Genomic DNA, 54018 nt, shown 5'->3' with positions numbered 1-54018 from the left:
GTACCACGAGCTGCGCTGGCTGCCCGTGATGGAGTCGCTGGCGCAAGACCCGCCGCCGTCTGGCTACTATGACCTGGCCGCCCTGTGCCGCGCCAGGGCGACGGCCGATACGCAGCTGCACCTGGTGTTCGGCACGCGGCCCGACGTGGCCCGGCCCGACGTCGCCAATGCGGGCGCCAGTGCCAGCGAATCGGTGAACCTCGACGCCATGCACGCGCAGCGCCTGGCCGCCTTCGGCCGCTGCACCCTGCACCCGTATCCCCAGTCGGGCCATGCGGTGGTGCAGCACCTGATTGACACGAAGCGCATCAACGGCTTGCTGGCTAGCTGCATACTCGGTCTCACGCTGGAAGAAGAACCCATGTCGGAGATCGGCGCCGCCTGGCATGACTGGGTGGCGGAAAACCTGCGTTTGGGCTGCGCCGGCGAGCAGCTGGTGGCGGTGCTGCAGCAGCATGGCTTTTCGCTGGCCAGCAGCATGGCCGCCGTGGATGCGGCCCGCGCCAAGGCCCTATGACGCCGCAGTTCGAACTCGACACCCTGAAAATCCGCATCGCCGCGCCTGAACTGGCGGCGCTCGACTTGCGCGTGCGGGTGCAGCGCGCGCTGCGCCAGCTGATACTCGACGGCGTGCTGGCGCCCGGCCTGCGCCTGCCGGCCACGCGCGCGCTGGCGCAGTCACTGGGCGTGTCGCGCGAGACGGTGGAAATGGCGTATGCGCAGCTGCGCCTCGATGGTTATGTGCGGCGGCAGGCGGGATCGGGCAGTTTTGTCTCGCCGACGATAGGCGCGAGCTTGCTGGGCAAGCCTGCGACTGCGTTGCCGCCCTTGTCCGCGCAGCCGGCGGCCCTCAGCGCGCGCGGCGCGCAGATTCTCGCCAGCGGCGGCGTGGCCGACCAGCAGAGCGTGAAGGCCTTCGCCACGGGCTTGCCGGAAACGCGGGCCTTTCCGCTCGACGTGTGGGAGCGCTTGCGGCGCCAGGCCGCCGGCGAACACCAGGCCGGCGTGCTGTTGCACGGCGACCCGCAAGGCGCTGAACCCCTGCGCCAGGCCATCGCCGACTATGTGAACCTGGAGCGGGGCGCGCGGGCCACGGCGGACCAGGTGCTGGTGCTGAGCAGCACGCGCCAGGCCCTGTACCTGTGCGCGCAAGTGCTGGCCGACGCGCATGGCCCCATCCTGATGGAAGACCCCGGCTATTTCGGCGCGCGCAAGGCGTTCGAGATGGCGCAATTGCAGGTCGTGCCAGTACCCGTCGATGCGCATGGCTTGTCCATCGAGCACCTGCGCGCGGACCGCAGCGGGGCCAACACGATTTACGTCACGCCCTCGCATCAATACCCGACGGGCGCCACCCTGGCGCTTGAGCGCCGCCTGGCCCTGACTGCCTGGGCCGCCGCGCGCCAGGGCTGGATCATCGAGGATGATTACGACAGCCAGTTTCACTACGCGGGCTTGCCGACGGCTTGCGTGCAGGGGCTAGACACGCAGCAGCGCACGATTTACCTGGGCACCTTTGCCAAATCGCTGTATCCGGGGCTACGCCTCGGCTACATGGTGCTGCCGCCCGCGCTGGTCAAGCCGATGACGTATGCGCGCAGCATCCTCGACGGGCATACGCCGCAGCTGGACCAGCTGACACTGGCCCGTTTCATCGCCGACGGCCATTTCGCGGCCCATGTGCGCGCCATGCGCAAGGTCTACGCCGTGCGCCGCGATGCGATGGCGCAGGCCGTGCAGCGGCATTTGCCGCATGTGGTCGCGGCGCAGCTGCCGCCGGGCGGCTTGCAGATGCCGTGTCTGCTGCACGGGGGCAGGGACGAGCTGGAAACGATACGCCTGGCGGCGCAGGCGGGCATCGTGCTGCCAGGCCTGAGCCGGCTGTACGCGAGGCCGCCGGAGCGGGGCGGCTGGCTGCTGGGCTTTGCCGCGCTCACGCCGCACGAGATCGACAGCGGCATCGTCCGCCTGGCCCGCGCGCTGGGGTGAGTGCTCAAGTGGTCTGTTATGTATGCGAAAAGTGGCCTGCCTGAGCAGTCCATGTGGCCGTTAAGATGCCTCTTTTTGAACTTCAGGCAAGGGTACACGCATGCAGACTAGTTCCACATCATCGGCGTCGATCGACCACACGACACGGGCGCGCTGGCGCGACCTGGCGTCCCCCGCCATGGCGGCCTTCATCTCCGTCCTCGTCAACTATGGCGGCACCTTCGTGCTGGTATTCCAGGCGGCCCAGCTGGCCCAGCTCAGTGCCGCGCAGACGGCGTCCTGGGTCTGGTCGCTGAGCATCGGCGTGGGCGTGACGGGCATTTGGCTCAGCTACCGTTACCGCGCACCCATCATCACGGCCTGGTCCACGCCCGGCGTGGCCTTCCTGGCCACCGTCATGCCGCATACGCCGTATGCCGAGGTGATCGGCGCCTATATCGTGTCTGCCATCGCCTTCATCTTGCTGGGCATGTCCGGCGCCTTCGAGCGCCTGGTGCGCCTGATACCGGGCGGCATCGCCGCCGGCTTGCTGGCCGGAATCCTGCTGCAATTCGGCGTGAACGCGTTCGGCGGCGCCAGCGCCGATCCGCTGCTGGTGGCGGTATTGCTGCTGTCGTACGCCGTGCTGCGCCGTTTCACGGCGCGCTTTGCCGTGGTGGGCATCATGCTGACCGGCCTGGCCCTGCTGCTGGCGCAGGGGCGCATCGATACGCAAGGCATAGCACTGGCCCTGGCCGCGCCCGTGTTCGAGATGCCGCGCTTTTCCGTGGCGTCGCTGCTGGGCGTGGCGCTGCCCCTGTTCCTGATCACCCTGACTGGGCAATACATGCCCGGCATGCTGGTGCTGCGCAATGACGGTTACCAGGTCAGCGCCAATCCCATTTTGACGGTGACAGGACTCGGTTCGCTGCTCATGGCGCCATTCGGCGCGCACGCCTTCAATGTGGCCGCCATCACGGCCGCCATCTGCACGGGCAAGGATGCGCATGCGGACCCGTCGAAGCGCTATGTCGCGGGCCTGGCGTGCGGCGTGCTGTACATTCTGGTGGGCATCTTCGGCGTCACCCTGGCCAGCCTGTTCATGGTCTTGCCGCGCCCCTTCATCACGGCGCTGGCGGGCCTGGCCTTGCTGGGCGCCATCGGCAACAGCCTGGCGCAGACGATGGCGGACGTGCGCATGCGCGAAACGGCGCTGATCACCTTCCTGGCCACGGCCGCGAACGTGACTCTGCTGGGCGTGGGCGGCGCCCTGTGGGGACTGGCGGCCGGGCTGGCGGCGCATGCGCTGATGCATGGCTGGCGCAAGGCGGCTTGACGGCGGCATCGCCGGGCAGCTTGCCGATGTTGCCGGCCGCCGCATACAATTGCTGCGCCCGTGCCCGTTGGCACTATTGAACGAACTGAACGATGCCCGAGATCACTTCCCTGGCGCAGTATCTGCTGGCGATCACGCCCGCCTTCCTCGTCTGCGCCGCCTTGCTGCTGGCCGTGCCCCGGACGGTGCCGCTGCTGCGCGTGCTCGTGCACGTGCTGTTTTTCGTGCTGGCGCGCGACGCGATGACGGCGCACGGCTATTGGCAAGTGGCGGCGGGCGGCTTGCGTTTCACGGCGCCGCCGCCGGTCTTGCTGGCGCTGGGCGCCATGTCGCTGGCCCTGGTGGCGAGTACTTGCTGGCTGGAAAGCGAGGCGCGCCGCCAGATCCGCTGGCTGGGCACGCGGCCGGCCCTGTCCGTGTTGCTGGGCGTGGCGGGCGCCATACTGATCATTGCGCTGGCGACGGGCTTGAAAGCCTTGTCCGGCTTGCCGTCCCTGGCGCCCGTCGCGCCATCCGCGCTGCCCTTGCTGCTGGGCTTTGCGCTGGCGGCCAACTGTTATGAGGAATTGCTGTTTCGCGGCTTGCTGCAGCAGCAATTGCGCGCCTGGCTGCCGGCCTGGCGCGCGGCGCTGGTGTCGGGCCTGCTGTTTGGCCTGTGCCACGCCTTTCTCGCCACCACCGTCACGCAGGTGGGCGTGCCCATCCTCGTGTTCACCGTGATCGAAGGCGTAGTGGCGGGGCTGGTATATTGCCGTGCCGGCTTGCTGGGCGCATCCCTCGCGCATGGGCTGGCGATTTTTGCGCTGGCCGCCGGCTGGGTGTGAATCCTGTTGTTTAATGTCAAAGAAACGAGAAGACAATGCCTGTAAGCTCTTACCTGAATACCCGCCCCGTACTGGGCGAGCGCGTCTACCTGCATGACACGGCGCAAGTGATTGGCGACGTGCAGATCGGCGACGACTGTTCCATCTGGTGCAACAGCGTGCTGCGCGGCGACGTCAACCGCATCGTCATCGGCGAAGGCAGCAATATCCAGGACTTTTCCATGGGCCACGTGTCGCACAGGAATGCGGCCAAGCCCGACGGTTCACCGTTGACCATCGGCAAGTACGTCACCATCGGCCATTCCGTGATCTTGCACGGCTGCACCATCGGCGACGAGTGCCTGATCGGCATGGGCAGCATCGTCATGGATGACGTGGTGGTGGAAAAACACGTGATGCTGGGCGCGGGCAGCCTGGTGTCGCCGGGCAAGGTGCTGGAAAGCGGCCATTTGTACGTGGGCCGTCCCGCCGTCAAGGTGCGCGCACTGACCGAGGCCGAGATCGCCTACCTGCGCTATTCGGCCGAACACTACGTGCGCGTGAAGAACAATTACCTGGCCGGCGAGCCGGGCTGATGCATCAGGCTGGCGCCGTGGCCAGCGCATTGATGCGCGCCGCCATGGCGCGCGCGTCAGGCACGCCGAGTACCAGGCGCGCCCACTTTTCGCCCTGCAATTCGATGACCAGCGGCTGCGTGCCGCGCGTCATGAAGACAAACTGGCGGTCGCCACCCTTGTGGTAGGTGCCCGCCGAAATGACGCCAGGCAGGTTGGTGCCCGGAGCGCGCAAGCCCAGGGCCGTGCCGCGGAAACCGTCATCGTCGGTGGCGCCCCGCACATGCTGCAGGGGAATACGCAGGTTGCCGTGAAAGGATGCCAGCTTTTCCCACAGGGCCAGGCGGATGGTCAGTGCATCGTCGTTCAATTCGAGGACAGGCATGGTGTCTCCTTTGGTGGTTGATCCAGATGGCTTAACAGGCGTTCGCCCAGCAGGCGGGCCGTCCCGGCGCCCGTGTCCTGCACGGCGGCGCGGCACAGCGCAGTGATGGCGGCGTCGGAGGGCGCCAGTTCCTTCAAGGCGATGATCAGCAAATCGACCGCTTCTTCCCGCGCCGGCCAGCCAGGCTGCAGCGCCTGCGCCAGCACGCGCTCGAACAGATGGCGCTTGGAGCCGAATGCCTTGTACAGGCTGCCGCGCAGCAAACCGGTCGCCTTGACCAGGTCATCGATCGATGCGGCGTTGTAGCCCAGGCTGCCAAAGACGGCGGCAGCCTGGCTGATGACGGTCGTTTCGTCGAAGTTGCGCGGTCTGGCCATGGTACGTATGCAATGCGTGCGGCGGGGCGGGATGTCCCGTATCTGCTTCCACTATATGCATTGGTGAACGATTGGTCAATAACTATCGGCGGGCAGCCGTTGGCGCAGTTCCGGCCGCGGCGCCAGGTCGTGCGGCAGGCGCAGGCCGGAGACGAGGCCCAGGCGCCGCAACAGCAGCAGCATCCACCAGCCCGGGTCCCATTCGCCCGGCAGCAGGCCCAGCCTGGCTGAACCCGGATACGCGTGATGGTTGTTGTGCCAGCATTCACCCATGGTCAGCAGCGAGGTCAGGCGGATATTCCGGCCTTGCACGGCGGCGCCGTCGACATGGAAGTGCATTTGCCCATGGTTATGGGCGAAGTAGCCGATCAGCCAGTGGCCCAGCACGCCGGCGCTGACCCGCGCGCAGACGCCCCAGCAGACGTAGCCCCAGCCGCCCCAGGCGTAGAACAGCAGGGCCCACGGCAGTTGCTGCAGCATCCAGGTTTTTTCCAGGAAACGATAAAAGCGGTCGTGCGCGATGCGTGGCTCGATGGCGATGCGCGGCGGGTGGTCGAGGTCGAGGCGGCAGTGGAGTTGCCACCAGGCATCGCGCCAGAAGCCGGCGCCGTGGCGCAGATAGGGGTGGCAATCGGGCAGGCGCTGCGCATAGTCGCGCAGCTCGTGCTGGCGCAGCAGGCCCAGCGGGCCGCTCAGGCCCACCAGCACGCCCAGGTACACGAGTACATATTCCAGCCATTTCGGGCACTGATAGCTGTCGTGGATCAGTTTGCGGTGGCTGCCCAGCGAGTGGCCGAACAGCAGGACGATGGCCGTGCTGACGATAAACAGCGCCACGCCCGTCCAGCTGAAGAAGAGCAGGGCGCCAGTCACGGCGCCGGCCAGCATGGCCGTCAGCCACAGCGATGGCAACGGCGCGTAGCGCACCACGCCGTCCAGCACTTCGCCAGCGTGGCTGGCGCGGACGCGGTGACTGTCCAGGCTGGCCGTTGGCATCAGCCCTTGGGGGCCGACGACGGTTGCGTGTACTTGTCGAAGTTGGTGATGTAATCGTTGAAGTTGTCGGTCAGCATGCGTTTGTACTGTTCCGTGAAGAAGGCCACGGCGCCTTCCTTCTCTGCCTGCATCTTGGCCACGTCGTTGCTCTTGCTGGCGACGAGGAAGGCGTTGAAGCGGGCGGCCGCGTACAGCAGCGAGGTGGCCACTTCATTGCCGCCGCTGTGCATGCATTGCTCATTGGCCAGGGCGATGACCTGGTCGGCGCGTTCCCAGAATTCCGGGCCCGGTGCTGGTTTTGTCGTTGGTGTGCTCATAGAAATCCCTCATGAAAGTGCGCGCCAGTCTACACAGGGGGCCGCAGGCTGTCCAGCCGCACGGCCGCCAGTCAGGGCGTTTGCAGGATCTGTTCGAGCAGCACGGCCAGCGGCTGGCGGATATCGAGCACGATGCCGGCCTCGTCCGCCTGCAGCGGTTGCAGGGTGGCCAGCTGGCTGTCGAGCAGGCTGGCGGGCATGAAGTGGCCCGGGCGCTGCAAGCGGCTTTCCAGCACGGCGCGCGGGCCGTCCAGGTGGACAAAGCGCAGGGCCGGGTCGCCTGCGCGCAGCATGTCGCGGTAGGCGCGCTTCAGGGCCGAGCAAGAGACGACGAGGCCGCTGCCTTGCGCGCGCGCCGCAGCGATGCGTTCGCGCAGGGCGGCCAGCCAGCCGGCCCGGTCGGCATCGTCGAGCGGGATGCCGGCCGCCATCTTGGCCACGTTTTGCGGGGAATGCACGTCGTCGCCTTCCACGTAGGGCACGTGCAGGGCCTCGGCCAGCAGGCTGCCGACGGCGCTCTTGCCGCAGCCGGACACGCCCATCACGACCCAGCGCACGGCGGGCACGTCCAGGTGCAAGGTCAAGGCGCCGAGACGATGACGGTGACGCGGCGGTTTTCCGCCTTGCCCGTCTTGCTGGCGTTCGAGGCGACCGGTTTGCTCATGCCCAGGCCCTTGACGGTGATGTTGTCGCGCGGAATGCCCGATGCGCTCATGGCGTCGGCCACCACGTTGGCGCGCGCCAGCGACAGCTTGTTGTTGTACGCTTCCGTGCCTTCGTTATCCGTATGGCCTTCCACGCGCATGTGGGTAATGCCCACTTTCAGCAGGGCGGCGCTGATTTTCTGGATGGCGTTGCGGCTCGGTGCCGTCAGCTTGGCGGCGTCGAATTCGAACAGCAGCTTGTCGGTAAAGCTCAGTTCCCAGCCTTCGTCCGTCTGGTTGAAGCCTTGTTCCTTCAAGGTGGCGACTTGCTCGGCGTTGAACAGCGGTTTGACTTCTGGCGTGCTCTGGCAGGCGGCCAGCAGGCCCAGCATGAACAGACCGAGGACGCCGCGGCGTAATTGTGTGTAGAGAAATTGCATGGTGTTGCTCCTTGGTTCAGGGGTGAATATGGGGTTGCGGCAGGCGCGCCACCTGGCGCGTGCCGCGCTGGGCCTGCTTGGCGCGGTACATGGCTTCGTCCGCCGCGCCCACCAGCGAGACGGCGTCGATGGCGTGGTCGGGGAAGACGGCCACGCCGATGGTCAGCGAGCTGACGATACTGTTGCCAGTGGGCAGTTCAATGGCTTGCGCCATGGCGGCGATGATGTTGTCGGCGATGTGCATGGCGTCGCTGCTGTTGCGCAGCGGCTTGAGCAGGATGGCGAATTCGTCGCCGCCCAGGCGCGCCACCAGGTCGCCCTCGCGCAATTGCTGCTTGATGCGCGCGGCGATCGTCACCAGCACCCGGTCGCCCGAGGCATGGCCGAAGGTGTCGTTGATGTATTTGAAACGGTCGCTGTCGAGGAACAGCACGGCCACCTTGCCATTGCCGACCCGCGCTTCGAGGATGGCGCGTTCCAGCTCCGCTTCCATGAAGGCGCGGTTCGACAGGCCCGTCAGGCTGTCGTGGTTGGCGCGGTGCGACAGCGAAGCGTTTTCCTTTTGCAGATGGCTCTGCCATGCTTCCAGTTCGTCGAGCAGGGCGTTGAAGTCGTCATTGATCTGGTTCAACTCGGCAATATTGGCTGGCGGCACGCGCAATTCGAACGAGCGGTCGCGCCGCACGCGGTGGGCCGTTTCCGCCAGGTGGCGCAGGGGCGACGTGATTTCCGTTTCCATACGGCGCGACAGGCGCACGGCGACGGCCAGGCTGAGCACCAGGCAGGCGAGCAGGCAGGCCAGGCCGCTGAGCAGGAAGGGCAGCAGGCTGCGGCTGTGCGGCACCAGGGTGATGTTGCCGATGGCCTGGTCATTGCGCGTGATGGGGAAGGTCAGCGAATCGGGCAGCATCCAGCCCGTCAGCGCGCGTTCGATGTAGTAGCGCGTGCCATGTTGGCCCCGTTCCCAGCGGGCCAGCACCTTGCCGGCCGTGTCGCTCACCTGCGCCTGGTCAATATCTTCATTGACGCCGATCAAGGCCAGCGCTTCCCTGGCGGCCTGGGAATCGCCAAAGACGACGGCCCCTTCCACCGTGTAGCTCATCGAGCGGGCCACCAGGCGCAGGTTCTGGTCCGAATACACGCGCAGGGCCAGCAGCGCCACGGCCGTCAGGGTCAGGCCGGCCGCCAGCACGGCGATCAGCGACACGCTCAGGTGGGCGCGCCGCAGCACGCTGTCGAGCGTGGGGCGGGGCGTGCGGGCAGGCTTGGTGCTCATGCGGGCGCTCATGGCGGCGGTCCCTTGCGACGTGCAATTTGCAAGGCGTTCGGATGCACGCGCAGGCCGCTGCGGGCGATGGCGTCGAGGTTGACGTCAAAGCCGATCTGCGCCTCGTTCAGGCGCAGGCAGAACATGGTGCCCACGGTGCACGACGTGCCGGGTTCGGCGACCGATAAAATCGGCTTGCCGATGAGCTGCGCCAGCAAGTGCTCGCGCTCGCCCTCGGGCAGGCTGCCCAGGTAGACGACGTCGCATTCGCTGGCCGCGCTTGCCGGCGCCGGGATTTTCACGCGGATGCGCTGGCCCAGGCTGGAGGCGGGCGTATCGACGATGGCCGCGCCGTAGCGGGGCGCACCGACCATGCAGACGCGCACTTCCTGGCGCGCCACGGGCCAGCGCACATAGCTGACGATGCCAAACAGGACCTGGGCCACCTCGGCGGGACGCCTGGCGTCGGCCGCCGCGCCCGCTTGCGCCCACGCCGCGCACGGCGCCAGCGCGGTGCCGGCGAGCAGCGAAGCCAGCAGCACGACAGCGAACAGGGCTGGCGGCGCGGAGCGCTGCCGGTGGCGGGGGGAAGAGGGCACGGCGTCGGTGTCTTTATTCGGGTCGGGTGGCTACTTATACTGTTACTCAGCAACACAGACTCTACGGAAGTCCCGGTTGAAAGTAAATCACGGCGCTACGCCATACAACCTTGCATTATAAACACGAATGTGAAAACTTGCATTCTTTACCATGAGAATTACTTGTCAACACTGCCGTGGCACGCCAGAGTGTTGCTATTCTTCCAGTGTCGCTTCCAGCAAGTCGATTTCGCGCAGCAGGCGCAAATGGATGGTGTCGTCCAGTTCGCCAGAAATGCGGCGGCGGAACAGTTCATCGCGCTCCGCATTCAGCGCTTCCAGGCGCAGCGCGCGCTCGGCCTTGGCCAGTTCCTGCAAGCGCATCGCCTCGTCGTTGCTGCTTTCGCCATACGCGAGGCGGCGCCGGTAGGCTTCGATCAGGCGGTTGGCCGCTTCCGTGACGACTTGCTGCTTGTCATTCTTGTCGATGCCTTCGCACACTTTTTCCAGCCGCGCGATGGCCGCTTCGGCGGCTGCGGCGCGGGCATTGCGTTCTTCCGTCGAACGGCGCGCGGGCGGCGCGAACACCAGGCCCTTGGTCAGCAGGGGCAGGGTGACGCTGGCCAGCAGCAGCGACAGCAGAATCACGCCCATGGCCAGGAAGATGACGAGGTCGCGCGCCGGGAAACGATTGCCATCGGGCAAGAACAGGGGCAGGGTCAGGATGCCGGCCAGGGTCAGCGCGCCGCGCACGCCCGCGAACGACGCCACCAGCAGCAGGCGCAGGCTGGGGCGCGCCAGCAGCGCCGCATCCTTCGGTTCGCCCGCGATTTTCTTGTGGTGCTTGAACAGGGTCAGTTTCATGGAAATGAAGACCCAGAGGAAGCGCATGAAGGTCAGCCCCACCGTGATGGCGATGACGAACAGGGGCAGCTTCCAGGCGCTGCCGGCGCCGATTTCGGCGGAGGCGGCCGGCAAGCCGGCGACGGTGGCGGGCAGCTGCGCGCCCAGCATGACGAAGATCACGCCGTTCAAGACCAGTTGCACGGTATCCCACACGGCCTTGCGCTGGGTGCGCGTGGCGGCCAGCGGGCGGCCGATCAGGTCGGCGTAGTGCATGGACACGCCCGCCGTGGCGGCGGCCAGGATGCCGGAACCGTGGATTTGCTCGGCGCCCAGGTAGGCGGCGAACGGGATCAGGATGCTGATGAGGATTTGTAGGCCCGGCTCTTCGCCCACCTTGCTCACCAGCCATTTATTCGCCAGGCCCACGCCCCACGAGATGGCCAGGCCGATGACGATGCCGCCGCCCGCTTCCTGCAGGAAACTCAGCGAAGCGGCGCCGATGGAAAAGCCGCCCGTCATCATGGCGCCTACGGCAAACGTGAAGCAGACCAGGCCCGAAGCGTCGTTCAGCAGCGATTCGCCTTCGAGGATGTGCATCAGGCGCGGCGGGATCGGGTTGCCGGCGGCGATCGCCGAGACGGCCACGGGGTCCGTCGGCGAGAGGATGGCGCCCAGCGCGAAGGCGACGGCCAGCGGCACGCTGGGGATGAGCCAGTCGATGAAAAAGCCCATGCCCAGCACGGTAAACAGCACCAGGCCGATGGCCAGCATCAGGATCGAGCGTGCGTCGGAAAAGAAGGCGCCCTTGGGGATGCGCCAGCCGTCGAGAAACAGCAGCGGCGGGATGAAGAGCAGGAAGAAAATGTCGGGGTCGAGCGGCACTTGCACGCCAAACAAGGCCAATCCCGTGCCGCCGGCGATCTGGATCAGGGGCAGCGGCAGCCTGACCCAGCGCGAGCGGGCGAGAAAGCCGCACAGGACGACGGTCAGGACGAGGATGAGGATGATGGTAACGGTATGCATGAAGGAGCGGCGGCGTGCTGAAACGCTGATTATAAGGCGCAGCCCGCCTGCGGCGTTGCCTGCGTGTCATTGCGTACATACAACAAGTCACAATCGCGGTAAGATTGTCACCGTGGCCCTGTTGCCGCCGCCGTTGGCCGGCGGCCCGTGCGCCTTGCTTACACCCTGGCCTTTACTTTTCACTGGTTCCTGTTTTGCTCAAGAAAATCTTCACCGGCCTGCTGTTGTCGCTGGCATTGCTCATCGTGGCGGCCCTGGCCGCGTATCTGTATTACTGGCGCCCCGCGCTGGCGCCCATCGATCCGCCTGCCGCCACGGCATTTTCCCCGCAAGTGGTGGAGCGGGGCCGCATCCTGGCGGGCATGGGCAATTGCGCCGCCTGCCATACGGCCAGGGACGGCGCCGAGTACGCGGGCGGGCACGGCCTGGCCACGCCGTTCGGCACGATCTACGCGACGAATATCACGCCCGACCGGCAAACGGGCATCGGCCGCTGGTCGCTGGCCGCCTTCCAGCGGGCCATGCGCGAAGGCGTGGGCCGCGATGGCGCCCATTTGTATCCCGTCTTTCCGTACACGCATTTCAACCTCGTCTCGGATACGGACTTGACGGCCTTGTACGCGTATTTCATGACGCGCCCGCCCGTGTATGCGGCGGCGCCCGCCAACAGCGTGCCGTTTCCCCTGAACTTGCGGCCGCTACAGGCGGGATGGAAGTTGCTGTTTTTCAAGCCAGCGCCTTTCCAGCTTGATCCTGCGCAAGGACTGGACTGGAACCGGGGCCGCTACCTGGCCGAAGGCCTGGCCCATTGCGCCGCCTGCCACACGCCGCGCAATGCGCTGGGCGCCGAGCTGGCCGGTTCGCCCTATCTGGGCGCGGCCATCGACCACTGGTATGCGCCGGCCTTGACCAGCGCCAACACGGCCCCCTTGCCATGGACGCAGGACGAGCTGTACGCCTTCCTGCGCACGGGCGCGACGGCCCTGCACGGCGTGGCGGCAGGACCCATGTCGGCCGTCGTGCACGAAGGCATGGGCGCCTCGCCCGATAGCGATATCCGCGCGCTGTCCGTATATTTTGCCGGCGTGGCCGGCGCTGAACAACGCCAGGTCGATACGGATGCCGTGGTGAAGGCCGGCATCGCCCGCTCGCAGAGGGTCAGCCTGGTCGACAACGACCGTGGCGCCAGCCTGTACGTGGCCGCCTGCGCGTCGTGCCACTCGAACAGCGATGGCCGGCCCGTGGCCCTGCGCCCGGAACTGAGCCTGAACAGCGCCGTCAGCGCGCCCGATCCCGCCAACCTGATCCAGGTGATATTGCACGGCATCAGCAAGGATGCGGCCATGCCCGGCGTGCTGATGCCCGGCTTTGCCGCCTCGCTGACGGACAATGACGTGGCCCAGCTGGCCGCCTATCTGCGCCGCAGCCGCAGCCACCAGCCGGCCTGGACGAACCTGGAAGCGGCCGTGGCGCGCACGCGCGCCGGCAAGTAATTCTTGAAAGTTTCTTATGTATAACATTACCGTGAATGGCCAGCCCTTCGGCACCGAGACCGACGCCGAGACGCCCTTGCTGTGGGTGCTGCGCGATGAAGTCAACTTGAAGGGCACGAAGTTTGGCTGCGGCATCGGCATGTGCGGCGCCTGCACCGTGCACGTGGATGGCCGCGCCATGCGTTCGTGCATTACGCCGATTGCCGCCGTGGCCGGCTGCGCCATCACCACCATCGAAGGCCTCTCGCCCGATGGCACGCATCCTTTGCAGCGGGCGTGGCTGGCCACGCAGGCGCCCCAGTGCGGCTATTGCCAATCGGGCCAGATCATGCAGGCGGCCACCTTGTTGAAAGATTATCCGCAACCGACGGATGCGAATATCGATGCCGTCATGAGCGGCAACCTGTGTCGCTGCATGGCGTATGTGCGTATCCGCAAGGCGATCAAGCTGGCGGCCGGCATGCAGGAGGCGCCCGGTGTTTAAGTTGCCGAAAGAAAATTCTGCTGCCCGTCCCAGCTCGCTGGGCCGGCGCGGTTTCCTGATCGCCGCCGCCGGCACGGGGTTTACTTTGGCCTTCCTGCGCGCCGACAGTTCCCTGGCCGACAGCAAGGTGGCACGCGTGCCGCCCGCCAAGCCGGCCGCGCCCGTGTTCGACCCCAGCATCTGGTTCCAGATCGGCCGCGATGGCATGATCACCGTCAATATCGCCAAGGCGGAAATGGGCCAGCATATCGGTACGGCCCTGGCGCGCATCGTCGCCGAGGAACTGGAAGCGGACTGGAGCAAGGTACGCCTGCATTATGTGGACACGGACCCGAAATGGGGTTTGATGGTGACGGGCGGCAGCTGGTCCGTCTGGCAGAATTTCGACCCGCTCAGCCGTGCCGGTGCGGCCGGGCGCCTGGCGCTGGTCGAGGAGGGCGCGCGCCTGCTGCGCGTGCCCGTGTCCGCCTGCCACGCCAGGCTGGGCGTCGTGCATGGCCGGGGAAGGTCGATCAGCTATGGCGACATCGTGCGCCGTGGCAAACTGGCGCGCCAGTACACGCCGGAACAATTGAAAGCGATCGTGCTGAAAACGCCGCAGCAGCGCAGCCTGATCGGCCGGCATGTGCAGGCGCTCGACATTCCCGCGAAACTCAATGGCGCGGCCGTGTACGGCATCGATGCGCACGTCGAGGGCATGCTGTATGCGCGCCCGAAGATTCCGCCCACGCGCTACGGCGCGAAAGTGGTGTCCATCGATGATGCGGCCGCGAAAAAGGTCAAGGGCTACCTGCGTTCGTTCGCCTTGCAAGATCCCAGCGGCACGGTGCCCGGCTGGGTCATGGTGGTGGCCGAAACGTATGCGGCCGCCGTGCGCGCGGCCGAGCTGGTGCAAGTGAAATGGCGGGCCGGCGCGGCGGCCCACGTGGCGGAGCAGGATATCCTCAACTACGCCACCAAGCAGCTGGCCGATGCCAGCCTGGGCGCGCGCGTGGTCGATGATGATGGCGTGGAGCAAGCGTTCAAGGATGCCAGCCTGCAACTGGAGCGCCACTACACGACCAGCACCGTGCTGCATTTCCAGCTGGAACCCGTGAATGCCCTGGCGCAGGAAATCGACGGCGTCTGGCACATTCATGCGGGCAACCAGTGGCAATCGTTGATCCTGCCCGTGCTGGCGCAAGCGCTGAAGGTGCCGGAGAGCAAGGTCATGCTGCACACCTATCTGCTGGGCGGCGGTTTCGGGCGGCGCCTGAATGGCGATTATTGCGTGCCGGCCGCCCTGGCGGCGCAAGCCGTGGGGCGCCCCGTCAAGATGATCTGCACGCGGGCCGACGATGCCCGCTTCGATTCGCCCCGTTCGCCGTCCGTGCAGCATGTGCGCATGGCGTTCGACGACGCGGGCAAGGTGTCGGCGATGGTGCACGAGGCCAGCGCGGGCTGGCCCACGCAAGCCATGATTCCCGCCTTCCTGGCCAAGGATAAGCAGGGCCATCCGTATGATCCGTTCGCCATCGCCGGCGCCGACCACTGGTATGCGGTGGGCGCGCAGCGCGTGCGGGCCGTGTCGAACGACCTGGCCAACAGCAGTTTCCGCCCCGGCTGGCTGCGCTCCGTGGGTCCCGGCTGGACGAATTGGGCTGTGGAAAGTTTCATGGACGAGGCGGCGCAGGCGGCCAAGGTCGATCCGCTGGCGTTCCGCCTGTCCTTGCTGCAGGCGTCGGGCCGCAATGCGGGCAGCGCGCCGAACGCCGTCGGCGGCGCCGCGCGCCTGGCCCACGTGCTGCAGCGCGTGGCGGACAAGGCTGGCTGGGGCAAGGCCATGCCGCCCGACACGGGCCTGGGCATCGCCGCCACGTTCGGCCAGGAACGCGACATGCCCACCTGGACGGCGTGCGTCGCCCGGGTCAAGGTAGACCGCAGCACTTGCATGGTGAAAGTCGAAAAATTGTTCATGGTGATCGATGCGGGCAGCATCGTCGACCCCGATGGCGCGCTGGCGCAGGCGGAAGGGGGCGCCCTGTGGGGCGTGAGCATGGCCTTGCATGAAGGCACGGCTTTCCTGAACGGCGAAGTGAAGGATACCAACCTGAATACCTACACGCCCCTGCGCATGGCCGACGTGCCCGAGCTCGATATCGAATTCGTTGCCAGCACGCACACGGCGACGGGCATGGGCGAACCGCCCACGACGGCCGTGGCACCGGCCATCGGCAACGCCATCTTCGCCGCCGTGGCGTCGCGCGTGCGGCATTTGCCAATCCGCCCGGAAGCCGTGCTGAAGGGGCTGGACCGGCACGGCGCCGTATAGTCCTGCCTTGCCGGTGACGATGCGCGAACGGCTGCGCAGGAATGGCCGCGGGCTGCTACACTGAAGTTAGCCGCCCGGGGCACGCAGGCTGTCCCCGGCCCGGCGAGATCAGCGTAAAATCAGCGTACAGCTTGACTTCAGCTTTAGCTTGATCCCAGCTCGATTGCGGAGGCAACCATGCAAGAACAATTTGTCAGCATTACGGCCGATGAACTTCAAATGGATGGCGTGCTTGAAATGCCCGAACGGCCGGTGGGCATCGTCCTGTTTGCCCACGGTGCAGGCGCCGACAGCGACTACCTGGGCGCTTCCAGTCACGCCACTTCCCAGGATTTTTTGCGGGCGGGCATCGCCACCCTGCGCTTCGACCAGGGCGGCGTCGAGCCTGGCGGCGGCAGCAATGGCCACGCGTATTTCGTGCGCAGCGATATCGTGCTGCTGGCGCGCCAGCTGGAAAAAGCCCTGGGTTGGCTGCAGCTCGACCCGTCCACGCGGCGCTTGCCCTGCGGCCTGTATGGCTATGGCACCAGCGCGGCCGTCGTGATGCAGCTGGCGGCCTGGCGCAGCGCGGAAATCGCCGCGCTGGCCGTGTGCGATGGCCAGGTGGAAATGGCCGGCAAGGCGGCGCTGGAAAACGTGCGCGTGCCGTCCCTGCTGATCGTGGGCGGGCGCGACCCCGACGTGGCTGGCCTGAACCGCATGGCGTTCGCCACCTTGCGCTGCGACAAACAGTTGGAACAGATCGCCGCCCCTGGCGGCCCCGACACGCGCCACCAGGCCGCCTTGCTGGCGACGGACTGGTACACGCGCCATTTCAACGGGCATACCAGCACGGCGCAGTAGCGCAGCGGCTCAGGCGGCGCGCAAGTTCTTCGCATGGAAGCGCACGTGCTCTTCCATGAAGCTGGCGATGAAGTAATAGCCGTGGTCATAGCCGGCATGGCGGCGCAGCTGCAAAGGCTGGCCGGCGTCCCGGCACGCCGCTTCGAACACCTCGGGGCACAGTTGCTCGGGCAGGAACTTGTCGGCCAGGCCCTGGTCGATCAAGATGCCTTCGGGGAACAGCGGCGGCTGGCCCTGCAGGCCGCGCATCAGCGCGCTGGCGTCGTATTGCTGCCAGCTGGCCTCGTCGCTGCCCAGGTAGCCCGTGAACGCTTTCTTGCCCCACGGACATTGGCTCGGTGCGGCGATGGGGGCGAAGGCGGAAACGGAGCGGAACAGGTCCGGGTTGCGCAAGGCCAGCACCAGCGCGCCGTGGCCGCCCATCGAGTGGCCGAAAATGCCCGTGCGCTGCGCGTCGATCGCCAGTTCCTGCTCCAGCAGGGCGCGCAATTCCAGGATGTAGCTGTACATGCGGTAGTGGCTGCTCCACGGCGCCTTGGTGGCGTCCACGTAAAAGCCCGCGCCCACGCCGAAATCCCAGGAGTCGCTCTCGCCCGCGATGTTCGCGCCACGGGGGCTGGTGTCGGGGGCGATCAGGATCAAGCCTTCTTCCGCGGCCACGCGCTGCGCGCCGCCCTTGATCATGAACGTTTCTTCCGTGCAAGTCAGACCCGCCAGGTAAAACAGGGCGGGGCGTTTGGTGGCGGCCACGCTGCCTGGCGCCGTATCGGGAATGAAGGCCGAGAAACGCATGGGCAAGCCGATGGCTTGCGCGTCGTGGCGATAAAAGCGTTGTACTCCGCCAAAACAGGCGTGTTCACTCAACAGTTCCAGCATGAATTCTCCTCGTTAATCTCACAGTATAGCGAGAGTAACGCACCGCAGAGGCGGGATCAGTCCAGCATGGCCGTTAATGCAGGCAAGATGTCCTGTGCCGGCGCTTCCGTCTTGAAGGCCAGCAAATGGTCGGCGCGCGTCTTGCCCAGGTTGATGGCGGCCACGGGCTTGCCCGTTTCGGCCGCCATGCGGCACAGGCGAAAGCTGGAATACACCATGACGGACGAGCCCACCACCAGCAGGGCGCCGGCTTCGTGCATCTTGCTTTCGGCTTCGGCCGCACAGGCGGCGGGTACGCCATCGCCGAAAAACACCACGTCGGGCTGCAGGGTGCCGCCGCAGCGGGGGCAGACAGGCAGGTGGAAGGTGGCCAGCTGCGACGGCTCCAGCAAGGCGTCGCCATCGGGCGCCGGCGTGGCCGTGGCGCCCAGCAGCTGCGGATTGTCGTGTTCGAGCTGATCTTGGATCAGGCGGCGCGTGTGGCGGGCCCGGCAATCGAGACAGACCACGCCATGTATGCTGCCGTGCAACTCCGTGACGGCGGTACTGCCCGCTTGCTGATGCAGGCCATCCACGTTTTGCGTGACCAGGCCGCCTATTCTCCTGCGCCGGGCCAGTTGCGCGATGGCCAGGTGGCCGGGATTCGGCACGGCCCGCGCCAGGGTTGGCCAGCCCACCATGCTGCGCGCCCAGTAGCGGCGGCGCACGGCTTCCTGGCGGCGAAAATCGGGACCTTGCACGGGTGCATTGCCGCGCCGTACGCCTTGCGTGTCGCGGTAATCGGGTATGCCGGACGCCGTGCTGATGCCGGCGCCCGTCAGCAGCAGCACGTCGGGATGGCGCCGCAGGAACTGTGCCAGCTGATCGAGGGCAAGATCGTCGCTGGCGGACCGCAGGCTGGCTGAGGAAAAATTTTGCATGATGCGCCATGCTAACCGAAAAGCATGGCGCCGTTGCAGGAGGGAGGTTTATTCCAGCTTCATGCCGAAGCGCTGCAGCCGCGGCTGCCAATGCTCCTGGATATTGGCCGACACGAGGATGCGCTCGGCCTTGCCGATCAGCAACGCGCGCGGCACGAAGCCGAAGTAGCGCGAGTCGGCGCTGTTGTCGCGATTATCGCCCAGCATGAGGAAATGGTCGGTTGGCACCGTTACGGGGGCAAAGCTGCGCGCCGCGCCCGCGATTTGCGGCAAGACCTGGATGCGGTGCTGCTCGGTCTGGTTGCGTTCATTGATGCGTTGCGCCGTCAATTGGCCCACGTGGGCGATGGTTTCAGGGGCCGTGTCGAGCGCCGTGTACTGGGCGGGCTGGCCATTGATGACCAGCTGCTCATTGCGCATTTCCACCGTGTCGCCGGGCAGGGCGACGATGCGCTTGATCAGGCGCGTACCGTCTTTCGGCGAGGAAAAGGTGACGATGTCGCCCCGCTGCGGTTCGCCCAGGCGCTGCAGCACGATATCGGTGAGCGGCACTTTCAGGTTGAAGGCGAGGCGGTTGACGAAGACCACGTCGCCTTCGAGCAGGTTGGGGCGCATCGACGCCGACGGTATGGGATTCCAGTCCGCCACGGCCGTGCGGAACACGCCGAACAGCAGGAGGAACATCAAAAAACCTTTGTTGGCGCGCATCCATGTGCTCATCTCGGCTCTTTCGCTGGGCAGTGCCCGTGAGGGTGAAGGGACGCGCCATTGCTGCTGGCGCCATATCACGATGCACGGCAAGGCTGAAGCCAGTCTTAAATCAACGCAGGCGCGGCCGATGGCGTGACCATTGTTGCGTGCACGCATCACTCTGTCTCAGGGATGCCGGCACGGCGCATGCGCGTCGTCGTCGCCGTTGCGCCGGCGCTTGCCGTGCATCTCGTCCCACAGCTCGCCGAGCGCTACCAGCAAGCCGCCAGCCACGAAGGGGATCGCCACCAGCCAGGGAATGCTGTCGAGCCATGGACCCAGCAGGATGGCCGAGGCCACGGCGATGGCGATGGCGCTGCACCAGAAGCGGCGCGGATGCCGGAGCGTGAACAGGTAGTGAAGGTCGTTCATAAATCCTCCTTGGTGAGCAGGCGGAACAGCCGGGCGGCCAAAATGCTGCTGACGGCGATGACGATGCAGCCATCCAGGAAAAACAGCACCTTGCCCACCAGGTGCATGCCCTGCACGAGGTAGACGGGCAATTCCTGCGCTTCCGCCCACTGCGTCATGCGTGCCAGCACGATGGCGGCGGCAAAGATGACGACGGCCAATGCCAGCACCAGCAGCACATGTTCGAACAGGCGTAGCCGCACTTTCATGTTGGACTTTGCAAGATAGATAAGATTCCCGAACCTTGACGTTATCAGTCCATTATCACGGTGCCTTGCGCTGCCACAAAGTCGCGGCCGATAGCCTGAAAACGGCGTTGATGCCGGAAAGTGCGGCTATTTGAACGCCTTGATGACGGCGTCCAGCTTGACCTTCAGCGACTTGTCGTGCGCGTGGATGGGCGGCACTGCGCGCTGCACGCCCAGCAACTGGTAGACGGCCGTCTGCGCCGCGCGCACCGAGTATTCCACGGTGAAGACGACATCGTCGGCGATTTCCACGAACTGGCTGACGAAGGCCAGGTTGACGGAGTTGGCCGGCACGGGCAGGGGACGGTCGCTCTTCGCGTGGGGCATGAACATGCTGGTGATGTACGGCATGCGGCAGGGAATGCAGTTCGCCGTGGCCATGATGTCGAGGTCGAAGTTCAGGTGTCCGCACAGCTCGCGCAGGATGTCCTCGCCGCTGCAGTCGGACATGGGCTTGGCGACGAAGTTGCCGATGCGATCAGGGTGCAGCGCATAGCCCCAGAATACTTGCACGCCCGCGGGCTGGCCGGCGAAATGGGGCTGGTGCGCCAGCACGATGGACATGAGCCAGTTGCTGTCCTTGAAGGTGACGAGGCCGCCCGTGCCCGCGCTGTTGCCCGTGAAGCGCTCCATCCTGTCAAAGAAGGCGCCGTCCTTCAAGGTGACCGTGTACGAGGCCCAGTACGATTCGGGGATGCTGCTGTTGAAGGCGGCGGGACGGCCCAGTTGCGGGCGTCCCTCGGCCAGCTTTTCCCACAGGCGCCAGCCATGGCTGTCGTGCTTCGTGCGCCTGGCGGCCGCGCGGTGCATGCTGCCATAGCTGGACGCATCCGTCATCGAGGCATTCTGGAAAAACACCAGGTCGTCCGCGGCGACGGGGACCACGTCGGCCAGGCCGCGGCGCTGGCAGGCAATGGCGGTGGCGCTCAGGCGGCCATCGGATTCTTGCACCTCGATATCGGTCACCGTGCAATCCATGATGAGGTTCACGCCTTGCGCCTGCAGCCAGGCGACCAGCGGGCGCACCAGCGAATCGTACTGGTTGTAGACGGTGCGCTTGACGCCGGCCAGGGTTTCGATGCGCGAAAACTCCAGCATGAAGCGGTGCAGGTAGCGCTTGAACTCGACGGCGCTGTGCCAGGGCTGGAAGGCGAACGTGGTGGCCCACATGGTCCAGAACCGGGTGTCGAAGAATGCGGGCGAGAGCCAGTCCGTAATGGCGCTGCTGCCCAGTGTGTCTTCGTCCGCTTCCGCCAGCTTCAGCAGTTCCAGCCTGTCCTGCATGGAAAAGCCCATGCTGCTGACGTCGACCTTGAAACGGTTGCGGTCGACCAGCCGCGCGCGCGAGTGGGGAAGGTGCAGTTCGTTGAAGGCGACGGTTTCGTCGTAGACGCTCTGGCCCGCATGCTCGAGCGAGGGGATGCTCCTGAACAAGTCCCAGGTGCACTCGTAATTGTCGGTGGTCAGCATGCGCCCGCCGCGCAGGGTATAGCCATCTTCGGCATTGCCGCCGCCATCGAGGCTGCCACCGGTCACGGGCGACGCTTCGAAAATGGTGATGTTGCTGCCTTGCATGCCGCCGTCGCGTATCATGAAGGCGGCCGCGGCCAGCGAGCCGATGCCGCCGCCGACGAGGTAGGCTTTCTTGTCTGTATTGCGCATGTTGTTCCCTGAGTGTGAGTGCATCCGCGTGCGCGAAAGGCTGGCAAGCGACATGGCCGACGTCGCGCCAAATTTGCCTATTTTACAACATCAGGTGAGGATTGCCTGCTTTATGGAGCAGTTGCTCGGTTTTTTTTAGGCGCCCGCGTGTTCCTTGCGCCGTTCAAAGTACAGCAAGTCCGACCAGGCATCCTGGAAGCGCATGGCTTTTTCCGAACGGCCATATTGGTGAAAACCGTTGCGCTGCATGACGGCGACCGAGCCCAGGTTTTGCGGCCGCGCCGTCGCTTCCAGGCGCCACAGTTCCAGTGTGCCGAAAGCCTCTTCCAGCAGCAGGGCCACCACGCGCGTGGCGTAGCCGCGTCCGCCGAACCGTTCGCCGATGCGGTAGCCGAGCGTCGCCTTGTTGAAATAGGGACGCGTGACGGCCGTCAGGTTGACCCTGCCGATGATCTGCCCGTCCAGCTTGGCGAGGTACTGGTAAGCCTGGTCTTGCTGGCGTTCGCGCTGCGCCTGTTCGATGGCGGCGGCGATGGCTTCCTGGTGGTAATAGGACGGCGCGCGCGCCGTAACCCAGTTTTCAAAATACGCGCGGTTTTCCAGTTCGAAGGCCAGCAAAGCGGGAAGGTCGGCGCTGGAGGGCGGGAACAACTGAAGGCGGTCGAGGTCTGGCATGGGATCGTGTGGGAGCATGAGCGAGGAAGGCGTCAACGCAGTCCCCAGACGTCGTCTTCCGTCCACCCCAGTTCCGCAAAATCCTGCGCCCGCTCGCCCGCTTCGCCGGCGCAATAGAATTCGTCGAGCTGGGGCGGCGCGATGCGCGTGCCGGCCAGCATGGCGTGCACTTGCCCCCGGTGGTGGATCTGGTGCTGGAACAAATGCGCGAGCATGCGCTGGCGCGTATCGACTTGCGGCGTGTCGCGCAGGATCGTCACGGGCCGCGCCAGGTCGGTGTCGCACAGGCTGCGGCAGTGGGCGATCAGGCGCGCGTCGGATGCATGCTGGGCCGCCTGCAGCGTGGCGCAGTCGGTAAATGGCTCGTCCTGTTCAAAGAAGGCATAGCAGTCGGCATGCGGCGCCTCGCCGCGCAGCTCGCGCTCCAGCGCGTCGAGATAAAACCAGTCGCATGTGAGGATGTGGTTCAGGGTGAACTGGATGGTGGGAAAAAAACTGACGCGCGTCGCCTGGAATTCGGCCAGATTTAGCTCGCCGCAGGCTTTCAGCAGGCGGTGGTTGCTCCAGGCGTTGTTGTACGCCTGGGTGGTGACGTAGCGGGCCAGCATGTTGCTCATGATTTACCTTGCAAAGAGGGGAACTGCGAGAGCGCCACTGTAGCACTTTGCGGCAGGTGGACCAAGGCGGCCACGCCCGCCGCACCGGCACGGCTGTCATCAAGTAAAATCGCGCAGCGGATGTCGCGATAGTGATGCATATAGGGCTGGAAAAGCAAAATGGGTTGGATAGGAAAATTACTGAACGGCGGCGAAAAAAGCAAGCTTGCGCCAGTCACGGCAGCGGCGGCGCCCGAGATGACACGGCAGCCAGCCACCATCACCGAAATCGATGCCATCTACTACCGCTGGCTGGCGGCCGCGGGTTCGGCGCAGGCGACAGCGCAGGCCGAACAGCAGATTCTGGACGAATTGACGCGCCTGGCCAGTGAACCGATCGCCGGCGCCGCGCTGGTGCCGCGCATCCCGGCCATCATTCCGCAGTTGATGCGTACCTTGCAAAACGAAAACATGAGCGCGGCCGAGCTGTCGCGCCAGCTGGCGCAGGACGTGCCGCTGGTCGCCGAGGTCTACCGCGAAGCGAACCGGCCCCGCTACCATTCGCGCTACAACGCCAGCCCGTCGATCAACAATATGGAAGGCGCCATCATGCTGCTGGGGCAAAACGGCATGCGCATGCTGCTCGCCCGCGTCGCCTTCCGCCCCATCGTCAGCATGCAAAGCGGCGGGTTGACCATACGCACGGCGCCGCTGATCTGGCGCCAGTCCGAGAAATGCGCGCTGGCGGCCAACCTGGTCGCGCCCGCAATGCAGGCCAACGCCTTCGACGCCTATCTGGCGGGGCTGATGGCCAATGTGGGCCTGGTGGTGGCGTTCCGCCTGATCGACCAGATGCACGCGCCCGATGCCTTTCCGCAATCGGACGCCTTCATTGCCCAGGTGTTTGCGCAAGCGCGCCTCTTGTCGGTACGGATCGCCGAATTATGGGAGTTTCCCGAGTCCGTGACCCGCGCGATCGGGCAGGCCGGCGCCGATGACCACGCCGATCCGCAGGCGCAAGCGCTGGCGCTGGGCGATCGCTTGAGCAAGCTGCGCATGCTGGTCGATACTGGCCGTTTTCCTGCCGATGATCCCTTCGTGATGACGGGATTGAGCAAGGCCGAGCTGCAGGTGTTTGACAAGCTGGCCGATGACGAGGACGAGGACGACGAGTGACGGCCGCAGGCCGGTCGAACTGCGCCCCGGCCCGGTAGCAGATTCTTGCGGCCAGGGCCGCGATTGCGTGGTAATCTGGCAACTAAATGAGTGGACGGTGTGCCATTCCATCCTGTCGTATGCCCATGCTGCCGAGGAGGTTCCTTGCTTCCATTTCGCCGTTCCATGCTTGCCGCCGCGTGTTTGGTAACAGCGGCGCAGCCCTGCGCCGCCGCGCCGGACACACTGCCCGTCAAACCGGCCTTCGCACCGTCCGCAAGGCTTGCTGCCATTGCTGCGCAGCGCTCCTTCCAGCTTCAACTGGGGACTGCGCCTGTCGATCTGGTGCGGCGAGGAGATGCCGTTCGAGCAGCCCGACCGCATGGCCGCGCAAGTGGCGCCGGCCCTGGGGCTGGGCGGCGCGGATAACCGCACGGCGACGCCGGGGATGTGCGGCGCCTGGCGCGTTGCAGCGGCTGCGGCGCAGGCAAACGATGCCGTGAAAAGCGACGTGCCGGTGCTGATCCTGGCCGGCGAATTCGATCCCGTGACGCCGCCAGCCTGGGGCCGGCGCCTGCTGCGCAGCATGCCCAACGCGCGCTTCGTGCAGATACCGGGCCAGGCGCATGGCGCCATGTTCAACCGCTGCGGCGGACAGCTGACACTGGCATTCCTGCGCGACCCGCGCGCGCCCTTGAACCTCGATTGCGTGGCGAAGATGCCGGGGCTGGTGTTTGCCGCCGATTAGCGCGCAAAGTAGAGCGCATGCAGGTGCTCGAGGTCGACCTCTGAGGCCGCCTGCGACAGCGCCACCTTGCCGCTTTGCATCAGGTAGACGTGATCGGCCACGCCGACGGCGCGCGCCGTGTTCTGCTCGACGAGGATGATGGTGCGCTTGCCGTCGTTCAGGCGCGCGAGGATCTCGAACAGCTCGTTGACCACCAGCGGCGCCAGGCCCAGCGACGGTTCGTCGATGATCAGCAGCGACGGATCCGACATCAAGCCCCGCGCCATGGCCAGCATCTGCGCCTCGCCGCCGGACAGGGACCCTGCCAGCTGCCTGCGGCGCTCGTGCAGGCGCGGGAACATGGCGTAGGCTTCCGCCAGGCGCGCAGGCATGTGGCTGCGGTGCTCCTTCGGAAAGGCGCCCATGATCAGGTTTTCTTCCACGCTCATGTCGCGGAACGTCATGCGCCCCTCGGGTATCATCGTGACCCTCGCGTCGCTCATCTTCCACGTCGGCGTGCCGTTGATGGGCGTGCCATCGAGCGCGATGCTGCCCGCGCCCACGGGCAGCAAGCCCATGATGGCGCGCAGCAGAGTGGTCTTGCCGGCCCCGTTCGGGCCGATGATGGTGGTCAGCTTGCCCTTCTGGATGGACAGCGACACATCCCACAGCACATTGATGGCGCCATAGCCGGCGCGCAGATTCTCTATGTTAAGCATGCGCGGCTCCCGTGTAGCTTTCGATGACGGCCGGGTTGCGGAAGACCGCATCGGGCGTGCCGTCGGCGATCAGCTGGCCGAAATTGAGCACGGCCACGCGCTGGCACAGATTGCTGATGGTTTCGATATCGTGCTCGATCATGACGATGCCCACGCCAAAGGCGGCGTGCAAGTCCTTGAGCATGCCCATGAAACGGCGCTTGCCATTCGTTTCCAGTCCCGCCAGCACTTCGTCGAGCAGCAGCAGTTTCGGGTTCGTCGCCAGCGCCTTGGCCACTTCCAGCGCCTTCAATTCCGTCAGCGCCAGTTCGCTGGCCGCGTCGCGCTGCGCCTTGTCCGCCAGGCTCGTGAAGTCGAGGATTTCATCGATCTTGCGCATATCCACCTTGCCGGTGCCGAAACGCTGCGCCACGACGAGGTTTTCGCGCACCGTCAATTCATGCATGGGCTGCGGGATCTGGAAGGTGCGGCCCAGCCCCAGGCGCGCGCGCTGGTACATGGGCGTGGCCATGATGTCGCGCCCCTCGAAGCGGATGCCGCCGCTGGTGGGGCGCACCAGGCCGGAAATGGCGTTGAACAGGGTGGTCTTGCCGGCGCCGTTCGCGCCCACCAGGCCGATCACGTCGTGGCTGCCTACCTTCAGGGTGACGGAATCGACGGCCGTCAGGCCGCCGAAGCGCACGGACACATTATCGAGTTCAAGCATGTGCTTTTTCCTTCGCTTTGACGAGTTTGCGCAGCAGCGGCAGCAAGCCGTTCGGACTGAAGACGATCATCGCCACCAGCAGCACGCCCAGCACCAGTTGGTGGCCCGTGGGGATCAGCGACTTGAAAATCAGCTGGTCGACCAGGTAGACCACCACGGCGCCCAGCACGGGCCCGAGTATCGTGCGGTAGCCGCCGAAGATGGCCGCCACGATGGGCAAGGTCACCCACAGGCTGTTGAAGGCGTAGTCCGGTTCCAGGAAATTGATGTAGTGGGCGTTGAAGGCGCCGAACAGGCCCGCCATGAAGGCCGACACGAGCAGCATGGCGCCTTTCAGCAGGGTGCTGTTCACGCCGACGACGCGCGTGGCGTCTTCGCTGTCGTGCATGGCGCGCAGGGCGATGCCGTAGTGACTGGCGCGGATGCGGCTGTAGGCAAACGCGCACGCCACCACCAAGGTCAGCACCACCAGGTAGGCGCCCGTCTTGCTGGCCAGGTCGAAGCCGAAGACGGTGGGCAAGGCCGGGATATTGTTGATGCCGCCGGCGCCGCCCGTGACGGAACTCCATTCCGTGGCCAGGATGCGGAAGATGTGGGCGTAGGCGAGGATGGCCAGCGCAAAATACGGACCGCGCAGGCGCAGCACGGGCAGCATGATGACGGCGGCGATGGCCGCGCCCGCGCCACCGAGCAGCATGGCGGCAAACACGGGCAAGCCCAGTTTCACGGTGGCCAGCGCGGAGACATACGCGCCTACGCCAAAGAAGGCTGCGTGACCGAAGCTGACCATGCCGCCCAGGTTGCCCAGCAGGGCCCAGGACATGGCCACGCCGCCGATGATCAGGGCCGCCACCACCATGCTCATCACATACTGGTTGGCGCCCAGGGCCAGCGGCACGACGATATACGCGGCCAGCAGCAGGCCCGCCGTGGAAATCAGTGTCGAGCGCTTCATCCGCGCCTCCGTTGTGCGCCGAACAAGCCGTTCGGCATGATGAACAGCACCAGCAGGAACAGCACCATGCCCGATAATTCCTGCAGCGCGGAGCTGGCGAGGGTGACGGTCAGCGCCTCGGCCACGCCCAGCAGCACGGCGGCCAGCAGCACGCCGGGAATGGAACCGATGCCGGCCAATACCGTGATGATGAAGGCTTTCACCGTCAGCGCGCCGCCGTAGGCCGGCTGGATCACGCCATAGCTGAACAGGGCGACGCCCGCGAAGGCGGCCAGGATGCCGGCGACGAGAAACGACACCAGTTCCGTGCGGCCCGGGTCAATGCCCATCAGCTTGGCCGCGTCGCGGTTGCTGGAGACGGCGCGCACGGCGCGGCCATACCAGCTGGTGGACAGCCAGCGCCACAGCGCCGCCATCAGCACCAGGCTGACGCCAAAGAAAATCACTTCGCTGCGCATGCTGAAAAACGGGCCGATTTCAAACCCTTCCTGCAGCCAGCTGGACGACGTCGAGCGGATGTCGGCCTTCCACACGAGCAGGATGAAATTGGTGAGGATGACGCCGATGCCGTAGGTAAGGATCAGCGAATTGATTTCGCGGTCCTTCTTGATGCGGCTGACGATCAGGTACACGCCCACGGACGTCAGGCTGACGATCACCAGCGCGATGGGAATGGCGAATATGGGACCGAGTCCCAGGCCCGATTCGACGCTGTAGGCGATGTAGGCGGCCAGCAGCACCAGTTCGCCGTGCGCCAGGTTGATCACTTTCATGGTGCCGAAGACCAGCGCCAGTCCCAGTGCGATCAGGGCGTAGGAGCCGCCCTGCAGCAAGCCCGAATACAGGGCCTGCAAGATTAATTCTGTCATGTCGTCATCCCGTCAGGCAGCCGAAGGGCATCGCGAAGATGCGCCAGGGCTGCCGTTCATCGGTGCGCGCCCGGGCGGACGCGCGCGTGCGCAGCGGGAGGCTGCCTACCAGGGCAGGGCTGGATAGGCCAGCTTGCCCGTTGCGTGTTCCTTCGGCCAGACGATCACCACTTTCTTGTCCTGGTGCTGCGCCATGCGGTGCACGAAGTTCTGGTTGTCGCCGTTGGCGGCGAACTGCACGCGGCCGATCAGGGTTTCGCGGTCCGTCTTGCGCATTTCCTCGGCCACGCCGCCTTTCTTGATGGTGCCCTTGTCGGCCGCGCGCGCGATGGCTTCGAACAGCAGCATCGACTGCACATAGCCAAACTGGCCCAGGTAGTCCGGCTCCTTCTTGTACAGCTGCTTGTAGGCGTCGCTGAACGCCTTGCCGTCGGCCGTCTTGAATTCCGTGGGGAAGGGCAGCAGGGCCGTGCCGAACACATTTGGCATCAGGTCGGGGAAGTCGGCCGCCATTTTCGGCGTGGCCAGCGACCACACGCCCACCATGGCCTTGATCTTCGGCTTCAGGACGCGGGCGGCGCGGATGATGCCCACATAGTCGTTTTCATAGCCGACCATGGCCACCACTTCCGATTTGTCCTGCAGCTTGATCTTGTTGATGATGGGCTTGAAGTCCGTAATCGCCGGGTCGAACGAGTGCGTCGTCACTTTCACGCCCTTGGCTGCCAGGGCTTTTTCCACGTCCTTCGCCAGGCCCGTGGTGGCGTCCTTGGTCGAATACACGATGGAGACGGACTTGGCACCCACGTCTTGCAGCAGTCCCAGCATGGCTTTTTCGTAGCCGGCCGTGTTATTGATGCGGAAAAAATTCTTGCGCCCGCTGCTCACCAGGCTGTCGTCCACGCCGCCCGAGGTGATGTAGACCAGGCCCAGTTTGTTCGCCGTGTCCGAGGCGGGCGAGATATTGTTCGAGCCATAGCCGCCCGTGATGGCCACCACGCCCTGGCTGGCCAGCTTTTCCACGGCGGCGATGGCCTTGGCGGGCGCCGATTCGTCGTCGACGGTGATGATCTTGATGGTGTGCTTGCCGTTGGTCTTGTTGAAGACTTCGGCCGCGACCATGATGCCTTCCTGCATGCCGGCGCCGACACGCGCCAGGTTGCCCGTCAGCGGGATTTCCGCGCCGACCAGGAATTCGTCGGCGCTGGCCTGCGTCATCCAGGCGCTGGCAACCAGTGCTGCCATGGCGATGCGTGTATAGGTGCGTTTCATCGTGTCTCCTCCGGTGATGTGGCTTGGTTTTATTGTCGGTTCTGGTACTACATGGTCAACTTATCGTGCATTCTGCGCCATTTGCCGCAGCTGCCCCTTTAAAATCTTGCCCGTGGCGGCGGCCGGCAGCGCGTCCATGACGATGATGGCGGACGGGCATTTGTACGGCGACAGGGTCTGCGCCAGCCAGGCCTGCAATTGTGCCACGCTGGCGGGCTGGCGCGGGTCCAGCTCCACGTAGGCGATGACGTCCTCGTTGCCATCGGCCACGGTGCGGCCCACCACAGCCGACTGCACCACGGACGGGTGGGCGTTCAGGGCCGTTTCCACTTCCAGCGGATACACATTGAAGCCGGAGCGGATGATCAGCTCCTTGGTGCGGCCGACGATGAAGAGGGCGCCGTCGGGATCCTGGCGCGCCATGTCGCCCGTATTGAGCCAGCCCCCATCGCGCATGGTGGCCGCCGTCATGGCCGGTTCGCGGTAATAGCCGGCCATGACGTTCGGCCCGCGTATCCACAATTCGCCCGGTTCGCCCGGTGCCACGTCAAGGCCGTCAACGCTCACCACGCGCACCTCCACGCCCGGTATCGGTGTGCCGACGGAGTCGTCGCCGCGCGGCGCTTCCAGGCGCGTCTGGCTGATGGTGGGCGCGCTTTCCGTCATGCCGTAGCCATTGTGCAGCGCGGTGCCCAGCAGCTTTTCCACCTCGTGCTTGAGTGACGGCGCCAGCGGCGAGCCGCCCGCATACGCGAAGCGCAGCTTCGTCGGCAGCGGGGTATCGGCGCCGCCCAGGGTTTGCAGCAGCTTGGCGTACATGGCGGGCACGCCCTGCACGATGGTCAGCTCGTCGTCTTTCAGGGCCGAGAGCAGACCGTCGACGGAAAAGCGCGGCACCAGGTACAGGGCGGCGCCCGCATACAGGGTGCCCAGCGCCACCGAGGCCAGGCCATATACGTGCGAAATCGGCAGCACGCCGTAGGCGCGGTCGGTGCTGCTCAATCCCCGCAGGGTGCTGGACACGGCGGCGATGAATAGCAGGTTGCGGTGCGTGAGCATCACGCCTTTCGACTGGCCCGTCGTGCCTGTCGTGTAGATCAGCGCGGCCACCTGTTCATTGCCGGGGACCGTATCTTCGACGATAGTTGTCTCGTTCAAGTCGCCGACCAGCAGCTCGCCCATGCCGTCGACCGTGGCGCTGGCCGCGCCCAGACGTGCAGCATGCGCGGCCGCTTCCGGCGAGGCGCCAGCCAGGAACAGCACGCGCCGCGCGGAACTGTGCGTGGCGATGGTATCGATTTCGCGCGCCGACAGCCGCGCGTTGACGTTGACGATCCACGCATCGATGCTGGCGCAAGCGAAGATCAGCGCCACCTGCAGCGCGCCGTTTTCTCCCACCACCATCAGGCGGTCGCCGGCGCGCACGTCCAGCTGGCGCAGCAGCTGCGCGGCATTTTCTACACTGTGCTGCAGCTGCGCATAGGTCCAGCTGCGGCCAGCTTCATGCAGCGCCGGCGCGTCCGGCGCGCGCGCCGCCCAGTGGACGGGGATGGCCGACAGGCGCGCCGGCAAGCCGGCCAGCAGGGCGGGAATATCCATGGCGGCCTCCTTCACTTTTGCGCTGCCTTGATCATGTTGCGGGCGATGACGATTTGCTGGATCTGCGTCGTGCCTTCATAGATGCGGAACAGGCGCACGTCGCGGTAGAAGCGTTCGGCCGCGTATTCGCTGATATAGCCGGCGCCACCGTGGATCTGCACGGAGCGGTCGGCCACCCTGCCGCACATTTCGGAGGCGAACAGCTTGCAGCACGACGCTTCCGTCGAAATGTCTTCCTTGTTGTCGCGCCGGCGCGCCGCGTCGAGCACCATGCTGCGCGCCGCGTAGATTTCCGCCTTGCTGTCGGCCAGCATGGCCTGGATCAGCTGGAATTCGGCGATGGGCTGTCCGAACTGCTGGCGCTCCATCGCATACGCCAGGGCGTCGGCCAGCATGCGTTCGGCCGCGCCCACGCAGACGGCGGCGATGTGCAGCCGGCCCTTGTCGAGCACTTTCATGGCCGTCTTGAAGCCCACGCCTTCCTTGCCGCCGATGATATTTGCGGCAGGGACGCGGCAGTTCTCGAAGATCACGTCGCAGGTATGCGCGCCCTGCTGGCCCATCTTTTTATCGATCTTGCCCAGCGAGAGGCCGGGCGTGTCCTTTTCCACGATGAAGGCGGAAATGGCCGAGGCGCCCCGCTTGACGGGGTCGGTGCGGGCCATGACGGTAAAAATGCTCGCTTCGGGCGCGTTGGTGATATAGCGCTTGCTGCCGTTGAGGATATAGAAGTCGCCGTCGCGCACGGCCGTAGTGCGCAGGGACGCGGCGTCGGAACCCGATCCCGCTTCCGTCAAAGCGAACGAGCCGATGATGTCGCCGGCCGCCAGTTTGGGCAGATAGTATTGTTTTTGCGCTTCCGTGCCGTCGATGACGATGCCTTGCGAGCCGATGCCGTTGTTCGTGCCAATCAGCGAGCGGAAGGCGGGCGAGGTGCGGGCGATTTCAAACGCGACCCGGACTTCCTCTTCCATGCTCAGTTCCAGGCCGCCGTAGGCTTCCGGGATCGACAGGCCGAACAGGCCCAGTTCGCGCATCTGCGCCACGATGGCGGGTGGGATGGTGTCCGTTTCGGCAACCAGCGCCTCGTTCGGCACCAGCACTTCGCGCACGAAACGGGCGATACTGTCGAGCAGAATGTTCAGGGTTTCTTCGTCGCGTATCATCGGGTTCCTCGGTACTGTAATTAAGAGGGGCGCGCAGTCTAACCGCGGCCCAGGTTTTTTTCCACTGTCTTGACCAGGGCGACCAGGCGCGGTCCCAGGTCGGACTCGAGTTTTTCGCGCGACAGCAGGAAGGCGGGGCCGCCGCAATTGAAGGCCATCACCTGTTCGCCATCGGCACCCAGCATGGGCACGCCCACGGCGTGCACGTCGTTCTGCCATTCGCCGGCCGAGATGCAAAAGCCCCGGTCCAGGTAATCCTTGAAGCCTTGCTCGATGCCGGCCTTGATGCGCGGCCAGCGTTCCGTCTCGTGCACGCGTGCATGGTCCATCAGGTAGTCGCGTTCGGCCTGCGGCAGGATGCACAGCAGGGCCTTGCCCATGGCGGTCGTCATCAGGGGGATGCGCGAACCGACGTCGAGGCGCAGCGTGACGTTGGCGCTGCTGCGGCAGGTTTCCACGTACACCATGCTGAGGCGGTCGCGCGTGCCCAGCGAAACGGAGGCTTGCGCATGTTCGGCCAGTTCTTCCATCAGCGGACGCGCCATCTTGCGCACGTCCAGATTCGACAGCATGCGGTAACCGAGGGCCAGCACGCCGGCGCCCAGCTGGTACTTGCCCAGGCTGTCCGAGTAATTCAGGTAGCCCAGTTTGGTGAGGGTATAGGTGAGGCGTGAAATCGTCGGTTTCGGGATGCCCGTGCGCTTGGCCATGTCCGCATTCGACAGGAACACTTCGCCGGGACGGAAGCAGCGCAGCACTTCCAGCCCGCGCGCCAGCGCGTTGACGAACTGGCGGTCCTTGCCTTCCTCGTCATCGCTGAAGACGATGAGTTCCGGATCTGCTGCGGTCTGAATATTTGTCATATTTGCATTCATTTTCAGGCTCCCTGGAAATCAGTTTGCCTAGCCGAATCTGGCATGTCAACCGTTTTGTGAAACATTCGTTCGCACAGCGAAATGCTGCAGTGCATAAAATTTGCCTCGAAAATTGACTTGCGCAGGGGTTTCCCGCCTTGTCGCTTGAGCATCGCTATATACGTCTGTATATTGCGCTGTTGGGTGACGGCCACCGCATGCGTGGCCGCTTTTTTGAGTATCGCTATATAAGACGATATATAACGAAAGTGGAAAGATCTAGACGATGTTGAAACAGGTAATGGCAGGCGCCGTGATGCTGGCGCTGGCGCAAATGGCACAGACGGCGCAGGCGCAGCAAACGGCGGGAAACGATGGCGTGGATGCGGCGGCGCCGTTCGTACTGGGCACGGTGACGGTGATCGGCCAGCGCGAGCAGGCAGGCAAAATGGAACAACAGGTGGGCGCGCAGGTGAGCCGCGCCGAGATGCGCCGCTTTAACCGCGACAATGTGGGCGACGCATTGAATCTGCTGTCCGGCGTGTCGCTGTCGACCAATTCGCGCAACGAGAAAACCGTCGCCATCCGCGGCTTCGATGCGCGCCAGGTGCCGCTGTACATCGACGGCATTCCCGTCTACGTGCCGTACGACGGCTATGTCGATTTCAACCGCTTCACCACCAGCGACCTGGCCGCCATCCAGGTGGCCAAGGGCTACAGTTCCGTGGCGTATGGCGCCAATACCCTGGGCGGCGCCATCAACCTGGTATCGCGCAAGCCGTCCGCGCGGATGGAAGGCGATACGTCCATCGGTTTCGGCTCGGGCAGCGAGCGCCAGGTGTCGGCCAACGTGGGCACCAACCAGGGCCTGTGGTATCTGCAGGCGGGCGTGTCGTATATCGACAGCGACGGTTTTCCCCTGTCGTCGGACTTCCGCCCCACGGCCACGGAAGACGGCGGCATGCGCAACAATTCCTACCGCAAGGATCATAAACTGTCGTTCAAGGTGGGCTACACGCCCGATGGCGCGCAGGCGGGCGACGAGTATGCACTGAGCTACTACAAGCAGCATGGCGAAAAGGGTCAGCCGCCATCGACCAATCCCGTCGGCGCGCGCTACTGGCAATGGCCGTACTGGAACAAGGAAAGCGTGTACTTCGTCTCGCAGACGCGCCTGGGCGACGCCGAGCGCCTCAAGGTGCGCCTGTACCATGACAGCTACGACAATGAAATCACCTCCTACACGAACGGCAGCTACACGACCCTGAAGACCAGCGGCCAGGGCAGCGTCAGCGGCGGGCGCAGCATCTACAACGACCGCACGAACGGCGGCGCGCTGGAACTCGAATCGTTCCGCCTGGCCGCGCACAGCCTGCGTTTCGTGGCCAGCTACAAGGCCGACGAACACCAGGAACTCGACGCAAAAGGCGTGCGCACCACCTGGTACAAGGATGCCTTGTGGACCCTGGGCGCGGAAGACAGCATCGCCCTCGATGCGGCGACGGAACTGTCGCTGGGCGTCTCGCGCAATGAACTGCGCCCGGACACCGTCTACAGCGCCGGCAATGCCTACACCTTGCCAGCCAATCAATCGGCCACGGACCTGCAGGCGGGACTGTTCCGCAAGGTCGGTCTTGATGCGCGCGTGTACGCCACCGTGGCGCGCAAGTCGCGCCTGCCGACCCTGAAGGACCGCTACTCGCAGCGCCTGGGCACGTATATCGAAAACCCGGCCCTGCGCGCGGAAGAGGCGATGAATTATGAGCTGGGGTATCAAGGAAACGTGCAGGGCGCCAAGGTGGAAGCGGCGCTGTTCTACAGCGACGTGAAGGACAAGATCCAGAGCGTGGCGAATGTCTCGGGCGTGCGCTCGCAGATGCGCAACGCGGGCAGGGCGCACATCAGCGGCGTGGAACTTGGCTTGCGCGGCAACGCTGGTGCCTGGCTGGATTTCGGCGGCAATTACACCTACACGGACATGAAGAACGTCAGCGACCGCGCCACGCGCCTGACGGACGTGCCGCGCCACAAGCTGACGGCGCATGCCGTGCTGCATGCGGCGCGCCAGGTCGACGTGGTGGCCATCGCGGAAACGAACAGCGGGCGCTGGGTCTCGAACACCCTGGAACTCGGCGGCTTTACGACCGTGAACCTGAAGGCTGTGTACCGTCCCTTGCCGGCCTTGACCCTGGAAGCGGGCGTGGCGAACCTGGGCGACCGCAATTACGCGCTGGCCGACGGTTTTCCCAGCGCGGGACGCACCTGGCTGGCCAATGCGCAGTACCAGTTCTGATTTTTTGAATGTTTCATGAAAGGACACAGCATGTTGAAGACAATACTGACAAGCCTCGTTTCGGCGGCGCTGCTGGCGGCGGCGCCCGCGTGGGCAGACCCGGCGCCGGCGCGCGACAATATGAGCCACGCGCTGGCCGTGACGGGCGTGGTGGAAACGCCCTTGACCCTGAAAGTGGCCGACCTGCGCCAGCTGCCGCCGGCCAACGGTGGGAAAATCGTCGTCACGCGCCATAACGGAGACAAGGCCGAAACCATTACCAGCTACAAGGGCGTGCTTCTGCGCGATATCCTGGACAAGGCGGTGCTCGATGCGCCGGGCCATAACGACGTCAAGAAGCTCGCCATCATCGCCACGGCCACCGATGGCTATGCGGTGGTGTTTTCCTGGGGCGAGCTGTATAACTCGCCGGCCGGCGAGGGCGTGATCGTCTACTACGAAAAGAACGGCAAGGCGCTCGGCGACAACGATGGCGAGATCGCCCTCATTTCGGCGAAGGACATCCGCACGGGTCCGCGCCACGTGAAGTGGCTGAACGGCATCGAGGTGCGCAAGCTGGTGGAGTGACGATAAGCTGATGGAAAAAACGCGCCGTGGAGCCATCCCCGGCGCGCTTTTTTATGCCGCCAGCGCTTGCCGCATGGCCTGGCCCGCCACGTTGAACAGGCCGCGCGCCGCTGGCGTCAAGCCCAGCATGTGGATCGACGCATGGATCATGCCGTCGAGCTGTACGCATTGCGCCGCCACGCCGTCGTCGCGCAAATACCGCGCATAGGCCTCGCCTTCGTCATGCAGCGGGTCGTACTCGCACACCAGCACGGTCGCCGGCGGCAAGTCCTTCAGCGACGTTGCCCGCAGGGGCGCCGCATAGGGCTGCGCACCTTCAGCCGGCTCGTTCAGGTAGGCCGACCAGCAAAAGCGCATGGCTTCCCGCGTCAGCGAATGGCCTTCCGCATAGCGCTGGTAGGATGGGGTGTCGAAGGCGAAATCGAGCGCCGGGTACAGCAGCAGCTGGTGCGCCAGCGCGGGACCGGCCTGGTCGCGCGCCATCAGGGCTGCGGCGGCGGCCAGGTTGCCGCCCGCGCTGTCGCCGCCCACGGCCAGCCGCTTCGCATCAATGCCCAGTGCTTCGGCATGGTCCGCCACCCAGCAGACTGCCCGGTAAAAGTCGTCCAGCGGCACGGGGAACTTGTGCTCGGGCGCCAGCCGGTAGTCGACGGAAAAGATCACGCAGCCGGTGGCGTTGGCCAGTGCGCGGCATGGATTGTCGTACAGGTCCAGCGAGCACAGGCACCAGCCGCCCCCATGCGCAAAGACGATGGCCGGCAGAGGCTTGCTTGTGTCTGCGCCGGCGGGCACGTAGGCGCGCACGGTCAGCGCGTGCTCGCCAGGCAGCACGTAGTCCTTGATCGAGGCGACGTCTTCCAGCGGCCCGTGCAGCTGGCGCAACCCCGTTTCCGTGGCGGCCCGCAAGTCCGCCAGCGAGGCGGGCGGCGGCGCATCCCTTGTCTGTTCCAGCCAGGCGGCGATCAGCGGATCGAGGCTCATGCGGCTTCTCCGGCCAGGAACGGCAGCAGGTGGGCGATGAACGCTTCCGGCTGTTCTTCCATGATGAAGTGGCCGCATTCGGCGACGATGGCGCCTTTCAAGATGTCCGCCTTGCCCTGCATGGTCAGCAGGGGTGCATCATTCGTCGCATGGTCGGCGCCGATGGCCAGCACGGGCATGGCCAGGCTCTTTTTCGCCCGTTCCAGGTTTTGCCGGATGGTTTCCGGAATGGCGCGGTAGTAGGCGAAACCGGCGCGCAAGGCGCCCGGCGTGGCGTAGGCGTCCGCATACACATCGACGGCCACCTTGTCGCGGCGGTACGACCAGCGGTCCAGGATGAAGCGGATGTATTCGCGCTCCTTGCCGGCCGTGAGCATCTCGGGCAAGTCCAGCACCTGGTTGAACATGAAGTGCCACAGGAAGATATTGTCGGACGGCGCGACAAAAATCGGCGGCGCGGGTGCCAGGCCGGGAATGACGGCTTCCGTCAGCGCCAGTTTCGTCACGGCCTGCGGGAAGTCGCTGGCCAGCGCATAGCCGACCCACATGCCGATGTCGTGGCCGACGACATCGTACTGCGCATGGCCCAGGGCCAGCATGGCGCGGTGCAGGGTGGCTGCAACGGCGCCCGTGTCGTAGCCGCCGGCCGGACGTTCCGAGTGGCCGCTGCCGGGCGGATCGATGGCGATCGCCTGGTAGCCCTGGGCGGCAAGGGCCGCCATCACATGGCGCCAGGCGTACCAGGTTTGCGGCCAGCCGGGAATCAGCAGCACGGGTTTGCCTTCGCCGGCGATGACGCAATGCAGGCGCTGGCCGTCGATGCGCACATAGTCGTGGGTGTAGCTGTCTTCATTCTGATGCATGGCAAGTCCTTGTATTGATTCAGTTAATTAGTTGATTAGTTGTGCGTGATGCCGAGCAGGGTATTGATCTGCTGCGCGCTGACGGGGGCTCCGGCGAAGTCGTCGAAGATCTTGTCGGTCACAGGAATGATGTGGGCGTTGATGAAGGCCACGCCTTCACGCGCACCCACTTCCTGGTCCTTCAGGCAGCATTCCCATTCCAGCGTGGCCCAGCCCGCGTAGTCGTTTTGCGCCATCTTCGAGAAGATCGCCTTGAAATCGACCTGGCCGTCGCCCAGCGAGCGGAAACGTCCGGCGCGGTTTTCCCACGACTGGTAGCCGCCGTAGATGCCTTGTCGTCCCGTCGGATTGAATTCCGCATCCTTCACATGGAACATGCGGATATGGTCCTTGTAGATGTCGATGAATTCCAGGTAGTTCAATTGCTGCAGCACGAAGTGGCTCGGATCGAACAGCATCTTGCAGCGCGGGTGACGGCCCACGCGCTCGTAGAACATCTCGAAGCTGATGCCGTCATGCAGGTCTTCGCTCGGGTGGATCTCGTAGCACAGGTTGATGCCCTGTTCTTCGCACACGTCGAGGATGGGCAGCCAGCGGCGCGCCAGTTCGTCGAAGGCCGCCTCGATCAGGCCGGGCGGGCGCTGCGGGAACGGGAACAGGTAGGGCCAGGCGAACGAGCCGGAAAACGTGCCCATGTCGGTCAGACCCAGGCGTTTCGAGGCCATGGCCGCCAGTTTCACTTGCTCGATGGCCCACTCGGTGCGCGCCGCCGGCTGGCCGTGCAGGTGTGCCGGCGCAAAGCTGTCGCACAGCGCGTCGTAGGCCGGGTGCACGGCGACCAGCTGGCCGAGGATGTGTGTCGTCAGTTCGCTGATGACCAGGCCATGGCTGGCCAGCATGGCGACGAGGTCATCGCAGTATTGCTGGCTGTGGGCCGCTTGCGCCACGTCGAACAGGCGTGCATCCCAGGCGGGAATCTGCAGGGCCTTGAAGCCCATGCCGGCCGCCCACTCGGCGATGGCGGGCAGGGTGTTGAAGGGCGCCGTATCGGCGGCGAATTGTGCCAGGTGCAGGCTTGGTCCTTGGATGGTTTTCATATCGGCTCCTATTGTTTGTCGATCGACAAAGAATAGGCGAAATTTGCAGCGCGGTCAAGGCCGTGATGCAAAATAAATGCGGAATCGGTATGGCGTGCAGGCGTTATACTGGCCGCCAGTTTGCAAGCAGAGGATGAAAATGGCAGGAAGACCGAGGGAATTTGACCGCGCGCTGGCGCTGGCAAAAGCGCGCGATGCGTTCTGGACGCGCGGCTACGAAGGCGTATCGATGGCCGACCTAGTGGCGGCGCTGGGCATCGCTTCGGCGCGCATCTATGCGGCGTTCGGCTCGAAGGAGCAATTGTTCCGCGAAGCCGTGGAACTGTATGAAACGGGCGAGGGCGCGTTTGCCGTGCATGCGCTGGCGGCCAGCCTGAACGTGCGCGACGCCGTGGCGCGCATGCTGGAAGAAGCCGTGCTGCTATATACGCGCAGCGGCCAGCCGCAAGGCTGCATGGTGGTCACGGCCGCCACGAATACGAGCGCGGACAACGCGGGCATCGCCGACTGGCTGGCGCAGCACCGCCGCGCGCGCACGCAGGCCGTGATCGAGCGCCTGCGCGCGGCGCAGCTAGCGGGAGAATTGAAAGAGGAGGCGGACGTGCAGGCGCTGGGCGACTATTATGCGGCGCTGCTGCATGGCTTGTCGGTGCAGGCGCGCGACGGCATTCCCGCCGAACGGCTGCTGGCGCTGATCACGCCGGCGATGGCGCCCTTGGCGCTGGAAATGAAAAATTAGACTATCTTGCCGATAGTCGCCGTGGATGTTTGCTGCATCAGGTCTTGACGTCGATCAGGCTGCCCAAGGCCTGGTCGGCCGCCTTGACGACATTCGCCGATAAATTAAAACCGGCCTTGTAGACGAGGTTATCCGTCAGTTCTGACGCCAGGCCCACGCCGTTCGGCCGGCTTTCGGCCGCCTTGGCCGCATTCGCACTGGCGCCGCTGACGCTTTCGCCGGCGGCCAGCTTGCGTCCTTCTACGGAGAGGGTGACGCCCGTGCCGGCCGGGCTGGACTCCTGGAACTCGGCTTGTTGCGGCTGGAAGCCCGGCGTATTCGCATTGGCGATGTTATTGGCGGCCACATCCAGCGCGCGCTGGTTGGCGGTCAGCCCCGAGGTACCGGTGGTGAGGGCGGATATGGACATGGCGGCTCCTTCAGAATGCCTCTAGTTTACTCCCATGCGGGCGCTATGTGGTTGGTGCAAGGCAACATTTTTCCGCGTCGTCGATGACCGCAAAAAAAGTTACCCATCCATAATGTTTTAATATTGTCCTGCGCCCTTTCACTGCCTAGACTGGCTGGGAAATCTCGCATGGAGCCTGCCATTTCCCCCCTCGTACGCCGCCTTTGCCTGGCTTTGCTGCTCAGCTGGTCTTGCCTGACCCTGCAAGCCCAGCCTGCTTCTGCCTCACTGCCGCTCGATGCGCGCCTGAACGAGCAAATCATCATGGTGCCGGCCGGCGACGGCTTGCGCGACGTGCTGGAAACAACCGTGTTCCGCCCCGCCGGCCCCGGCCCGTTTCCCCTGTTGCTGATGAATCACGGCAAGCAGGCCGGGCCGGCGAAACTGCAGGCGCGCGAGCGCTTCATCTATATGGCCGCTGAATTCGTGCGCCGCGGCTATGCGGTGATGCTGCCCATGCGCGCCGGGTTTGCGCGCTCCACGGGCGCCTACCGGGATTTCGGCTGCGACATGCTGGGCAACGCCCAGGGCCAGGCGCGCGACGTGCTGGCCGCGCTCGCGTATGCGCGACGCCAGAGCTGGGTCGACCCGGAACGCATCGTCGTCGCGGGCCAGTCGTACGGCGGCATGGCGGCGCTGGCGCTGGCCACCCGGGTGCTGCCCGGCGTGCGGGGCGTGCTCAATTTTTCCGGCGGCCTGCGCGTCGACATGCCCGGCTGCGACTGGCAAGGGGCGCTGGCCAAGTCCTTCGCCACCCTGGGCGCCTACAACCACATCCCCAGCTTGTGGCTGTATGGCGCGAATGACTCGTATTTTTCGCCGGCGCTGGTGCGGCGGCTGTTCAATTCCTTTACCGGTTCGGGCGGCCGGGCGCAATTGCTCGCCTATGGCCCGTTCAAGCGCGACGCGCACCTGACCCTGGGCAGCCGCGACGGCGTGGCCGTGTGGTTGCCCGCCACCGAGCGCTTCCTGCAGAAAATCGGCATGCCGGTGCGGCAGGTCTACCGCGTGGCCGATGCGCCGTCTCCGCCCGCCACGCATTTCGCGCTGCAGGACGATATCGCCGCCGTGCCCTACCTGGAAGAGCAGGGGCGCGCCGCCTACCGCGTCTTCCTGGAGAAAACCGCGCCGCGCGCCTTTGCCCTGTCGGCCAGCGGCGCCTGGGGCTGGGCCGAGGAGGGCGAAAGTCCCGATGTGCGCGCGCTGGCCTCGTGCCAGCGGCGCAGCAGCCTGCCGTGCCAGCTGTATTCGGTCGATGAAAGCGTCGTTTGGCCGCTCGCCGGCGCCAGCGCAAGCGCCGCCGGCGGCGCGCAATAGGCCGCCGCGCACGATAGTTGTCGCCGAAACGGGGGATGGGCGAATATACTAGGCGAAAAGGGAGGCGTTGCGCTTCCCGTCCGCCCTTATCATCAGCGAGAATTCACCCTTATGGCGTCATCCCCAGAAAACCTCAGCATGGCCGTGTTTTGCGACTTCGAGAACGTCGCGCTCGGCGTGCGAGATGCAAATTACGAAAAATTCGATATCAAGCCCATCCTGGAACGCTTGCTGCTCAAGGGCAGTATTGTTGTCAAGAAGGCATATTGCGACTGGGACCGTTATAAAAGTTTCAAGGGCACCATGCATGAAGCGAACTTCGAACTGATCGAAATTCCTCACGTGCGCCAGTCCGGCAAGAATTCGGCCGACATCCGCCTGGTGGTCGATGCGCTGGACCTGTGCTACACCAAGGCCCACGTCAACACCTTCGTCATCATCAGCGGCGATTCCGATTTTTCGCCGCTCGTGTCGAAACTGCGCGAAAACGCCAAGCAGGTGATCGGCGTGGGCGTCAAGCAGTCGACCTCCGACCTGCTGGTGGCCAACTGCGACGAATTCATTTTCTACGATGACCTGGTGCGCGAAAGCCGCCGCACGGCCGCCAAGCGCGACGCGCGCGACACGCCTGCCGCCAAGCGCTCGCCGGACGAGGAAGTGCGCCGCAAGGAAAAATACGAGTCGCGCAAGACGGAAGCGATCGAAATGGCTGTCGAGACCTTCGACGCGCTGGTGTCCGAACGCGGCGACAGCGGCAAGATCTGGGCTTCGATGCTGAAGGAAGCGATCAAGCGCCGCAAGCCGGACTTCAGCGAGTCCTATTACGGTTTCCGCACCTTCGGCAACCTGCTGGAAGAGGCGCAGACGCGCGGCTTGCTGGAATTTGGCCGCGATGAAAAATCGGGTGCCTATGTCTACCGCAGCAGCGGCCTGGTGGCCGTGCCGGCCGCCGCGAACGCGGATACAGCCAATGAGGTCAGCGGCGAGACCGGCGTGGCGGCGGAAGAGGGCAATCACCGCGAAGGCGGCAGCCGCCGCGATTCGCGCCGCAATGGCCGTGGCGGCCGCAAGCAGAACGAGCAACGCCGCGGCGAGTCCGCGCCACAGGCCTTCGTGCCGGTGGCCGACGCCGAAGCCGTCATCATCGAGCAGTATGCGCCGGCGCCGCAGCCGGAAGTCCAGCACGAAGTGGCTGAAGCCGCCGCCGAAGCGGTGGCCGAGGTGGTTGCAGAAGAGGGCAACGCCAAGCGCGGTTCGCGCCGCAATGGCCGCGGTGGCCGCAAGAATGGCGATGGCGCCCGCGAAGCGCGCGCCGAAGTCGTCGCCGTCGAGGTGGCGCCGGTGGTGGAAGCCGTGCCTGCGCCTGAGCCGGTAGCCGAAGTGCCGGTGGAAGCCGCCGCCGAAGCCAAGCCAAAGGCCAAGCCGCGCACGCCGGCCCGCAAGGCGGCTGCGGCGAAGAAACCGGCCAAGAAGGCGGCCGAAGCTGTGGTGGAAGCTGCGCCTGTCGTTGAAGCGGCGCCGGTGGAAGTGGCTGCCGTGGCGGAAGACAAGCCGGCCAAGGCGCCGCGCAAGACGCCGGCGCGCCGTCCTGCGCGCAAGAAGGCGGAAGCTGCCTGATAGCCTGAACGGCAACAAGCGGGGCGGCAAGCGCATGCGCCCCCGCTTTTCCGGCCCCTGCCTTGCGCAAACCGCGCACCCCGATCTCCCCAAGCGTGTACGATGAGCCTGTTTTTAACGCGGCGGGCGGTCAAGCATGTACCACGGTGAACGGTTCAACAGCATTTCCCATACGGTGGGCGCCGCGCTGGCGGCCATCGGCGGCGTCATCCTGATCGTCGCGGCGGCCCGCACGGGCGACCCCTGGAAAATCGTCAGCTGCAGCGTGTATGCGGCCATGCTGCTCACGCTCTACCTCACTTCCACCCTGTACCACAGCGTGCGCGGCAAGGCCAAGGCCGTGCTGCAGCGGCTCGACCACTGCGCCATCTACCTGCTCATCGCGGGCACATACACGCCCTTCATGCTGGTGACCCTGCGCGGGCCGTGGGGCTGGTCGCTGTTCGGCGTCGTCTGGGGCCTGGCCTTGCTGGGCATCGTGCAGGAATACGTGTACGCGAAAGGCGCGCGCATCCTGTCACTGGTGATTTACGTGGCCATGGGCTGGCTGATCGTCATCGGCATCAAGCCGCTGCTGGCGGCGCTCGAGTGGAACGGCTTCCTGTGGCTGGTGGCAGGCGGGCTGTGCTACACGGGCGGCATCGCTTTCTATGCCACCGACCACAAGCTGCGCCATGGCCACGGCATCTGGCACCTGTTCGTGCTGGGCGGCAGTAGCTGTCATTTTATCGCCATTTTGTTCTACGTTGCCTGACGTTATCCCTTGCCATCACTGTTGCCATGATTCCATTATAATGGCGCGATATGTGAAAATAGCGCAACAATGCGGCAATAATAAGGCAACAATGGATATCAATTCGGACGACCTGAAAATCTTCGTCACCGTCATCGACAGCGGCACCCTGAGCGCGGCCGCCGTGCACCTGGGACAAACCACATCGGGCGTCAGCCGCGCCCTGTCGCGCCTGGAAGACAAGCTGGCCACGTCGCTGCTGACGCGTACCACGCGCCGCATGGAGTTGACGGAAGAGGGACAGCTGTTCCTGGACAAGGCGCGCGCCATCCTCGCGTCGATGGAAGACGTGGAAGAGTCGATCCGCATCCGCCGCCAGAAGCCGGCCGGGCGGCTGTCCGTCGATGCCGCCTCGCCCTTCATGCTCCATTGCGTGGTGCCCCACGTGGCCGAGTTTCGCGCCATGTACCCGGACATCCGCCTGGAGCTGACCAGCAACGACCAGATCGCCGACCTGCTCGAACACCGCACCGATATCGCCATCCGCATCGGCGCGCTGGTCGATTCGACCCTGCATGCGCGCCCGCTCAGTGCCAGCCCGCTGCACGTGCTGGCCACGCCCGCCTACCTGGCGCGTCACGGCGAACCCGCCACGCCGGAAGCGCTGTCCGGCCATGCGCTGCTGGGTTTTGCGCAATATGAGCTGGGGAATAACTGGCCGCTGCGCCACGAAGCGGGCAACAGCCTGCAGATCGTGCCGGCGCTGGCCGCGTCCAGCGGCGAAACCCTGCGCCAGCTGGCGTTGCACGACCAGGGCATCGTCTGCCTGTCCGACTTCATGACGAAGGACGACATCGCGGCCGGCCGGCTGGTGCGGGTGCTGCAACCGTTTTACACGGGCTACCGCCAGCAGATCCACGCCGTCTACTACCGCAACACGCAACTGGCGCAGCGCATCAGCTGCTTCCTCGAATTCCTGCAACAGAAACTGTAAGGCCCGGACATGAGCGCACATGGCATGCAATGCCCCACCTGCGACGAATATGGCGACCTGGTGCACGCCACGGTCCGCCAGACGGGCCAGCAGGTGATCGTCTGCACGGAATGCGATTTCGTGTGGCCGCATCCGGAGCAGGACATTGATCCGGCGCATGCCACGGATGTGGCTTCCCTGCTGGCGCAATCCGGCCTGGACGACGACTGGGACGAGCTCGAACTCGGGGCAAGGGTGCCGCCGTCGCCTACAGCATGACGTGCGATTCTTCCGCCCGCAGCAGGGCTTCCACTTCATAGGCGGGCAGCGGCCGGCTGAAATAATAGCCCTGCGCCTCGTCGCAGCCATGGCGGCGCAGGTAATCGAGCTGCTCCGCCGTTTCCACGCCTTCGGCCACCACGCGCAGCTTCAAATTGTGCGCCAGGGCGATGATGGAGACGACGATGGCCGCGTCGTCCGCGTCGCGCGCCACGTCGCCGACGAAACTGCGGTCGATCTTCAGCACGTCGATGGGGAAGGTGCGCAGGTAGGCGAAGCTGGAATAGCCGGTGCCGAAGTCGTCGATCGACAGCTGCACCCCGAGCGCCTTCATGTCGTGCAGTTGGCTGACGGCCAGCGCCACATCGTGCATGAACAGGCTCTCCGTCAGTTCCAGTTCCAGGCAGGCGGGCGGCAAGCCCGTTTCCAGCAGCACGTCGGCGATCGACGCGACCAGGTTCGGCTCGTTGAACTGGCGCGCCGACAGGTTCACGGCCAGGCGCAAGGTGTCCAGTCCCGCCGCATGCCAGCGTTTCACCTGCGCGCACGCTTCGCGCATGACCCAGGCGCCGATCGGCACGATCAGGCCCGTATCCTCGGCCAGCGCGATGAAGCGCTGCGGCGCCACCATGCCCAGGTCCGGATGCTGCCAGCGCAGCAGCGCTTCCACGCCGACGATGCGTCCGCTGGCAAGGTCCACCTGCGGCTGGTAATGCAGCACGAACTGCTCGCGTTCCAGGGCGTTGCGCAGCGCCGTCTCGATGCGCAGACGCTCCAGGGTGGCCTGGTTCATGGCCGTCGTGTAGAACTTGATGTTGTTGCGGCCCTGTTTCTTGGCGCAGTACATGGCGATGTCGGCCTGCTCGATCAGGTTCTGCGTCTCGCCATTCAGGGTCACGTCGCCGGGCGCGTCGTAGCGCGACATGTCGTAGACGGCCACGCCGATGCTGCAGGTGACGAAGAATTCCTTGCCGTCCAGCAATACCGGCTGCGCCACGGCATCCATCACGCGCTGCACGATGGCGCCGCTGAGCACTTCGTCGGCCTGCTCGCACAGGATGGCGACGAATTCATCTCCCGACAGGCGCGCCACCGTGTCGCTTTCGCGCAGGCTGGACTGCAAGCGCGTGGCGATGGTTTTCAGCAGCAGGTCGCCGGCCTTGTGACCGAGGCTGTCGTTGACGAACTTGAAGCGGTCCAGGTCGATCAACAGCACCCATAATGCGCGGTTCTTGCGGCGCGACAGGGCCATCGCTTGCGCCAGGCGGTCGCGCAGCAGGGCGCGGTTGGGCAAGCCCGTCAGCACGTCGTGGTGGGCGATGTGCTGGATTTGCTGCTCGGCCAGCTTGCGTTCCGTGATTTCGGACCCCGTGCCCCGGTAGCCGCGAAAGTCGCCCAGCTCGTTGAACAGCGGCTCGCCATTGATGCTGAACCAGCGCAGCTGGCCATCGCGGTCGTGCATCGCATATTCGAGGTTGGAAAAGGGCAGGTGGGCTTCCAGGTTGGCGATGTGCTGCTTGCCCCAGCGCGAATTGCGCATTTCCGGGTTGTTGTCCCAGCGCGTCATGCCGATGAAGCGTTCCAGCGGCATGTTCGATTTGTCCGTGAAACCGCTGGTGATGTGGGTGAAGCAGAAGTTGGCGTCCTGTTCCCAGTACCAGTCCGAGGACAGGGCCAGCAGGCGGCGGAAGCGCTTTTCGCTTTCCTGCAAGGCGCGCTCCGTGCGCTGGCGCGCCCGCACGTCGGCGCTGAGCAGTTCATTGCTGCGTTTCAGGTCGGCCGTGCGCTGCTCCACCAGCAATTGCACGCGGCGCGAGCGCTGCGTCAGCGATTGCACGAAGGCGGCCGTCAGTACGCTGAATAGCAAACCCGTGATCAGGGTGAACAGGGAGCCCAGATGGTCGGCCAGGAAGGGGCGCGGATGGGCCACCACGCGCACATGCCAGGGCCGGCCGGCGGAAACGAAGGCCCGGTCGTAATGGCTGTGGTAGGCAAAGTGCAGCCAGCGGGGCAGCGATTCCCAGGCGCCGCCCGGTTCGTCGGCGGGCGCCTGGCCATGCCGGAAGATCAATTGGCGCGGGTCGGCGCCGGCGTCCGCGTAGACGCTGAGTTCAAGCTGCGAGTCGCCCAGCAGGTCGGCGCCGGCGAGGATTTTCTGCACCAGTTCCCCGGCGCGCACGATGACCGCCGTATCGCCGATCAGCGCCGCGCGCCGCTGCTGTATCGTTTGCAGGGGCACGCCGTGGCGGTACACGGGGCGCACGATGACGAAGCCCCGTTGCGGCCCTTGCGCCAGGGCCAGCAGGCCGGTGGCGGTGGTCTGGCCGCTGACGATCGCCTGTTCCAGCGCGCGCGCCAGCACGCCGCTCGGGCTGACGTTCAGGCCGAAGGCGGGGCGGTTGCCCTGCAGGGGTTCGAGGTAGTCGACCACCAGGTAGCTGGCGCGCGTCGTCGCGGGCACGACGACGCCGTCGCGCATTTCCGTCATGGCGTAGTCGGGCACGATGCGCCGCAGTTCCGTCTCGAAGGCGGCGCGCTGCGCATGCGGCACGATGCGGTGGAAATTGAAGGCCTGGATGAACGGATGGCGCTGCAGCAGCGGCGTGGTGAAGTCGTGGAACTGTTCCCGGGTGACGGGCACGACGGCGGCAAACAGCTGGTTTGTTGTCGTCAGCACCTCGACCGCATCGTCGAGCCCCTGCTCGATGGCGGCCACCCTGGCGCCGGCGCGCTGCTGCAGGCTCAGGCCCATCTTGTCGTATTCGAGCTGGCTGATGGCGGCAAACAGCACGGCCGTCACGCTGACGCCGCAGGCAAAGGTCAGCGCGGCCGCGGCGGAAATCGACAATGGCAGGCGGCCACGCAGCATGGTTTTTCCTATCTCACTTCATGGACACTTGGGTTCGGCGGCGCCTGCCGGCCCCACGCAGGCGGTAGTTTGTCATAAACCACATCCATCATGCGGATTTTGCACCAAATTACTGCCAATAAGCAACAATATCTATGACCGGGGAAGACGACTTTCAGTCGCTGCCCGCGCCTGACCGGCGGCGCAGGCGCCACAACTGCCATGCCGGCAGCCAGCGGTTCAGGAAAGCCAGGCCGCATACCCGGCGCCAGCGCACCAGGCGCACCACGCGCACGGCGCGGCCGTCGGCGCCTTGCCCGGGCCTGGCGGCGAAGATGATGCGGTTATTGCCGGCGATGCCGTCGAAGTGGCACACGGCGCCACGGAAGGTGAGCATCAGGCGCGCCAGCATGGCGGGGTAGTGCTCGTCATAACTGAACAGGTTGGCTACCAATACGCCGCCGGGCAGCAGGGCGCGCAGGCAGTCCGCGTAGAAGCGCGCGCTGCCCAGTGCCGGCGGCAAGCCCGTTTCGTCATAGCCGTCGAGCAGCAGCACGTCGGCGCAGCCCGGATGCTGGCGGATATAGCTGACGGCGTCCGTCTCGATGATGCGCAGGCGCGCGTCGTCGGGCGGCAGCATGAATTGCTCGCGCAGGGCGATCACGTCGGCGCGCAGTTCCAGCACCGTGATGCGGGTGTCGGGCAGGTGGCGGTGGCAGAATTTCAGCAGCGAACCGCCGCCCAGTCCCACCATCAGGATGTGGCGGGGACGGGGCACGAACAGGGTAAAGCACATCATGGCGCGCGCATAGCGCAGCAGCAGATGGTCGGGGCGCGACAGCAGCATTTCGCTCTGGATCATGCCGGGCTGGAATTCCAGGCGGCGCCGGTCGCCACAGGTATGCACCTGCGGGGCAAGCGGGGTGGTGCTTCTGTTTTCCGGCATGGGACGACTTCGCTGAGTGGACTGGGGGAGATGCTTTGTTGCATTCAGAGAAATCTGATAAGCTCCCGTGAGCATACCCGATTAATCCGCGCCGAGCATGCGTATATCGGCGCGCGGCGGCACGGCCGCGCAGTCGGGCACCATGGAGACAAGCATGTTTTTGGATCACCCCATCATTACGGCGACGAACAGTTTTACGGAGCCCGACCGCATCGAGCGCTTGACGCGCGTGTACGGCTACGCGGCGGCGCTGGCCGACCAGGCCGCCAACGTCGGCTTCATTGAGAAAGTGGCGCAAATCCACGACCACAAGGGCACCCTCATCGTCTTCTGGCACGAAGCGCCCAGCGAGGTGGAAAAGCAGTATTTCGTGCAGGCGTGGGCCAGCAAGATCGGCGACGGCAGCACCAATGTCGAACACGAAATCTGACCTGGCCTGCCGCGCCTGCGCGGCGACGGCGTAACCCATGGATATCAAGACCCTGGTACTGGCCCTGGCGCTCGGCAACCTGAGCCTGTGCGCGGCCCTGTTCTTCTTCGAGTATGAGCGCAAGAAGTCGCTCAGCATGTCCACCTGGGCGGTGGCCAAGCAATGCCAGGCCGTGGCCTGGTGCCTGCTGTATTTCCGCGGCGTGCTGCCCGATTTTCTCTCCATCTTGCTGGGCAATAGCCTGCTGTTTGCCGGCATGGCGCTCGATGCGGGCGCGCTGTGGCAGGCGGCCGGGCGCAGCGGCTGGCGCGGCACCGTGCTGCCGGCGCTGGGGCTGTCGGTGGCGCTGTTCGCCGCCTGCTATCTGTTCGACGTGGCGCCGCTGCTGCGCAGCGCCGGCGGTTCGCTGATCGTGGCCGGCTTTTTCCTCGCCGGCGTGGCGGCCTTGTGCCTGAAATGGCGCGAGGCGAGCATGCTGCGCCGCTTCCTCGTCGTCAGCATGGGTATTTTGTCGCTGCTGATCGCCGCGCGCGGGGTGCTGGCCGCCGCCGTGCCGGGCTTCGATGCGGAATTGATGCAGCTGGCCGGCTTCGGCGCCCTGTACCTGATGATGCTGACGAACGCTTTCGGCTATCTGCTGCTGTCGCGTGAAAAGCTGGGCGGCGAACTGGCGCGCCTGGAAGTGCTCGACGCGGCCACGGGCGTGCCGAACCGGCGCGGCTTTTACCAGGCGCTGGCGCCGTGGATGGCACTGGCGCGCCGGCCCGGCTTGCCGACGGCGCTGGTGGTGCTCAATATCGACCACTTTAAAAGAGTCAACGACAGCTACGGTCATCCGGTGGGCGACGCGGTGCTGAAAACCATCGTCGATACCTGCCGCCAGCAGCTGCGCGACAGCGACCTGATGGGCCGCCTGGGCGGCGCCGAATTCGCCATCCAGCTGCCGCGCACGACCCTGGCCGATGCGCTGATGGTGGCCGAGCGCATCCGCGCCGCCGTCGAAGTATTGCCCGTCAAGACGGAGCGCGCCGTGCTGCAACTGACGGCCAGCCTGGGCGTGACCACCATCCGTGCCGAAGACAGCACCGTCAGTCTGTTCAAGCGGGCCGACGAGGCGTTGCAGGCGGCCAAGCAGGCGGGCCGCAACAGGGTCGTCGAGGCGCAAGGCGCCAGTACGCTGGACGTGTAAGCCCGCTTACTTCTTGCGCGAGCCGAGCCAGCTGGGTTCCTTGCCGCATTCCTTGGGCAAGAACAAGGCATCGAGGCCGGGATCGCAGCGATGGTCAGGCGCCTTCATCGGTTCGACGGTCAGCCATTCGCTCTTGGGCAGGATCTTTTCTTCGCGTGGTTCCACGGGCGGCGCGGGCGGCAGGCTGTCTTGCCACCTTGGCTCTGCGGCAGGCGCGGGCGCGGTGGCCCAGTTCGCGTCGACCTGCGCTGGCGGTGTGTCCGCGTGTGCGGCGGCGCTCAGCAAGCTGCCCGCGAGGATGAATGCACGCATGGCGGCGCTGTTTACGGAAATCATGGTCTGTCCTTGGTCGGTGCCGCGAGGGCGGGCCTTGCATTATGATGCCAGCCGGAAGCAAAAACACAAGAAAATTGCAACGGCATGTTACCAAAGGGACTATAGTTACTGGTAGCAAGCAGGTGCATCACAGCAAGGCGCTCGAACGGTGAGCAAGGCGCGGGGCGCCGCTGCCCGAACGTGTGCATTCCCTAACTTTCATTTAAGCTAAGCAAGTTATGCTATCGAGCGCACGCCAGGCTGCCCTGTGCCGTCCGCACCGCAGTTCCTCTTTCTTACTCTTGCCAGGCCCATAATGAAAATGCTCAAATCCCTGCCTGTATGGCCGCTTGCCGCCCCCGTTGCCGGCTGGCTGTTCCTGTTCGGTTCCACCTTCAATGTCGGCGGCGCCTACCAGATCCTGCTGGTGGCTGGCCTGATCGGCAGCGTGCTGGCCGCCGTGTACCACGCGGAAGTGGTGGCGCACCGCATCGGCGAACCGTATGGCACCCTGGTGCTGGCGCTGGCCGTGACCCTGATCGAGGTGGCGTTGATCGTCTCGCTGATGCTGGCCGGCGGACCGGAAACGACGGGGCTGGCGCGCGATACCGTGTTTGCCGCCATCATGATCATCCTGAACGGCATCGTCGGCATCTGCCTGTTGCTGGGCGCCGGGCGCCACCGCGAGCAGAGCTTCGGCCTGCTGGGCGTGAGCGCTTCGCTGGCCACCCTGGCGGCCATCGCCGTTCTGACCCTGGTGCTGCCGAACTACACCTCGAGCGCCGCCGGCCCCTTCTACAATTCCAGCCAGCTGATCTTCATCGCCGTCATTTCCCTGGTCCTGTACGGCACCTTCGTGCTGGTGCAGACGGTGCGCCACCGCGATTACTTCCTGCCCAAGGAAGCCGTCGGCGATGAAGAGGTGCATGCGGCGCCGCCCACGGCCACCGTCGCCTGGGTCAGCGCCGGCGCGCTGCTGGTGTGCCTGGGCGCCGTGGTGCTGCTGGCCAAGTCGCTGGCGCCCGCGCTGGAGACGGCGATTGCCGCCATGGGCGCGCCGAAAACCCTGGTCGGCATCGTCATCGCCGCCATCGTGCTGCTGCCCGAAGGCCTGGCCGCCGTGCGCGCCGCGCGCGCGAATCGCCTGCAAACGAGCTTGAACCTGGCGCTCGGCTCCGCGCTGGCCAGCATCGGCCTGACTATTCCGGCTGTGGTGGTGGTGTCGCTGGCCACGGGCCTGACGATTACCCTGGGTCTCGATATCAAGTCGACGGTGCTGCTGCTGTTGTCGCTGATGGTGGCCACCCTGTCGCTGGGCACGGGCCGCACCACGGTCATGCAGGGTACGGTGCACCTGGTGATTTTCGCCGTTTATTTATTTACCACCATCGTGCCGTAAGCGCCACGGCTGGCCGCCGTTTTGTCACAATCCTGTCACGCCGCTGTCATACGATGAGGGTAGTGTGGTAGGATTTTTAAATCGTTTAAATGATTTATATAGTTTAGTAACTGATTTTGCCAACTTTTTCAGTTGGCACAGTAATGACAAGACAAGAGGCCAGTATGTATGCAGCGGTGGACCTGGGGTCCAACAGTTTTCGTTTACACGTCGGCAAGCATGATGGCGACACGATCCGCGTGGTCAAGAGCGTGCGCGACCCGATACGCCTGGCTGCCGGCCTGGATGCCAATGGCGACCTGACCGAGGCGGCCATGCAGGGCGCGCTGGCCTGCCTGCAGCGCTTTCGCGCCATCCTCGCCGGCTTCGAACTCGATGCCGTGCGCGTGGTGGCCACGTCGGCCATGCGCGTGGCGCGCAACGGCGCCGTCTTCCTGCCGCTGGCCGAGCAAGCCATCGGCCATCCGATCGAGATCATCTCGGGCGAGGAAGAGGGGCGCTTGATCTACATGGGCGTGGCCAATGCGCTGGCCATTCCCGGCGAACGCCGGCTGGTGATGGATATCGGCGGCGGCTCGACCGAACTGATACTGGGGCGCGGCAACGATATCGAGCGCGTCGAGTCCTTCAGCCTGGGCACCGTCAAGCAAAGCCTGTCGTTCTTCATCGGCGGGCGCATCGACGCGCCGTCGTTCGAGGCGGCCATCCTGTCGGCACGCAGCCATTTCGAGGATGCCGCGCCGCCGTACCGCCCGCAGCACTGGAAGACGGCCTACGGCTCTTCCGGCACCATCCGCACCATCGCCGACATCATCGCCCGCAACAAGCTGGGCGACGGCTTGCTGACGAGCGCCAGCCTCGACGCACTGGCGCGCCGCTTCATCGAGCTCGGTCACACCAGTCGCATCGACATGCCAGGCTTGCGCCCCGACCGCGCCAGCACCATCGTCGGCGGCCTGGCCATCTTGATCGGCCTGTTCCGCGAACTGGCCATTCCCGCCATGACGCCCATCGAGGCGGGTCTGCGCATGGGCGTGATGTGGGATTTGTACCTGCGCTCGACCAAGCGCGACCGCCGCGAACAGTCGGTGCAGGGCTGCATGGAGAAATTCCATATCGACCAGCAGCGCGCCGGCCGGGTGGCCGAGCAGGCGCTGGCCATGTATGCGCAGCTCAAGCCCACGTCCGACGCCCTGGTGAAATCCCTACGCTGGAGCAGCCTGCTGCACGAGGTGGGCCTGGCCGTGTCGCAGACGGGCTACCACAAGCATGCATCGTATATCGTGGAGAACGCGGATTTGCCCGGTTTTACCACGCGCGAACAGAAGACCATGAGCCGGCTGATCCTGGCGCAGAAGGGCAACTTGCGCAAGATCGGCGAAGTGCTGTCCGACCCCGATTTTGCCAAGGCCGTGCTGGCGCTGCGCCTGTCGATCCTGCTCATGCATGCACGTATCGAAGCCGATTTCAGCGAACTGCGCCTGCGCATGAAGAGCCGCATCGAACTCGATATCAAGCGCGGCTGGGTGGCGCACCATCCCACCGTGTCGTTCTGGATCGAGAAGGAGCAGGAATTCTGGGATGAGGTCGGGGTCGATTTCACCATCCGCGCCAGCGCCTAGGAGGTCATGTCGTGCACATGACTTGATGTGCAGCAAGCAAGATTTCAAAAAACAGTATATATTGTTTATATTAATTACTAGATTGGAAAATCCATGACCAAAATCGTCCCAGCGAAAAAAGCCGACAGCGCGCCCGTATCGATGTTCCCTACCAGCGCTTCGATCAATGCGGCAGCGGCCAAGGCCGCCCCGGCTGCCAAGCCCGCCGCTAAACCAGCTGCGAAACCAGCCGCCAAGCCTGTGGCAAAAGCCGCCGTCAAGCCGGCAGTCGCCAAGCCAGCGGCAGCCAAACCAGCGGCGGCCAAGCCAGCCGCGGCGAAGGCGCCAGCCGCCAAGCCGGTAGCGAAGGCCGCCGTTGCCAAGCCTGCAGCCAAAGCCGTCGTCAAAGCCGCCGTCAAGCCGGCAGCCAAGCCAGCCGTGAAAGCTGTCGCCAAGCCTGCGGTGAAGACCGTCGTCAAGCCGGCCGCGAAAGCCGCCGCCAAACCGGTAGCCAAGGCGGCCGCCAAGCCTGCGCCA

57 protein-coding genes (2 of these 57 running past the window's edge) are annotated in these 54018 nt (G+C 65.2%); 24 read left to right on the top strand and 33 right to left on the bottom strand.

Going from position 1 to position 54018, the window contains the following annotated elements; all coding sequences use genetic code 11:
• The 5 genes from O3298_RS16995 to O3298_RS16975 all read left to right on the top strand — a co-directional run.
• Positions 1–517 carry the 3' portion of a hypothetical protein gene (locus O3298_RS16995; RefSeq protein ID WP_305060061.1) on the top strand. The gene continues 434 nt to the left of window position 1, outside the view, so the window shows 517 of its 951 coding nt (coding positions 435–951); its start codon lies beyond the left edge, outside the window; its stop codon occupies positions 515–517.
• A complete protein-coding gene (locus O3298_RS16990; protein ID WP_305060060.1) occupies positions 514–1989 on the top strand; it encodes a PLP-dependent aminotransferase family protein in 1476 nt (491 codons plus the stop codon). The genes O3298_RS16995 and O3298_RS16990 overlap by 4 nt, the downstream gene beginning before the upstream one ends.
• Before the next feature lie 178 nt (positions 1990–2167).
• Positions 2168–3304 (top strand): benzoate/H(+) symporter BenE family transporter, encoded by a 1137-nt coding sequence (locus tag O3298_RS16985; RefSeq protein ID WP_305060392.1) that lies wholly within the window; start codon positions 2168–2170, stop codon positions 3302–3304.
• 92 nt (positions 3305–3396) lie between these two features.
• A complete protein-coding gene (locus O3298_RS16980; protein ID WP_305060059.1) occupies positions 3397–4128 on the top strand; it encodes a CPBP family intramembrane glutamic endopeptidase in 732 nt (243 codons plus the stop codon).
• Between the two features lie 35 nt (positions 4129–4163).
• Positions 4164–4703 (top strand): gamma carbonic anhydrase family protein, encoded by a 540-nt coding sequence (locus O3298_RS16975; protein ID WP_305060058.1) that lies wholly within the window; start codon positions 4164–4166, stop codon positions 4701–4703.
• A gap of 4 nt (positions 4704–4707) precedes the next feature.
• On the opposite strand, the gene O3298_RS16970 is transcribed toward O3298_RS16975, so the two are convergent.
• The 9 genes from O3298_RS16970 to O3298_RS16930 all read right to left on the bottom strand — a co-directional run bounded on the left by O3298_RS16970 (position 4708) and on the right by O3298_RS16930 (position 11555).
• The gene (locus O3298_RS16970; RefSeq protein WP_099664554.1) at positions 4708–5067 is read right to left on the bottom strand and encodes a hypothetical protein; all 360 of its coding nucleotides are present in this window, start codon (positions 5065–5067) and stop codon (positions 4708–4710) included.
• Complete coding sequence (locus O3298_RS16965; RefSeq protein WP_289911621.1) at positions 5049–5444, bottom strand: helix-turn-helix domain-containing protein; 396 nt, start codon at positions 5442–5444, stop codon at positions 5049–5051. Before O3298_RS16965 ends, O3298_RS16970 begins: the two co-directional genes overlap by 19 nt.
• 75 nt (positions 5445–5519) lie before the next feature.
• Positions 5520–6440 (bottom strand): fatty acid desaturase, encoded by a 921-nt coding sequence (locus O3298_RS16960; protein WP_305060057.1) that lies wholly within the window; start codon positions 6438–6440, stop codon positions 5520–5522.
• Positions 6440–6757 carry a DUF3144 domain-containing protein gene (locus tag O3298_RS16955; RefSeq protein ID WP_092712778.1) on the bottom strand — a complete coding sequence of 106 codons (318 nt, stop codon included), beginning with the start codon at positions 6755–6757 and terminating at the stop codon, positions 6440–6442. The genes O3298_RS16960 and O3298_RS16955 overlap by 1 nt, the downstream gene beginning before the upstream one ends.
• Positions 6758–6828: 71 nt before the next feature.
• Positions 6829–7299: a gluconokinase gene (locus O3298_RS16950; RefSeq protein WP_305060391.1), complete on the bottom strand. Its 471-nt coding sequence runs from the start codon at positions 7297–7299 to the stop codon at positions 6829–6831.
• A 38-nt stretch (positions 7300–7337) separates the two neighbouring features.
• The gene (locus O3298_RS16945) at positions 7338–7841 is read right to left on the bottom strand and encodes an OmpA family protein (RefSeq protein WP_305057157.1); all 504 of its coding nucleotides are present in this window, start codon (positions 7839–7841) and stop codon (positions 7338–7340) included.
• Between the two features lie 16 nt (positions 7842–7857).
• On the bottom strand, positions 7858–9117 hold the full coding sequence (locus tag O3298_RS16940; protein ID WP_251351178.1) for a diguanylate cyclase domain-containing protein: 1260 nt from the start codon (positions 9115–9117) through the stop codon (positions 7858–7860).
• Positions 9118–9125: 8 nt separating this feature from the next.
• Positions 9126–9707 carry a YfiR family protein gene (locus tag O3298_RS16935; protein ID WP_305060056.1) on the bottom strand — a complete coding sequence of 194 codons (582 nt, stop codon included), beginning with the start codon at positions 9705–9707 and terminating at the stop codon, positions 9126–9128.
• Positions 9708–9902: 195 nt separating this feature from the next.
• Positions 9903–11555 (bottom strand): Na+/H+ antiporter, encoded by a 1653-nt coding sequence (locus O3298_RS16930; RefSeq protein ID WP_077402630.1) that lies wholly within the window; start codon positions 11553–11555, stop codon positions 9903–9905.
• 194 nt (positions 11556–11749) lie between these two features.
• Here O3298_RS16930 and O3298_RS16925 point away from each other — a divergent pair, with 194 nt between their 5' ends.
• The 4 genes from O3298_RS16925 (at position 11750) to O3298_RS16910 (ending at position 16686) form a co-directional block, all read left to right on the top strand.
• The gene (locus tag O3298_RS16925) at positions 11750–13048 is read left to right on the top strand and encodes a cytochrome c (RefSeq protein ID WP_305060055.1); all 1299 of its coding nucleotides are present in this window, start codon (positions 11750–11752) and stop codon (positions 13046–13048) included.
• Between the two features lie 16 nt (positions 13049–13064).
• Entirely contained in the window at positions 13065–13532 is a 468-nt protein-coding gene (locus O3298_RS16920) for a (2Fe-2S)-binding protein (RefSeq protein WP_034782880.1), read from the top strand.
• Positions 13525–15843, top strand: coding sequence for a xanthine dehydrogenase family protein molybdopterin-binding subunit (locus O3298_RS16915; RefSeq protein ID WP_305060054.1), 2319 nt, complete (start codon positions 13525–13527; stop codon positions 15841–15843). Before O3298_RS16920 ends, O3298_RS16915 begins: the two co-directional genes overlap by 8 nt.
• Positions 15844–16020: 177 nt before the next feature.
• Positions 16021–16686, top strand: coding sequence for a dienelactone hydrolase family protein (locus O3298_RS16910; RefSeq protein ID WP_077402643.1), 666 nt, complete (start codon positions 16021–16023; stop codon positions 16684–16686).
• Between the two features lie 9 nt (positions 16687–16695).
• Here the strand turns inward: O3298_RS16910 and fghA are convergent, their stop codons facing one another.
• The 9 genes from fghA to O3298_RS16865 form a co-directional block, all read right to left on the bottom strand.
• Positions 16696–17562 carry an S-formylglutathione hydrolase gene (gene fghA, locus O3298_RS16905; protein ID WP_305060053.1) on the bottom strand — a complete coding sequence of 289 codons (867 nt, stop codon included), beginning with the start codon at positions 17560–17562 and terminating at the stop codon, positions 16696–16698.
• 56 nt (positions 17563–17618) lie between these two features.
• Positions 17619–18482: an NAD-dependent protein deacetylase gene (locus tag O3298_RS16900; protein WP_305060052.1), complete on the bottom strand. Its 864-nt coding sequence runs from the start codon at positions 18480–18482 to the stop codon at positions 17619–17621.
• A 48-nt stretch (positions 18483–18530) separates the two neighbouring features.
• A complete protein-coding gene (gene lepB / locus O3298_RS16895; protein ID WP_305060051.1) occupies positions 18531–19202 on the bottom strand; it encodes a signal peptidase I in 672 nt (223 codons plus the stop codon).
• Positions 19203–19358: 156 nt separating this feature from the next.
• Positions 19359–19604, bottom strand: a complete 246-nt coding sequence (locus tag O3298_RS16890) for a hypothetical protein (protein ID WP_289911611.1) — start codon at positions 19602–19604, stop codon at positions 19359–19361.
• Positions 19601–19852, bottom strand: coding sequence for a hypothetical protein (locus tag O3298_RS16885; protein WP_289905532.1), 252 nt, complete (start codon positions 19850–19852; stop codon positions 19601–19603). Before O3298_RS16885 ends, O3298_RS16890 begins: the two co-directional genes overlap by 4 nt.
• Before the next feature lie 126 nt (positions 19853–19978).
• A complete protein-coding gene (locus O3298_RS16880; protein WP_305060050.1) occupies positions 19979–21577 on the bottom strand; it encodes an oleate hydratase in 1599 nt (532 codons plus the stop codon).
• 111 nt (positions 21578–21688) lie between these two features.
• Entirely contained in the window at positions 21689–22228 is a 540-nt protein-coding gene (locus O3298_RS16875; RefSeq protein ID WP_289915807.1) for a GNAT family N-acetyltransferase, read from the bottom strand.
• A 32-nt stretch (positions 22229–22260) separates the two neighbouring features.
• A complete protein-coding gene (locus O3298_RS16870; protein ID WP_289911607.1) occupies positions 22261–22845 on the bottom strand; it encodes a DinB family protein in 585 nt (194 codons plus the stop codon).
• A complete protein-coding gene (locus O3298_RS16865) occupies positions 22842–23123 on the bottom strand; it encodes a hypothetical protein (protein WP_289911605.1) in 282 nt (93 codons plus the stop codon). The genes O3298_RS16870 and O3298_RS16865 overlap by 4 nt, the downstream gene beginning before the upstream one ends.
• Between O3298_RS16865 and O3298_RS16860 the strand changes: the two genes are divergently transcribed.
• Positions 23083–24000 (top strand): HDOD domain-containing protein, encoded by a 918-nt coding sequence (locus O3298_RS16860; RefSeq protein ID WP_289911603.1) that lies wholly within the window; start codon positions 23083–23085, stop codon positions 23998–24000. The two genes, O3298_RS16865 and O3298_RS16860, sit on opposite strands and share 41 nt — an antisense overlap.
• A gap of 262 nt (positions 24001–24262) precedes the next feature.
• The gene (locus tag O3298_RS16855; protein ID WP_305060049.1) at positions 24263–24727 is read left to right on the top strand and encodes an alpha/beta hydrolase; all 465 of its coding nucleotides are present in this window, start codon (positions 24263–24265) and stop codon (positions 24725–24727) included.
• Here O3298_RS16855 and O3298_RS16850 read toward each other — a convergent pair.
• The 8 genes from O3298_RS16850 to O3298_RS16815 form a co-directional block, all read right to left on the bottom strand.
• Positions 24724–25425: an ABC transporter ATP-binding protein gene (locus O3298_RS16850; protein ID WP_289898982.1), complete on the bottom strand. Its 702-nt coding sequence runs from the start codon at positions 25423–25425 to the stop codon at positions 24724–24726. The genes O3298_RS16855 and O3298_RS16850 overlap by 4 nt on opposite strands.
• Positions 25418–26131, bottom strand: coding sequence for an ABC transporter ATP-binding protein (locus tag O3298_RS16845; protein ID WP_305060048.1), 714 nt, complete (start codon positions 26129–26131; stop codon positions 25418–25420). Before O3298_RS16845 ends, O3298_RS16850 begins: the two co-directional genes overlap by 8 nt.
• On the bottom strand, positions 26124–27086 hold the full coding sequence (locus O3298_RS16840) for a branched-chain amino acid ABC transporter permease (RefSeq protein WP_305060047.1): 963 nt from the start codon (positions 27084–27086) through the stop codon (positions 26124–26126). The genes O3298_RS16845 and O3298_RS16840 overlap by 8 nt, the downstream gene beginning before the upstream one ends.
• Positions 27083–27955 (bottom strand): branched-chain amino acid ABC transporter permease, encoded by an 873-nt coding sequence (locus O3298_RS16835; RefSeq protein WP_305060046.1) that lies wholly within the window; start codon positions 27953–27955, stop codon positions 27083–27085. The genes O3298_RS16840 and O3298_RS16835 overlap by 4 nt, the downstream gene beginning before the upstream one ends.
• A 105-nt stretch (positions 27956–28060) precedes the next feature.
• Entirely contained in the window at positions 28061–29227 is a 1167-nt protein-coding gene (locus O3298_RS16830; RefSeq protein ID WP_099664533.1) for an ABC transporter substrate-binding protein, read from the bottom strand.
• A 60-nt stretch (positions 29228–29287) separates the two neighbouring features.
• Positions 29288–30826, bottom strand: coding sequence for a class I adenylate-forming enzyme family protein (locus tag O3298_RS16825; RefSeq protein WP_305060045.1), 1539 nt, complete (start codon positions 30824–30826; stop codon positions 29288–29290).
• A gap of 11 nt (positions 30827–30837) precedes the next feature.
• Positions 30838–31992, bottom strand: a complete 1155-nt coding sequence (locus tag O3298_RS16820) for an acyl-CoA dehydrogenase family protein (protein ID WP_176388302.1) — start codon at positions 31990–31992, stop codon at positions 30838–30840.
• A 38-nt stretch (positions 31993–32030) separates the two neighbouring features.
• Complete coding sequence (locus tag O3298_RS16815; RefSeq protein ID WP_289911590.1) at positions 32031–32855, bottom strand: IclR family transcriptional regulator; 825 nt, start codon at positions 32853–32855, stop codon at positions 32031–32033.
• A gap of 277 nt (positions 32856–33132) precedes the next feature.
• On the opposite strand from O3298_RS16815, the gene O3298_RS16810 reads away from it, so the two are divergent.
• Together O3298_RS16810 and O3298_RS16805 are read left to right on the top strand one after the other, a co-directional pair.
• Entirely contained in the window at positions 33133–35139 is a 2007-nt protein-coding gene (locus O3298_RS16810) for a TonB-dependent siderophore receptor (RefSeq protein ID WP_305060044.1), read from the top strand.
• A 30-nt stretch (positions 35140–35169) separates the two neighbouring features.
• The gene (locus O3298_RS16805) at positions 35170–35706 is read left to right on the top strand and encodes a molybdopterin-dependent oxidoreductase (RefSeq protein WP_305060043.1); all 537 of its coding nucleotides are present in this window, start codon (positions 35170–35172) and stop codon (positions 35704–35706) included.
• A 51-nt stretch (positions 35707–35757) separates the two neighbouring features.
• Here O3298_RS16805 and O3298_RS16800 read toward each other — a convergent pair whose 3' ends face one another.
• The 3 genes from O3298_RS16800 to O3298_RS16790 are packed head-to-tail and all read right to left on the bottom strand — an operon-like array spanning position 35758 to position 38647.
• Positions 35758–36687, bottom strand: a complete 930-nt coding sequence (locus tag O3298_RS16800; protein WP_305060042.1) for an alpha/beta hydrolase — start codon at positions 36685–36687, stop codon at positions 35758–35760.
• Positions 36684–37550 (bottom strand): alpha/beta fold hydrolase, encoded by an 867-nt coding sequence (locus O3298_RS16795; RefSeq protein WP_077402718.1) that lies wholly within the window; start codon positions 37548–37550, stop codon positions 36684–36686. The genes O3298_RS16800 and O3298_RS16795 overlap by 4 nt, the downstream gene beginning before the upstream one ends.
• 35 nt (positions 37551–37585) lie before the next feature.
• Positions 37586–38647, bottom strand: a complete 1062-nt coding sequence (locus tag O3298_RS16790) for a sugar phosphate isomerase/epimerase (protein WP_099664526.1) — start codon at positions 38645–38647, stop codon at positions 37586–37588.
• A 139-nt stretch (positions 38648–38786) separates the two neighbouring features.
• Between O3298_RS16790 and O3298_RS16785 the strand changes: the two genes are divergently transcribed.
• Complete coding sequence (locus O3298_RS16785; RefSeq protein ID WP_289911585.1) at positions 38787–39386, top strand: TetR/AcrR family transcriptional regulator; 600 nt, start codon at positions 38787–38789, stop codon at positions 39384–39386.
• A 37-nt stretch (positions 39387–39423) separates the two neighbouring features.
• Here O3298_RS16785 and O3298_RS16780 read toward each other — a convergent pair whose 3' ends face one another.
• Entirely contained in the window at positions 39424–39795 is a 372-nt protein-coding gene (locus O3298_RS16780) for a flagellar basal body protein (protein WP_289905510.1), read from the bottom strand.
• 168 nt (positions 39796–39963) lie between these two features.
• On the opposite strand from O3298_RS16780, the gene O3298_RS16775 reads away from it, so the two are divergent.
• From O3298_RS16775 to O3298_RS16755, 5 genes are all read left to right on the top strand, one after another.
• Positions 39964–41151, top strand: coding sequence for a dienelactone hydrolase family protein (locus tag O3298_RS16775; RefSeq protein ID WP_305060041.1), 1188 nt, complete (start codon positions 39964–39966; stop codon positions 41149–41151).
• 111 nt (positions 41152–41262) lie between these two features.
• Positions 41263–42768, top strand: coding sequence for an NYN domain-containing protein (locus O3298_RS16770; protein WP_289915781.1), 1506 nt, complete (start codon positions 41263–41265; stop codon positions 42766–42768).
• Between the two features lie 136 nt (positions 42769–42904).
• Entirely contained in the window at positions 42905–43522 is a 618-nt protein-coding gene (locus O3298_RS16765; protein WP_289905507.1) for a hemolysin III family protein, read from the top strand.
• Positions 43523–43613: 91 nt separating this feature from the next.
• Positions 43614–44495, top strand: a complete 882-nt coding sequence (locus O3298_RS16760; protein ID WP_099664521.1) for a LysR family transcriptional regulator — start codon at positions 43614–43616, stop codon at positions 44493–44495.
• Positions 44496–44504: 9 nt separating this feature from the next.
• Complete coding sequence (locus O3298_RS16755) at positions 44505–44753, top strand: hypothetical protein (protein ID WP_251351209.1); 249 nt, start codon at positions 44505–44507, stop codon at positions 44751–44753.
• On the opposite strand, the gene O3298_RS16750 is transcribed toward O3298_RS16755, so the two are convergent.
• The gene (locus tag O3298_RS16750) at positions 44743–47622 is read right to left on the bottom strand and encodes an EAL domain-containing protein (protein ID WP_305060040.1); all 2880 of its coding nucleotides are present in this window, start codon (positions 47620–47622) and stop codon (positions 44743–44745) included. The two genes, O3298_RS16755 and O3298_RS16750, sit on opposite strands and share 11 nt — an antisense overlap.
• Positions 47623–47776: 154 nt before the next feature.
• Positions 47777–48547, bottom strand: a complete 771-nt coding sequence (locus O3298_RS16745; RefSeq protein WP_289915774.1) for a transferase spermidine synthase — start codon at positions 48545–48547, stop codon at positions 47777–47779.
• Positions 48548–48701: 154 nt separating this feature from the next.
• On the opposite strand from O3298_RS16745, the gene O3298_RS16740 reads away from it, so the two are divergent.
• Positions 48702–48977 carry a hypothetical protein gene (locus tag O3298_RS16740; RefSeq protein WP_034757372.1) on the top strand — a complete coding sequence of 92 codons (276 nt, stop codon included), beginning with the start codon at positions 48702–48704 and terminating at the stop codon, positions 48975–48977.
• Between the two features lie 37 nt (positions 48978–49014).
• The gene (locus tag O3298_RS16735) at positions 49015–50166 is read left to right on the top strand and encodes a diguanylate cyclase (RefSeq protein ID WP_305060039.1); all 1152 of its coding nucleotides are present in this window, start codon (positions 49015–49017) and stop codon (positions 50164–50166) included.
• 6 nt (positions 50167–50172) lie between these two features.
• Here O3298_RS16735 and O3298_RS16730 read toward each other — a convergent pair whose 3' ends face one another.
• Positions 50173–50502, bottom strand: a complete 330-nt coding sequence (locus tag O3298_RS16730; protein WP_251351213.1) for a hypothetical protein — start codon at positions 50500–50502, stop codon at positions 50173–50175.
• Between the two features lie 295 nt (positions 50503–50797).
• On the opposite strand from O3298_RS16730, the gene O3298_RS16725 reads away from it, so the two are divergent.
• The 3 genes from O3298_RS16725 to O3298_RS16715 all read left to right on the top strand — a co-directional run.
• Complete coding sequence (locus O3298_RS16725) at positions 50798–51880, top strand: calcium:proton antiporter (protein ID WP_289915765.1); 1083 nt, start codon at positions 50798–50800, stop codon at positions 51878–51880.
• A 164-nt stretch (positions 51881–52044) separates the two neighbouring features.
• On the top strand, positions 52045–53502 hold the full coding sequence (locus O3298_RS16720; RefSeq protein WP_305057184.1) for a Ppx/GppA phosphatase family protein: 1458 nt from the start codon (positions 52045–52047) through the stop codon (positions 53500–53502).
• Positions 53503–53595: 93 nt separating this feature from the next.
• A protein-coding gene (locus O3298_RS16715; RefSeq protein ID WP_369811600.1) for a hypothetical protein crosses the window boundary here: on the top strand, positions 53596–54018 show its 5' portion. The gene runs 270 nt beyond the window's last position; 423 of the gene's 693 nt are visible here — the first part of the coding sequence; its start codon is at positions 53596–53598; the stop codon falls past the right edge of the window.

Source organism: Janthinobacterium sp. SUN137 (assembly GCF_030587265.1).
In the GTDB taxonomy this organism is placed as follows: Bacteria; Pseudomonadota; Gammaproteobacteria; order Burkholderiales; family Burkholderiaceae_D; genus Janthinobacterium; species Janthinobacterium kumbetense.
This window is presented reverse-complemented; position numbering and strand designations above follow the sequence as displayed.

What these genes read in the sequence shown, in the direction of transcription:
- lepB (WP_305060051.1), bottom strand. Translation starts at nt 19,202, where the DNA reads ATGAGCACATGGATGCGCGCCAACAAAGGTTTTTTGATGTTCCTCCTG.
- O3298_RS16840 (WP_305060047.1), bottom strand. Translation starts at nt 27,086, where the DNA reads ATGAAGCGCTCGACACTGATTTCCACGGCGGGCCTGCTGCTGGCCGCG.
- O3298_RS16885 (WP_289905532.1), bottom strand. Translation starts at nt 19,852, where the DNA reads ATGAAAGTGCGGCTACGCCTGTTCGAACATGTGCTGCTGGTGCTGGCA.
- O3298_RS16890 (WP_289911611.1), bottom strand. Translation starts at nt 19,604, where the DNA reads ATGAACGACCTTCACTACCTGTTCACGCTCCGGCATCCGCGCCGCTTC.
- O3298_RS16765 (WP_289905507.1), top strand. Translation starts at nt 42,905, where the DNA reads ATGTACCACGGTGAACGGTTCAACAGCATTTCCCATACGGTGGGCGCC.
- O3298_RS16910 (WP_077402643.1), top strand. Translation starts at nt 16,021, where the DNA reads ATGCAAGAACAATTTGTCAGCATTACGGCCGATGAACTTCAAATGGAT.
- O3298_RS16860 (WP_289911603.1), top strand. Translation starts at nt 23,083, where the DNA reads ATGACACGGCAGCCAGCCACCATCACCGAAATCGATGCCATCTACTAC.
- O3298_RS16985 (WP_305060392.1), top strand. Translation starts at nt 2,168, where the DNA reads ATGGCGGCCTTCATCTCCGTCCTCGTCAACTATGGCGGCACCTTCGTG.
- O3298_RS16875 (WP_289915807.1), bottom strand. Translation starts at nt 22,228, where the DNA reads ATGCCAGACCTCGACCGCCTTCAGTTGTTCCCGCCCTCCAGCGCCGAC.
- O3298_RS16745 (WP_289915774.1), bottom strand. Translation starts at nt 48,547, where the DNA reads ATGCCGGAAAACAGAAGCACCACCCCGCTTGCCCCGCAGGTGCATACC.
- O3298_RS16940 (WP_251351178.1), bottom strand. Translation starts at nt 9,117, where the DNA reads ATGAGCACCAAGCCTGCCCGCACGCCCCGCCCCACGCTCGACAGCGTG.
- O3298_RS16790 (WP_099664526.1), bottom strand. Translation starts at nt 38,647, where the DNA reads ATGAAAACCATCCAAGGACCAAGCCTGCACCTGGCACAATTCGCCGCC.
- O3298_RS16880 (WP_305060050.1), bottom strand. Translation starts at nt 21,577, where the DNA reads ATGCACTCACACTCAGGGAACAACATGCGCAATACAGACAAGAAAGCC.
- O3298_RS16805 (WP_305060043.1), top strand. Translation starts at nt 35,170, where the DNA reads ATGTTGAAGACAATACTGACAAGCCTCGTTTCGGCGGCGCTGCTGGCG.
- O3298_RS16740 (WP_034757372.1), top strand. Translation starts at nt 48,702, where the DNA reads ATGTTTTTGGATCACCCCATCATTACGGCGACGAACAGTTTTACGGAG.
- O3298_RS16850 (WP_289898982.1), bottom strand. Translation starts at nt 25,425, where the DNA reads ATGCTTAACATAGAGAATCTGCGCGCCGGCTATGGCGCCATCAATGTG.
- O3298_RS16750 (WP_305060040.1), bottom strand. Translation starts at nt 47,622, where the DNA reads ATGCTGCGTGGCCGCCTGCCATTGTCGATTTCCGCCGCGGCCGCGCTG.
- O3298_RS16930 (WP_077402630.1), bottom strand. Translation starts at nt 11,555, where the DNA reads ATGCATACCGTTACCATCATCCTCATCCTCGTCCTGACCGTCGTCCTG.
- O3298_RS16955 (WP_092712778.1), bottom strand. Translation starts at nt 6,757, where the DNA reads ATGAGCACACCAACGACAAAACCAGCACCGGGCCCGGAATTCTGGGAA.
- O3298_RS16720 (WP_305057184.1), top strand. Translation starts at nt 52,045, where the DNA reads ATGTATGCAGCGGTGGACCTGGGGTCCAACAGTTTTCGTTTACACGTC.
- O3298_RS16990 (WP_305060060.1), top strand. Translation starts at nt 514, where the DNA reads ATGACGCCGCAGTTCGAACTCGACACCCTGAAAATCCGCATCGCCGCG.
- O3298_RS16775 (WP_305060041.1), top strand. Translation starts at nt 39,964, where the DNA reads ATGGAGCCTGCCATTTCCCCCCTCGTACGCCGCCTTTGCCTGGCTTTG.
- O3298_RS16920 (WP_034782880.1), top strand. Translation starts at nt 13,065, where the DNA reads ATGTATAACATTACCGTGAATGGCCAGCCCTTCGGCACCGAGACCGAC.
- O3298_RS16735 (WP_305060039.1), top strand. Translation starts at nt 49,015, where the DNA reads ATGGATATCAAGACCCTGGTACTGGCCCTGGCGCTCGGCAACCTGAGC.
- O3298_RS16970 (WP_099664554.1), bottom strand. Translation starts at nt 5,067, where the DNA reads ATGCCTGTCCTCGAATTGAACGACGATGCACTGACCATCCGCCTGGCC.
- O3298_RS16865 (WP_289911605.1), bottom strand. Translation starts at nt 23,123, where the DNA reads ATGGCATCGATTTCGGTGATGGTGGCTGGCTGCCGTGTCATCTCGGGC.
- O3298_RS16755 (WP_251351209.1), top strand. Translation starts at nt 44,505, where the DNA reads ATGAGCGCACATGGCATGCAATGCCCCACCTGCGACGAATATGGCGAC.
- O3298_RS16780 (WP_289905510.1), bottom strand. Translation starts at nt 39,795, where the DNA reads ATGTCCATATCCGCCCTCACCACCGGTACCTCGGGGCTGACCGCCAAC.
- O3298_RS16900 (WP_305060052.1), bottom strand. Translation starts at nt 18,482, where the DNA reads ATGCAAAATTTTTCCTCAGCCAGCCTGCGGTCCGCCAGCGACGATCTT.
- O3298_RS16770 (WP_289915781.1), top strand. Translation starts at nt 41,263, where the DNA reads ATGGCGTCATCCCCAGAAAACCTCAGCATGGCCGTGTTTTGCGACTTC.
- O3298_RS16950 (WP_305060391.1), bottom strand. Translation starts at nt 7,299, where the DNA reads ATGGGCGTGTCCGGCTGCGGCAAGAGCGCCGTCGGCAGCCTGCTGGCC.
- O3298_RS16835 (WP_305060046.1), bottom strand. Translation starts at nt 27,955, where the DNA reads ATGACAGAATTAATCTTGCAGGCCCTGTATTCGGGCTTGCTGCAGGGC.
- O3298_RS16730 (WP_251351213.1), bottom strand. Translation starts at nt 50,502, where the DNA reads ATGATTTCCGTAAACAGCGCCGCCATGCGTGCATTCATCCTCGCGGGC.
- O3298_RS16975 (WP_305060058.1), top strand. Translation starts at nt 4,164, where the DNA reads ATGCCTGTAAGCTCTTACCTGAATACCCGCCCCGTACTGGGCGAGCGC.
- O3298_RS16980 (WP_305060059.1), top strand. Translation starts at nt 3,397, where the DNA reads ATGCCCGAGATCACTTCCCTGGCGCAGTATCTGCTGGCGATCACGCCC.
- O3298_RS16810 (WP_305060044.1), top strand. Translation starts at nt 33,133, where the DNA reads ATGTTGAAACAGGTAATGGCAGGCGCCGTGATGCTGGCGCTGGCGCAA.
- O3298_RS16945 (WP_305057157.1), bottom strand. Translation starts at nt 7,841, where the DNA reads ATGCAATTTCTCTACACACAATTACGCCGCGGCGTCCTCGGTCTGTTC.
- fghA (WP_305060053.1), bottom strand. Translation starts at nt 17,562, where the DNA reads ATGCTGGAACTGTTGAGTGAACACGCCTGTTTTGGCGGAGTACAACGC.
- O3298_RS16725 (WP_289915765.1), top strand. Translation starts at nt 50,798, where the DNA reads ATGAAAATGCTCAAATCCCTGCCTGTATGGCCGCTTGCCGCCCCCGTT.
- O3298_RS16960 (WP_305060057.1), bottom strand. Translation starts at nt 6,440, where the DNA reads ATGCCAACGGCCAGCCTGGACAGTCACCGCGTCCGCGCCAGCCACGCT.
- O3298_RS16800 (WP_305060042.1), bottom strand. Translation starts at nt 36,687, where the DNA reads ATGAGCCTCGATCCGCTGATCGCCGCCTGGCTGGAACAGACAAGGGAT.
- O3298_RS16795 (WP_077402718.1), bottom strand. Translation starts at nt 37,550, where the DNA reads ATGCATCAGAATGAAGACAGCTACACCCACGACTATGTGCGCATCGAC.
- O3298_RS16785 (WP_289911585.1), top strand. Translation starts at nt 38,787, where the DNA reads ATGGCAGGAAGACCGAGGGAATTTGACCGCGCGCTGGCGCTGGCAAAA.
- O3298_RS16825 (WP_305060045.1), bottom strand. Translation starts at nt 30,826, where the DNA reads ATGGATATTCCCGCCCTGCTGGCCGGCTTGCCGGCGCGCCTGTCGGCC.
- O3298_RS16830 (WP_099664533.1), bottom strand. Translation starts at nt 29,227, where the DNA reads ATGAAACGCACCTATACACGCATCGCCATGGCAGCACTGGTTGCCAGC.
- O3298_RS16870 (WP_289911607.1), bottom strand. Translation starts at nt 22,845, where the DNA reads ATGAGCAACATGCTGGCCCGCTACGTCACCACCCAGGCGTACAACAAC.
- O3298_RS16815 (WP_289911590.1), bottom strand. Translation starts at nt 32,855, where the DNA reads ATGACAAATATTCAGACCGCAGCAGATCCGGAACTCATCGTCTTCAGC.
- O3298_RS16820 (WP_176388302.1), bottom strand. Translation starts at nt 31,992, where the DNA reads ATGATACGCGACGAAGAAACCCTGAACATTCTGCTCGACAGTATCGCC.
- O3298_RS16845 (WP_305060048.1), bottom strand. Translation starts at nt 26,131, where the DNA reads ATGCTTGAACTCGATAATGTGTCCGTGCGCTTCGGCGGCCTGACGGCC.
- O3298_RS16760 (WP_099664521.1), top strand. Translation starts at nt 43,614, where the DNA reads ATGGATATCAATTCGGACGACCTGAAAATCTTCGTCACCGTCATCGAC.
- O3298_RS16965 (WP_289911621.1), bottom strand. Translation starts at nt 5,444, where the DNA reads ATGGCCAGACCGCGCAACTTCGACGAAACGACCGTCATCAGCCAGGCT.